The organism is Anoxybacillus sp. EFIL (genome assembly GCF_013096955.1).
Classification (GTDB): Bacteria; Bacillota; Bacilli; order Bacillales; family Anoxybacillaceae; genus Anoxybacillus; species Anoxybacillus ayderensis.
Map to the genome: position 1 here is coordinate 286,449 of NZ_SDLH01000002.1, position 57,671 is coordinate 344,119.

Here is a 57,671-nt window from a genome sequence, read left to right on the forward strand (position 1 = left end):
GCTGATTACGGGTTTCGTGCTGTCATTGCTCCTTCCTTTGCGGATATTTTTTATAACAACTGTTTAAAAAATAGTTTACTTCCAATTAAACTTTCAAAAGAAGATGTCGTGTATTTATTAAAACAAGCGGAGCGGTCAGATTATGAGCTGACTATTTCCCTTGAACAACAAGTCGTTTTTGATGACGAAGGATTTACAAGCGCGTTTGATATTGACCCGTATCGAAAACAGCTTCTTTTAAAAGGTTGGGACGAAATCGACTTAACGTTCGTTTATGAACCATATATTATCGCCTATGAAAAAGCACGCTCTTGACGATTCGTCGAGGGCGTTTTTCGTTGAGTTTGGTCAAAAACATTGTTAAACTAAAAGGCAAATGTAAACGAAGGTGAACGAATATGAAAAAACGAAAAGTCGTTCCGCATCCATATGTAAAAGAACGGTTGTTAACAGAAGGGATGAATGCGTTAAAAGAAAAGCGATATAAAGAAGCGTATACGTATTTGACACAATTGAAAGAGCTGCAACTTCACGATGATGATGTAGAAATGGCACTTGTCGTCTGTTTATTTGAAATGGGACATGTAGAAGAGGCAAAAGAAAGATGTGAGCAACTGTTAGAGCGCGGCAGAGGGGATTGGACGGTATACATCTCTATGCTCGTCCATTTACAACAATACGATGAAGTTGTCGCAGTCATTCATAAACTTCAGCGAAAAGGAATGGATTGCACACCGTTTTTACCGCTTTTACAGTTTAGTGAAAAAATGATTCGGTCTCGGCACGAACAACGCTCAAAACAATACGAATCGATTTTCGAAAGCGATCAATGGACGAAACAACTACGCACCCTTCACCAATTAGATGTGCGCACCGTTCCACACCTTGTTTCTATTTTTGCTCGCTATTTACACGATGAAATGAAACATCCAATTGTAAAAACGACGATGTTACACATATTAAGGAAAGAACAAGTGACGGAGCCGATGACCGTAAAAAAATTTGGGCAAACGATGACGGTCGTTCCAGCTGAGCTCGATGAACAACAACAAAAGCATTGGATAGAACAAGTGCTTGATATCATCGAACAAACGTGGGCGATACAAAATCCAACGATGTATGAATGGTGTGAACAAATATGGCTTCGTTACATGTTTGTGACATACCCGTTTCTTCCAGAAGGTTCCGCACAACAATGGGCAAATGCGTTATACACATATGTTGAGCAATGTGAAACGGGACAAACGGTATGGACAAATCCGCTCGTTGCCAAACTTTATGAAGCAGAAAAATTGTGGCTCTCTGTTGAAAGTATATAATTGTATGGTATAATATAGTGGTTGTATTACACATAAAACCGTGTATGCCTACATATATGTAGTTCATTTACATGAATTTTTGAAGTTGGAGGGAAATAAGCATGTCGGCGAAATGGGAAAAACTCGAAGGCAATCAAGGCGTTCTTACAGTAGAAGTAGACGCTGAAAAAGTGAACGAAGGATTAGATGAAGCGTTTAAAAAAGTAGTGAAAAAAGTACAAATTCCAGGATTCCGTAAAGGAAAAATTCCTCGCTCTTTATTTGAAAAACGTTTCGGCGTTGAATCTTTATACGCAGATGCGTTAGATATTTTATTGCCAGAGGCATACGCAAAAGCTGTTGAAGAAACAGGCATTGAGCCAGTCGATCGTCCAGAAATCGACGTGGAGCAAATGGAAAAAGGAAAAAGCTTGATTTTCACTGCAAAAGTGACTGTGAAGCCAGAAGTGACGCTTGGTCAATACAAAGGGCTTGAAGTAGAGAAATTAGATGATACAGTAACTGACGAAGACGTCGAACAAGAATTAAAACGTTTGCAAGAGCGTCATGCAGAGCTCGTTGTGAAAGAAGAAGGAACAGTAGAAAACGGTGATACAGTCGTCATCGATTTCGAAGGGTTCGTTGATGGCGAAGCGTTTGAAGGCGGAAAAGCAGAAAACTATTCTCTTGTGATCGGTTCAGGTACATTCATCCCAGGATTTGAAGAGCAATTAATTGGCATGACAGCTGGGGAAGAAAAAGACATTGAAGTGACGTTCCCAGAAGAATATCATGCAGAGCAATTAGCTGGTAAACCAGCTGTGTTCAAAATTAAATTGCACGAAATTAAAACAAAACAACTTCCTGCGCTTGATGATGAGTTTGCGAAAGACGTAGATGAAGAAGTAGAAACATTAGACGCGCTAAAAGAAAAAATTAAAGAGCGTTTAACAAAAGAGAAAAAAGAAGAAGCAGAAGCGGCACTTCGCGATGCAGTTGTTCAAAAAGCAACAGAAAACGCACAAATGGACATCCCAGAAGTGATGGTGAAAAACGAAACAGACCGCATGATTCGCGAGTTTGAGCAACGTTTACAAATGCAAGGGTTAAACCTTGACTTATACTATCAATTCTCTGGACAAGATGAAGCGGCACTTCGTGAACAAATGAAAGAAGAAGCAGAAAAACGTGTTCGCGTCACATTGACGCTTGAAGCGATCGTCAAAGCAGAAAACATTGACGTAACAGAAGAAGAAGTAGAAAAAGAACTAGAGGAAATGGCGAACCTTTACAGCTTATCGGTCGATAAGTTAAAAGAGCTTTTAGGTACATTAGATGGCTTAAAAGAAGACTTAAAAATGCGCAAAGCAATCGATTTCCTTGTTGAAAACAGCAAAGTTGTTGCATAATGAGAAGAGAAAGAACAAGGTGCATCACGTGCCTTGTTCTTTCCACATATAGTTGCAGTAATAAAAGTTTTCTAACTTTTCGCGCACATTTGCGTTTTTATTGGCATACTTTTAAAGATTTATGATAAAATGACGAATACATAACGTTTTTTCTTTTTCGTGTACATATGATAGTAGAGAAATAAGGGGTGAAATCATGTTTAAATTTAATGATGAAAAAGGGCAGTTGAAATGCTCGTTTTGCGGCAAAACGCAAGAACAAGTGCGCAAGCTTGTTGCTGGCCCAGGTGTATACATATGCGATGAGTGTATTGAATTGTGTACAGAAATTGTGCAAGAAGAGCTTGGATCGGAAGAAGAAGTGGAGTTCAAAGACGTACCGAAGCCAAAGGAAATTCGCGAAATTTTAGATGAGTACGTCATCGGGCAAGACGAAGCGAAAAAAGCGCTTTCTGTAGCGGTATATAACCATTACAAGCGCATTAATTCAAACAGCAAAATTGATGATGTCGAATTAGCGAAAAGCAATATTTTAATGATTGGGCCGACAGGAAGCGGAAAAACATTACTAGCTCAAACACTTGCTCGCATTTTAAACGTGCCGTTTGCAATTGCTGATGCGACATCGCTAACAGAAGCGGGATATGTCGGAGAAGACGTTGAAAACATTTTATTAAAGCTTATTCAAGCGGCAGATTACGACATTGAGCGTGCAGAAAAAGGAATTATTTATATCGATGAAATCGATAAAATTGCGCGCAAATCAGAAAACCCTTCCATTACGCGCGACGTATCGGGAGAAGGTGTGCAACAAGCGCTATTGAAAATTTTAGAAGGAACAATCGCGAGCGTGCCTCCACAAGGCGGACGAAAACATCCGCATCAAGAGTTCATTCAAATTGATACAACGAACATTTTATTCATTTGTGGTGGGGCGTTTGATGGTTTAGAGCCAATTATTAAACGTCGTCTCGGGAAAAAAGTGATCGGCTTTAGCTCAGATGTACAGGCGGAAGTTGAAGAAAAAGATTTGCTGTCGAAAGTGTTGCCAGAAGACTTATTAAAATTCGGATTAATTCCAGAGTTTGTTGGACGTCTTCCGGTTATTACGAGCTTACAACCGCTCGATGAAGATGCGCTTGTTGATATTTTAGTGAAGCCGAAAAATGCCCTTGTTAAGCAATATGAAAAAATGCTCGAACTTGACGATGTCGAGCTTGAATTTGAAGAAGAAGCACTTCGTGAAATTGCAAAACGTGCGATTGAACGAAAAACAGGAGCGCGCGGTCTACGCTCTATTATTGAAGGGATTATGCTTGATGTCATGTTTGAATTACCGTCGCGTGAAGATGTGAAAAAATGCGTCATTACGGCAGAGACGGTACGCGGAGAAAAAGCGCCGCTTCTCATTTTACACGACGGAACGGTTGTTGAGTACGAACGAAAAACATCAGCGTAAATGAAAAAAAGGTCGATTTTCCGAATCGGAAAGTCGATCTTTTTTTGTTTATTTCCTTCTTTGCTCGGAGATACTATGCGTACAATACATATGCAGGAGGAACGGCCATGAATTGGACAAACATTGCGCTGCTTATTCAGTTGTTTTTCGGGATCATTATCGGCCTCTACTTTTTAAATTTATTAAAAAGTCAACGCACACAAAAAATTTCAATTGATAAAGAAGCACGAAAAGAGATGGAACAACTTCGAAAAATGCGTTCCATTTCATTAACAGAACCACTTGCTGAAAAAGTGCGTCCAAAAACGTTTGATGATATTGTCGGCCAAGAAGATGGAATGAAAGCATTAAAAGCGGCATTATGTGGACCGAATCCACAACATGTCATTATTTACGGCCCACCTGGTGTCGGAAAAACAGCAGCTGCCCGCCTCGTATTAGAAGAAGCGAAAAAAAATCCACTATCTCCATTTCGAAAAGATGCTGTATTTATTGAATTAGATGCAACGACTGCTCGATTTGATGAGCGCGGTATTGCTGATCCGCTTATCGGTTCTGTACACGATCCGATTTATCAAGGAGCAGGAGCGATGGGACAAGCCGGTATTCCGCAACCAAAACAAGGAGCAGTAACGAATGCTCACGGTGGGGTGTTATTTATTGATGAAATTGGCGAGTTGCATCCAATTCAAATGAACAAGCTGTTAAAAGTGTTAGAAGACCGTAAAGTGTTTTTTGAAAGCGCATATTATAGCGAAGAAAATCCGAATATTCCAAACCATATTCACGACATTTTTCAAAACGGATTGCCAGCTGATTTTCGACTTGTTGGCGCCACGACACGAACGCCAAATGAAATTCCGCCAGCCATTCGCTCGCGCTGTATGGAAGTATTTTTTAGGGAGTTAGAGCAAGAAGAAATTGCCCAAATTGTGAAAAAGGCCGCTGAAAAAGTAAACCTTCCAATTGAGGAACAAGCAGTTGATGAGCTTGCGATGTATGCTCGGAATGGACGAGAAGCGGTCAATACGCTACAAATTGCAGCGGGAATCGTCATTTCGGAGAAACGGTCTAAAATTTTGCGTCAAGATATTGAATGGGTGATTCAATCGAGCCAACTATCGCCGCGATATGAGAAAAAAGTAGGGCAAGAAGCAAAAGTCGGATTAGTAAACGGATTAGCAGTTTATGGGCCAAATAGCGGAGCACTATTAGAAATTGAAGTTGCGGTATTGCCGACAAAAGAAAAGGGAACGATCAATATGACCGGCATTGTCGAAGAGGAGCAAATTGGCGGACAAGGAAAGTCGATTCGGCGAAAAAGTATGGCTCGTGGCTCGATAGAAAACGTCATTACTGTTTTACGTACACTTGGTGTTCCTGCGGATCAATATGATATTCACGTTAACTTTCCGGGCGGCGTTCCGATTGATGGTCCTTCGGCTGGTGTTGCGATGGCGATCGGTATTTACTCCGCGATTTATCGTTTACCGATTGATCCAACCGTAGCGATGACTGGAGAAATCGGTGTACATGGAAACGTGAAGCCTGTTGGCGGCATTTTTCCGAAAGTAAAGGCAGCTAAGCAAGCTGGAGCGAAAACGGTCATTATTCCGCGCGGCAATATGCAGTCGATTTTAAGACAAGTGACAGACATTGAAATTGTTCCTGTTGATCATATTAGTGATGTTCTTTCCTTTTTATTTCACGAACATGTTCGTTCTGTTCCGATGCGTCATCATCTACCAAAAACAGAACGAATGTGAGAGCCATCGGCTTCAACGGAGCGTTGAAGTCGATTTTTTACGATGAAAGATTTTACAAACGCTATAATGTACTATACAATAGGGCAATAGAAGTATGATGGAGGTGCGGGGCTGTGGCGAGAAAGAAAAATAAAGTCATTCCACTCTTGCCGTTAAGAGGATTACTTGTGTTTCCAACGACAGTGTTGCATTTAGACGTTGGGCGGGAAAAATCAGTACAAGCGTTGGAAAAAGCGATGGTGGAAGAAAATCTCGTGTTGTTAACGTCACAAAAAGATGTACAAATTGATGATCCAGAGCTTGAAGATGTATACGAGATGGGGACGATTGCACGCGTGAAGCAATTGTTAAAGCTCCCGAACGGAACGTTTCGTGTGTTAGTGGAAGGGGTATCACGTGGAAAAGTAGTCAAGTGGGTAAGTGAAGAGCCGTGCTATGTCGTGCAAGTGGAACCGTTTGTTGATAACGAAAAGGAAAATATAGAGTTTGAAGCGTTGCGTCGAACAATGCTCGAATATTTTGAGCAGTACATAAAGCTATCTAAAAAATTGTCCGCAGATATTTATACGTCTGTCATGGACATTCAGCAAGCGGGACGAATGGCCGATATTATCGCTTCCCATTTGCCGTTAAAGCTTGAAGAAAAACAACGGTTGCTTGAGGCGGTGGATGTGAAAGAACGCGTCCATCAAATCATTCAAATTCTTCATAATGAAAAAGAAATTTTACATTTAGAAAAACGAATTAGCCAGCGTGTGAAGCAATCAATGGAGCGAACGCAAAAAGAATATTATTTGCGCGAACAAATGAAGGCGATTCAAAAAGAGCTCGGCGAAAAGGAAGGAAAAGCGGGCGAAATCGATTTGTTGCGCGAAAAAATTGAACAAGCAGGGATGCCAGAACATGTGAAAGCCACTGCGCTAAAAGAATTAGAGCGTTATGAAAAAGTGCCAGCTGCCTCTGCTGAAAGCGGGGTTATTCGCAACTATTTAGATTGGTTGCTTGCGTTGCCGTGGACGAAACAAACAGAAGATATTCACGATATTCATCGGGCAGAAAAAATTTTAAACGAAGAGCATTATGGGCTTGAAACAGTAAAAGAGCGCGTGTTGGAATATTTAGCTGTTCAACAATTAACCAATTCATTACGTGGACCGATTCTTTGTTTAGTTGGGCCACCGGGGGTTGGGAAAACATCGCTTGCTCGTTCCATTGCGAAAACGTTAAATCGACATTTCGTTCGCATTTCGCTCGGTGGAGTGCGTGATGAATCGGAAATTCGCGGTCATCGTCGCACGTACGTGGGTGCTTTGCCAGGTCGGATTATTCAAGGAATGAAAAAAGCGGGAACGATTAACCCTGTATTTTTGCTTGATGAAATCGATAAAATGTCAAGCGATTTTCGCGGCGATCCGTCTGCGGCGTTATTGGAAGTATTGGACCCAGAACAAAACCATTCGTTTAGCGATCATTACATTGAGGAGCCGTACGATTTATCAAAAGTCATGTTTATTGCGACAGCGAATACGCTCGCAACCATCCCGCGTCCATTATTAGATCGCATGGAAGTTATTACAATTCCAAGTTATACAGAAATTGAAAAGTTGCACATTGCAAAAGAACATTTATTGCCAAAACAAATGGAAGCGCACGGATTACAAAAACGAATGCTTCATATGCGCGATGATGCGATCATGCAAGTCATTCGTTATTATACGCGTGAAGCAGGTGTGCGCAACTTAGAACGTCAGCTCGCTTCCATTTGCCGCAAAGCAGCGAAAACAATCGTATCAGAAGGGCGAAAACGAATTGTTATTACAGAAAAAAATGTGAGCGAGTTTTTAGGAAAACCGAAATATCATTACGGACAGGCGGAGAGCGAAGACCAAGTCGGCGTAGCGACAGGGCTTGCATATACGGCAGCTGGTGGAGATACGCTAGCGATTGAAGTATCGATTGCTCCTGGAAAAGGAAAATTGACGCTTACCGGTCAATTAGGCGATGTGATGAAAGAATCTGCCCAAGCAGCATTTACATACATTCGCTCGAAAGCAAAACAATTGGGGATTGATCCGGAGTTTCATGAAAAACTAGACATTCACATTCACGTGCCAGAAGGGGCGGTACCAAAAGACGGTCCATCTGCAGGGATTACGATGGCAACAGCGCTGATTTCTGCTTTGACAGGGAAACCGGTCAGCCGTTTTGTCGGCATGACGGGAGAAATTACGTTGCGCGGTCGTGTACTTGCCATTGGTGGTGTCAAAGAAAAAGTATTAAGCGCTCATCGCGCCGGATTAAAGAAAGTCATTTTACCGAAAGAAAACGAAAAAGATTTAGAAGATATTCCAGAGATCGTAAAAAAACAATTGCAGTTTGTTCTCGTTTCACATATTGATGATGTACTTGAACATGCTTTGGTAGGTGGAGAAAAATGAAAATTACAAACGTAGAAATGGTCATTAGCGCTGTGAAGCCAGAACAATACCCAGCAGGCCAACTCCCTGAGTTTGCGCTTGCTGGGCGCTCCAATGTCGGAAAATCATCATTTATTAACAAAATGATTAACCGAAAAAATTTTGCGCGCACATCATCTAAACCGGGGAAAACACAAACATTAAACTTTTATCGAATTAATGATGCGTTATACTTCGTCGACGTACCGGGATATGGATTTGCGAAAGTATCAAAAACAGAACGGGAAGCGTGGGGAAAAATGATCGAAACGTATTTTACGACGCGCGAACAATTGAAAGCAGCATTGTTGATCGTTGATTTGCGTCATCCCCCGACGAAAGATGATGTGATGATGTATGAGTTTTTAAAGCATTACAACATTCCAACGCTCGTCATTGCGACGAAAGCGGATAAAATTCCGCGCGGAAAATGGCAACAACATGCGAAGGTCGCCAAAGAAACATTGCGCCTTATTCCAGATGACGAACTCATTATTTTTTCTGCAGAGACAGGTCAAGGGAAAGATGAAGCATGGGGTGCATTACAAAAATGGATGTAAATAAAAAATGTGGGTGAATGACCCACATTTTTGCATATTTACCCCTTTTTTACGAACAATAAGTACAATCCGAGCAAAATGAACGCCATCGGCCAAATGCGGATGAGTGAATCAAATGTCACGGACGTAAACACTTGTTGAAGCCGATGTGAAAATAAAAAAATAATGGATAGCGCAAACAATAAAATGGTAGGAAGCAATGCTTGCTTTGTTTTTACATATTGTAACAACAACCCGAGTGAGATAATGAGCGTCAACACGCTTACATCATCTGGCCACGCTGAAAGGCGTGAAGCGAGATGGAAATGAATGCCGATCCCAGTAAACGCCACACCGGACAAAATAGCGGAGTAGTCTTTTCCGATATACGCTTGGCCTAAAAAAGCGATGCCAATAATAAACAGCAATGTTGGCCACGTATGGAAAGACGGAAAAAGTGAAAATCGCTCTAGTAAAAAGTACGTTCCAAAACCGATCAAAATAATGCCGGAAAAAATACCACGTTTTTTCATTGAAAATCCCCCAATTCCGTGCGACACTTAAAACAGCATCTGTTCACTAGTTTACTAAATGAACAGCATTTAAGAAAGATCGAAAGTTGTCAAATTGTATTCACACTTTATAAGGAAAAAACAAAATAGACGTGCTATAATGAAATGAGATGACTTTAAAATTCGGGGTGATGGGAATGTATGTCGTCGTTGTCAGCGTAAACTATCGTACAGCCCCTGTCGAAATTCGTGAGAAGTTGACGTTTAATCAAACGGAACTTGCTGAAGCGATGAAAGCGCTACAAAAGCAAAAAAGTATGTTAGAAAGCGTCATCGTTTCGACATGTAACCGCACGGAAATTTACGCGGTTGTCGATCAGCTGAACACAGGGCGTTATTATATAAAAACATTTTTAGCGGATTGGTTTGGGCTCGATAAAGAACAAATCGTTCCGTATTTGCACATTTATGAAGAGCGTGAAGCGATTGAGCATTTGTTCCGCGTCGCTTGCGGTCTTGATTCCATGATCTTAGGAGAAACGCAAATTCTTGGGCAAGTGCGCACAAGTTTTCTTTTAGCACAGCAAGAAAACACAATAGGCACGGTGTTTAAACAGCTATTTAAACAAGCGATTACGTTAGCGAAGCGCGCACATGCAGAAACAGAAATTGGTGCAAATGCGGTTTCTGTTAGCTATGCAGCTGTCGAGCTTGCGAAAAAAATTTTTGGCGATTTGAAAAATAAACATGTGCTCGTTTTAGGTGCTGGGAAAATGGGAGAATTGGCGTTGCAAAACTTGTACGGAAGCGGCGTCAAACGTGTGACAGTTGTGAATCGCACGTTTGAAAAGGCGCAACAACTTGCAGAACGATTTAATGGGGATGCTAAGCCGTTATCCCAATTGCAATGTGCGCTGTTAGAAGCGGATATTTTAATTAGTTCGACGGGCGCAAAGCAATACGTCATCACAAAAGAAACGATGGCAGTGATTGAAAAAATGCGCAAAGGTCGTCCATTTTTTATGATTGATATTGCTGTACCACGCGATTTAGACCCGGCGCTTGCTGAATTAGATAGCGTCTTTTTATACGACATTGACGACTTGCAAGATATTGTTGAAGCGAACTTGGCGGAGCGAAAAAAGGCAGCGGAGCAAATTGAGCGCATGATTGCTGAGGAAATGGACGAGTTTCAACAATGGCTGCATATGCTTGGTGTCGTTCCTATTATTGCAGCTTTGCGCGAGAAGGCGATGCTCATTCAAGAAGAAACGATGAAAAGTTTAGAACGAAAATTGCCACATTTATCAGAACGAGATAAAAAAGTATTAAACAAACATACAAAAAGCATCGTCAATCAATTGTTGCGCGATCCGATTTTGCGCGCAAAAGAATTGGCTGCAGAGGACAATGCAGAAGAAGCGCTTCAGTTGTTTATGAAAATTTTCAATATTGAACAACAAGTGAAGCAGCAACAAAAAGAGATGAGCTGTGTTCACGAGCGAGCAACAGAACCATCTTTTCAATCGTAAGGAAGATCATATATGTTTGACATGACGAGATGGTACGAACTCTCGCTTCTTTTACATGCATCGTCCGTTTTGTTTTATTTTATTGATTTTCTTCACCACAACCGGAAGGCAAACCGTATTGCTTTCGGGTTGCTTTCTATTGTTTGGGGGATGCAAACATTTTTCTTTTTTGCGAGAATGGTCGAAACAGGAAGATTTCCTGTTTTAACGCTTGCGGAGGGGCTGTCGTTTTATGCGTGGCTACTAATTACGTTATCGCTTGCGATTAACGGATGGCTACGCGTTGATTTCCTCGTCTTTTTTACAAACGTATTAGCGTTTTTTATTCTTTCATTGCATACGTTCGCACCGACGCCGTACACCGTTGGCATTGCTGAACAACTCATGTCAGAGCTATTGTTTATCCATATTACGATGGCCATTTTATCGTACGGAGCATTTTCGATTTCATTTATGTTTTCGCTTTTATATTTGCTTCAATATGAGCTATTAAAGAAAAAAAAATGGGGAAAACGGTTATGGCGACTCGGCGACTTAGCGAAGCTTGACGATCTTTCTTATGTGTTAAACGGCGTCGGTGTGCCAGTTTTATTATTAAGTTTAATTTTAGGTATTGTTTGGGCATACATGAAAGTAGATCATTTCGTTTTATATGACGCAAAAGTGCTCGGTTCGTTTACTGTATTTGCAACATACAGTTTTTATTTATATAAGCGAGCTGTCAAAGGGATACAAGGAAAAGAAATGGCGCTTTGGAATATCGGATCGTTTCTTATTTTGCTTATTAATTTCTTTTTGTTTGGCACGTTATCGCAATTTCACTTTTAACGACTGTTGGAGGAAAGCATGATGAGAAAAATCATTGTTGGTTCGCGCCGAAGCAAGTTAGCGTTAACCCAGACGAATTGGGTCATCGAGCAACTGAAACAGCTCGGTGCGCCATTTGAATTTGAAGTAAAAGAAATTGTCACAAAAGGCGATCAAATTTTACATGTGACGTTATCGAAAGTCGGAGGCAAAGGGCTGTTTGTAAAAGAAATTGAACAGGCGATGCTAGATGGCGAAATTGATTTTGCGGTTCACAGTATGAAAGATATGCCGGCCGTTCTACCTGACGGATTAATGATCGGATGTGTGCCGAAGCGTGAAGATCATCGCGATGTGCTTATTTCGAAAGGGCATATTCCGTTTGAACAATTGCCAAGTGGAGCGATTGTTGGAACGAGCAGTTTACGCCGCTCGGCACAACTGTTATCTGTCCGCCCAGACTTGAAGATTCAATGGATTCGCGGCAACATCGATACTCGTTTAGCAAAGCTACAAACAGATGAGTACGATGCGATTATATTAGCAGCTGCTGGTTTGCATCGCATGGGCTGGGCGAAAGAAGTAGTGACACAATATTTGCCGACTGACATATGTGTTCCAGCTGTTGGACAAGGGGCGTTGGCTATTGAATGTCGAGAAGATGATGCAGAGTTATTGCACTGGTTAAACAAGTTGACTGACGAGCAGACAGAACGCGCTGTTCGTGCAGAGCGCGCATTTTTACAGCGCATTGAAGGCGGTTGCCAAGTTCCTGTGGCTGGGTATGCGTACGTGGATGGGGAGATCGTCGTGCTTACAGCGCTTGTTGCGACGCCGAACGGAACAGAAGTGTTAAAAGAAGTTGTGCGAGGAACAGAACCAGAAGAAGTAGGCATGGAGGCGGCACAGCGATTAATCGAACGAGGAGCGAAACAGCTCATTGAACGTGTGTTAAAGGAGCTGGGGTAAATGCTTCGGGGGAAACGGGTGCTTGTGACGCGCGAGAAAGCGCAAGCAAAAGCGTTATCGCAAACGTTAGAACGATACGGTGCGATTCCTGTGGAACTGCCGTTAATTCGCATCGTACGAGCGGAACAGACGAATCAGGAATTGTTGCATAAGTGGCATACGTTTGATTGGATCGTATTTACGAGTCAAAACGGCGTCAAATACTTTTTCGAGCACATTGGCGAAATGAAGCCGTCAACGTGGCCAAAAGTGGCAGTGGTAGGAGAAAAAACAGCAAAAGCATTGCAAAAACGAAACGTCGTTGTTGATTTGATTCCAAATGAGTTTGTGGCTGAAAGTTTGGCCGAAGCGTTAAAGCCGTTGCTTTCAGCGCATGCGCGCGTTTTGCTTGTGAAAGGAAACTTAGCGCGCGATACGTTGCGCGAGCAATTAAGCAACATAGCGAACGTGACCGATTGGATTGTATACGAAACGACATACAACGAAGAAGCAAAACCACAACTCATTCATTTTCTTCAGCAACGAATGATTGATGCGATCACGTTTACAAGCTCATCGACGGTACATAGTTTTGCACAAGCGATCGCAGGGGAAAACGTTGACTTGTCTTTCGTCACAATCGCATGTATCGGTCCGATTACGAAACAAACTGCACTTCAGCTTGGACTTCCTGTTCACGTTTGTCCACATACATATACAATCGACGAGATGGTTGAACAACTTCATCAATATTTTACAAGGAGTGAATAATATGCAATTTGCACGTCATCGACGTTTGCGCCAAACGGCCAATTTGCGAGCTATGGTACGTGAAACACATCTTCATACGGAAGATTTCATTTATCCGATTTTTGTCATCGAAGGAGAAAAAATAAAAAATGAAGTGCCATCCATGCCTGGTGTGTATCAGCAGTCGCTCGATTATGCGCTTGAAGATGTGAGCGAAGCTGTTGACTTAGGCATTCGTTCCATTATCGTGTTTGGTGTACCAAATGAAAAAAATGACATCGCTTCGCAAGCATATTGTGAGCACGGCATCGTTCAACGTGCTATTCGTGCGATAAAGGATGCGTTTCCTGAACTTGTTGTTATTGCTGATACGTGCTTATGCCATTATACGAGCCATGGCCATTGTGGTATCGTAGAAAACGGGACGATTATTAATGACGATACGCTCGAATTGTTAGCGAAAACAGCAGTAAGTCAAGCGAAAGCCGGAGCGGACATCATCGCACCGTCCAATATGATGGATGGGTTTGTCACAGCGATTCGGCAAGCGTTAGATGAAGAAGGATTTACATATGTCCCGATCATGTCTTATGCGGTCAAATATGCTTCTGCATTTTACGGCCCGTTTCGCGATGCAGCACATAGCGCGCCGCAGTTTGGCGACCGTAAAACGTACCAAATGGATCCTGCCAATCGGTTAGAAGCGTTTCGTGAGGCGCAAGCAGATGTAGAACAAGGAGCCGACTTTCTAATGGTAAAACCGGCACTATCGTATTTAGATATTATTCGCGATTTAAAAAATCATTTCCATTTGCCGATTGTTGCTTATAACGTCAGCGGAGAATATGCGATGGTGAAAGCAGCCGCCCAAAACGGATGGATTGATGAAAAAGCGGTTGTACTCGAAATGTTAACGAGCATGAAGCGAGCAGGGGCGGATGTCATCTTAACGTACTTCGCTAAAGATGTTGCTCGCTGGTTAAAGGAGGAAAAATAATGCGTAGCTATGAACGTTCCAAAGCGGCATATGCTGAAGCGGTAAAGCTCATGCCTGGCGGTGTAAACAGCCCAGTGCGCGCATTTCGGGCAGTAAAAATGGATCCGATTTTTATGGCGCGCGGAAAAGGTTCAAAAATTTACGACGTTGACGGCAATGAATATATTGACTATGTGTTATCGTGGGGTCCGCTTATTTTAGGACATGCGAACGATCGAGTTGTGGAAGCGCTAAAGCGGGTAGCGGAAACGGGCACAAGCTTTGGTGCTCCAACGTTAATCGAAAATGAACTCGCTAAACTTGTGATGGAACGCATGCCGTCCATTGAAATCATTCGCATGGTTAGTTCAGGGACGGAGGCGACGATGAGCGCCCTTCGGTTAGCGCGTGGTTACACAGGCCGAAATAAAATCGTCAAATTTGAAGGATGCTATCACGGACATGGCGATTCGCTTTTAATTAAAGCGGGGTCAGGTGTAGCGACGCTCGGTTTGCCGGATAGCCCAGGGGTGCCGGAAACGATCGCCCAACATACGATTACTGTACCATACAACGATTTACAAAGCGTGCGTTATGCGTTTGAAAAGTTTGGAGAAGATATTGCGGCGGTCATTGTGGAACCTGTTGCTGGAAATATGGGAGTCGTTCCGCCAGAACAAGGTTTCTTGCAAGGTTTGCGCGATGTAACGAACGAGTACGGTGCACTTCTTATTTTTGATGAAGTCATGACTGGCTTCCGTGTCGATTATTATAGCGGTCAAGGATATTATGGTGTCACTCCTGATTTAACATGTCTTGGAAAAGTGATCGGTGGTGGACTACCAGTTGGCGCATACGGTGGTCGTGCTGATATTATGGAGAAAATTGCGCCAAGCGGTCCAATTTATCAAGCGGGCACGTTATCAGGAAATCCGATGGCGATGACAGCAGGTTATGAAACGTTGCGTCAATTGACGCCAGAGACATACGAAACGTTCAAGAAAAAAGCGAATCGGTTAGCGGAAGGACTAAGTGAAGCGGCAAAAGCGTACGGCATCCCACATACAGTTAACCAAGCGGGCTCGATGATCGGCATTTTCTTTACGAATGAGCGTGTCATCAATTATGAAACAGCGAAAACATCCGATTTAGACTTGTTTGCTCGCTATTATCAAGAAATGGCGAATGAAGGCATTTTCTTACCGCCATCGCAGTTTGAAGGCATGTTTTTGTCCACTGCGCATACAGATGAAGATATTGAGAAAACAATTGAAGCAGCGCGACGTGCGTTTGCAAAAATTAGCGATTGCCTCTAGGGCATCGCTTTTTTTATGCATACTTCTTTTTTTCTTCTCATAACCATAGTAATGTGAAATGACTTGGACGTTGAAGGAGAGATGAGCATGTTGCGTTTTTCAATTGAAGAAGCGATTGCCTTTCGACGTGAACATCACGTTGATCAATTATTATCCATTTCGCTACAGCCGACGATTACGATTGAGGAACAAGAAGATTATGTGTATATTCGCGGTGTGCTAGAGTTATCGGGAGAATATACGAAACGAGAAGAAGACGAAGACGTCGATCAACCGTTTGAAGCGGTTCGCTATGTGGAACATGTACGTATAAATGATGAACAAATTGGTGAATTTTTGCATCAATTCCCGATCGACGTTACCGTACCGAAAGAGCGAATTGATGACATTGAACAAGTATATGTAATGATTGAATCGTTCGATTATGATTTAAGGCAGCATGAATTACGTTTCATTGCAGAAGTAGCGATTCACGGCATTCAAATGGATCATGATCGCGAAGATGACGAATGGGAGCCGTACAACGTAGACGATTTCGAGCCGTTTGAAGCTGTTGCTCGGGAAGAAGTATATCAACAGGAAGAAACAGAAGAAGAACAAGGGAGTATCGTCAACGTTCCGAAATTTTATATGTTTCATGAAGAAAGCGAACAAGTAGAAGAACCGTCTTTTCAACATGAGCAAGTAGAAGATGACGGTGAAGTCGAACGAGCGGAAGAACAAAAAGAAGAAAAACAACCGTTTCAACTTGAAATGAAAGGGAGAGATACAAACGAAAAACGAAATGAAAACGCCTTGTACTTAACAAAGCTATTCGGCAAAAATGAAGAACAGGCGTTTGCTCGTTTAAAAATTTGTATTGTCCAACAAGGTGATTCGTTGGACAAGATTGCCGAGCGATACGATGTATCTGTCCAACAGTTGTTGCGCACAAACCATTTAGAAAGCGGTGCGGATATACACGAAGGTCAGTTGTTATACATTCCAACGCCAAGTAAAGTGTAAAAGGGTTGCATGATGATGCAAACGGTGCAACAACATAAGAATGTAGAGAGATGGAAAACGACAAATGGAACATATGCGCTTAAACGAGTGAAATCTTTGGCACATTGGCAGGCGATTGAGCAAGCCCATCGCTTACGCATACCGCTCGCCATTCCGATTTATGAAACGAAAAAGCGAGATGGGCAATGGTACTATATTATGCCGTGGCTAAAAGAAAAAACGGATCCGGGGTCGTCGTTTTTTCACGATTTGGCACGATGGCATAAACATTCGTTAAAAGAAATACAAACGACTGAAACAGAAATTGAGCGGTATTACGAAGAACGCAAACTTTCCCTTGAGGACGCTAAAAAAACATTGACTCATTATATAGAAACATGTGAAAAACAATGGTATATGTCTCCGTTTCAACTACAATGTTGCACTCATTTCCTCGACATCATGCGCGCCATTACATTTTCTGAACATACGTTAAATGAGTGGCGCGAGCGAATGCGGGAAAAAAAGACGGTTCGCATTTGTTATATTCACGGTCGTCCATCGTTTCAACATTACGTCGAGCGAGACGACGGAACATCATATTTTATTAGTTTTGAACAAGCGCGCTGGGCGCCTCCATTTCATGATTTACTTTTATTTTTTCGACAATATTTGCAAACGTATCCGATGACATGTGATGACGCTGTACAATGGCTTTCACAATATGAACAAACATTAGCACTTGAAGAAGATGAGCGACTTTTATTTTTTCATTTACTTGTGGATCCATATCGGTTTGTTCGTCTCATTCATCGATACGAGCAACAGCGACATCATCGACAAATGACAGCTGTTTGGCAACGAGCGTATTGGCAAATGAAAAACATCGAATATGTCATCGGAAAGTGGGAAGAAGAAAAGCAAACAAATCAAATCCAATCGTAATGTAAAGCGAATGAAAGAAAAATGAAAATAGCGAGTAAAATAACGTCGATTGTTGTTGGAAATAAAACGGTACGGATCGCTTGAACAACGGTAATCGGAATGATGCATTGTTCAGCAATAAAGCGAAGTTTTCTAAGCCACGGTGGCCAAGCGTACGGATTGTAACGTTTACGCATATGCTCACATCCTTTTTACACGTTTTGCTCCTTCGAGGGGCTTTTCTTTTTTATCATATGTATAAAAGAGTGAAAATGTGGCAAACCTTATTGACGATTCGTATGATTTTTATATAGTATTATGTATGAATAGAAAAAAGCGAAGATAGGGAAGAGTACGGCGTAACCCGCCTTGCAGAGAGGGAAATCAATAGCTGCGAGATTTCCTAGGTTTGTGGTCGTCGGAAGGTCGCCCCGGAGCTGCTTCTTTGAACGATAGTAGAAGAAGCCGGCACGTCGCCGTTATCGATTTGAGTGCTTAAGCATCGCTTAAGAAAAAAGGTGGTACCGCGAAAGAGTCTCCTTTCGTCCTTTTCGGATGAAGGGAGTTTTTTATTTTAGTGAAGGAGGGATTTTTTATGTTACCGCCAAAATATGACCACCGTGCTGTCGAGGCAAATCGTTATGAATGGTGGTTAAAAGGAAAGTTTTTTGAGGCAACAAGCGATGAGAAGAAAAAGCCATTTACGATCGTCATTCCACCGCCAAATGTGACAGGAAAGCTTCATTTAGGACATGCGTGGGATACGACGTTACAAGACATTATTACACGGATGAAGCGCATGCAAGGGTACGACGTCTTATGGCTTCCGGGCATGGATCATGCGGGAATTGCGACGCAAGCGAAAGTAGAAGAAAAGCTTCGTCACGAAGGAAAAACACGCTACGATTTAGGGCGTGAACGATTTGTGGAAGAAACATGGAAGTGGAAAGAAGAATATGCGGGACATATTCGTTCTCAATGGGCGAAGCTCGGTCTTGGGCTCGATTATACGCGCGAGCGCTTCACGCTTGATGAAGGGTTATCAAAAGCAGTGCGGGAAGTATTCGTTTCGTTATATAAAAAAGGGCTCATTTACCGCGGCGAATATATTATTAACTGGGATCCGGTGACGAAAACAGCGCTATCGGACATTGAAGTAGTATACAAAGATGTGCAAGGTGCGCTATACCATATGCGTTATCCGCTTGCGGACGGTTCTGGCTATATTGAAGTGGCAACGACGCGTCCGGAAACGATGCTTGGCGATACAGCAGTTGCGGTTCATCCAGAAGATGAGCGTTACAAACACCTTATTGGAAAAACAGTCATTTTACCGATCGTTGGTCGTGAAATTCCGATTGTCGGCGATGAATACGTCGATATGTCGTTCGGTTCAGGGGCGGTCAAAATTACGCCAGCACACGATCCAAACGACTTTGAAATCGGCAACCGTCACAACTTGCCGCGCATTCTTGTGATGAACGAAGACGGTACAATGAACGACAACGCCCTTCAATATAAGGGACTTGATCGTTTCGAATGCCGAAAACAAATCGTGAAAGATTTACAAGAACAAGGCGTGCTATTTAAAATCGAAGAACATATGCATGCAGTCGGTCATAGTGAGCGTAGCGGTGCAGTCGTTGAACCGTATTTATCGACGCAATGGTTTGTGAAAATGAAGCCGCTCGCTGAAGCTGCCATTGAACTACAAAAAACAGAAGGAAAAGTAAATTTCGTTCCGGAACGATTTGAAAAAACGTATTTACATTGGATGGAAAGTATTCGTGACTGGTGCATTTCCCGTCAGCTTTGGTGGGGACATCGCATTCCAGCATGGTACCATAAAGAAACGGGCGAAGTGTATGTAGATCATGAGCCACCAGCAGATATCGAAAATTGGGAGCAAGATCCAGATGTATTAGATACATGGTTCAGCTCTGCGCTTTGGCCGTTTTCGACGATGGGTTGGCCAGATGAAACATCGGCAGATTACAATCGCTATTACCCAACAGATGTGCTCGTGACAGGCTATGACATTATTTTCTTCTGGGTATCGCGCATGATTTTCCAAGCGTTAGAGTTTACTGGAAAACGTCCATTTAAAGATGTGCTTATTCACGGATTAGTGCGCGATGCGCAAGGACGGAAAATGAGTAAATCGCTTGGCAATGGCGTCGATCCGATGGATGTCATCGATCGGTACGGTGCGGATTCGCTTCGCTATTTCTTAGCGACAGGAAGCGCGCCGGGTCAAGATTTGCGCTTTAGCACAGAAAAAGTTGAAGCGACATGGAACTTTGTCAATAAAATTTGGAATGCGTCTCGTTTTGCGCTTATGAACATGGAAGGATTCACGTATGATGACATCGACTTAAACGGTGAAAAAACGGTTGCAGATCATTGGATTTTAACGCGCTTAAATGAAACGATCGAAACGGTGACAAAACTTGCAGATAAATACGAGTTTGGCGAAGTCGGTCGCGTGTTATATAACTTCATTTGGGATGATTTATGCGATTGGTATATTGAGATGGCGAAGTTACCGTTATACGGTGAAGATGAACAAGCGAAAAAGACGACGCGCTCGGTGCTTGCTTATGTGCTTGATCAAACGATGCGCCTCCTTCATCCGTTTATGCCGTTTGTAACGGAAGAAATTTGGCAACAGCTTCCGCATAAAGGAGAGTCGATTACAGTTGCTCCGTGGCCGCAAGTTCGTCCTGAACTAAGCAATCATGAAGCTGCTGAGCAAATGCGTTTGCTTGTTGATATTATTCGCGCGGTGCGTAACATTCGCGCTGAAGTAAATACTCCATTAAGCAAGCCAATTACGTTACACATTAAAGCGAAAGATGAGCACATTGCAACAACGCTTGAGAAAAACCGCTCATATATTGAGCGTTTCTGCAATCCGAGTGAACTTGTGATTGGCACAGCGATTCCAACTGTTGAAAAAGCGATGACAGCTGTTGTGACAGGTGCGGAACTAAGCTTGCCGCTTGAAGGATTAATTAATATTGAAGAAGAAGTGAAACGCCTTGAAAAAGAGTTGCAAAAACTCGATCAAGAAGTCGAGCGTGTGCAAAAGAAATTAAGCAATGAAGGATTTTTAGCGAAAGCGCCAGCGCACGTCGTCGAAGAGGAGCGGAAAAAAGAGCGCGACTATATAGAAAAACGTGAAGCTGTTCGCGCCCGTCTTGCACAATTAAAGCAATAGTTTTATGATGAAGACGAATCCACTTTGGGTTCGTCTTTCATTTTGCACAGGAGGGATTTTTGATGGTTCGCACATGTAAAGAAGCAGTCGATTGGATTCATAGTCGTTTATCATTCGGCGTAAAGCCGGGATTGAAACGAATGGAATGGATGATGGAAAAACTCGGTCATCCACAACGCCGCATAAAAGCAATTCATGTTGGTGGAACGAATGGAAAAGGTTCAACCGTTTGTTTTTTACGTCATATATTACAAGAAGCAGGGTATCGTGTCGGAACATTTACATCGCCTTATGTTGAACAATTTAATGAACGGATTAGCATCAATGGGCAACCGATTTGTGACGTTGATTTAATGAAACTCGTCCAAGTCATTCAACCTTTGGCAGAAGAATTAGAACAGACGGAATTAGGTGGTCCGACTGAATTTGAAGTCATTACGGCTATGGCGCTTTATTACTTTGGAAAAATGAACGTACAAGACGTCGTCATTTTTGAAGTAGGACTTGGTGGTCGCTTAGATTCGACGAACGTCATTTATCCGCTCTTATCGGTGATTACAAATGTCGGTTACGATCATATACATATATTAGGGAATACACTTGAACAAATCGCATTTGAAAAAGCGGGAATTATAAAAGCAGGGATCCCTGTTGTAACTGCGATCGACCAGCCTGAAGCTGTACGGGTCGTAGAGGAAAAAGCAGTATCTGTACGTTCGAAAGTATATGCGCTCGGTCGCGATTTTACCGTTTTCGCTCATGAACCGACGAGCGATGGGGAACGTTTTTCATTACAAACACCGTTTACGACATATCATGATGTCACGACGGCGATGTTTGGCGGGCATCAAGTGAAAAACGCAGCACTTGCGCTAATGGCGGCTGATTATTTACGCACGTATTATTCGTTTTTGATTGAGCGAGAACATATGTATAACGGCGTTCGGAAAGCCGAGTGGCTTGGACGATTTGAAAAGATGAACGATCGCCCACTTATTATTATTGATGGGGCGCATAACGAAGAAGGAATCGATAGCCTCGTGGCGACAATGAACGCTCATTATCCGAACCATCGTGTGCATGTCCTTTTTACAGCGTTAGGGGATAAACCAGTCACAGCGATGATTCGAAAACTAGAAACGATTGCACATACGCTGACGTTTACAACATTTGATTTTCCACGCGCTCTTTCCGCTGAACAACTAGCGGAACAAGCGACACATCCAAACGTTCAATGCACGAACGATTGGAAGCAATGGCTAAAAGAAAAACGAAAACAAGCGGGAAAAGACGACATCATTTTAATTACAGGTTCGCTTTATTTCATCTCAAACGTACGAAATTTTATAAAAAATAAATATAAATAATGGCAAGATTACTGGTATAATAGATAAAAAATAGGACTTTTGAAAGGGGGAGAGGTAGGTGAAAAGAGCTGTTTCGGTGTTTTTAACACTTCTTTTGCTTGTTCCATTGTTTATTCCTGCCATCACTGTGCGAGCTACTGATAATATCACATACAATGTGCTCGAAATTGTTAGTCATGCCGATCAATTATCTTCGTCACCATTGAAAAAAGAACTAGGAAGTACGTCGAATATAAACGTGACGACGATGACGATGAAGCGCTTTGTCGCTTTGCGGGACGAATTAGACGGGAAATATGATGCGATCGTTATTTCGAGTGGAGATTATAATCCGACGAAGCTTGGAATGACAAGTAATAGCAATAGAAGTGCATCTCATAATACAACGAATATTTTAAATGACATTACAGATTTAAAAGCTGGGCAAATAAAAACATTTTATATTGATAAAGGGTTACCTGTTTTTCTTCATGACAGTAGTGTGAAAAAATATCCAACAAGTAAACTGTATAGTTACTCTCAATCAAATGCATGGAAGACAAAGCAAAATGTTATTTTCTTTACAACGAATACGAACATAAAAAACTATTTTGCGACAAATGGTATGAAACGTCCTCATTTCGTGTTAGCAAATGCTCCATCTTCTACACAAACGTATAAAAAAGGGGACACATTGTCGTTCGTATACCAAATCACCAATTATACGCAATTTCAAAATAAATTGCTAACTGTAAACTTATATATTGATTCTGATTTTAACGACAAATATACAAGTGAAGAAATTGTCGCGTCTAAACAAGTACAAGGCGCAACAGGAACGATTTCATACACGCTTCCAGCAGGATATTCAGGTCCGCGTTATTGGAAAGTAGAAATTGTTGATGAAACAAGTGCATTAAAAGATTATGAAAAAGGGTTTGTGAAGTTTCAAGATGTTGTCGCAAATATTAAAGTATTACAAATTCGTAAAGGGAACGATGCGAGTTCGTTATTGAATACGAAAAATATGAACCCGAGCTTTTTAAGTCGTACGAACGAATATAATATTAGTATTGATGTAACAACATTAGAGAATTTCCAGAGAAGCAAAACGTACGAACCGAATTACTCACACGAAGTCATTAATGGAAAATATGATATGATTATTTTCGGGTTTGCCGATTGTTATAACGGATGTGGCTCCATTATTCAGCTAAATCCAAATACAGTCCAGTCCGTTAAAAACTTTATCCAATCCGGTCAAAGCGTTATGTTTACACACGATGTCATGTTCGGATCGAATAACGTATGGGTCAATGAATTCGGTCCAATCGTTCAACAAATTCAACCACAAACGGACTTAGGAAACGGTGCACCGAATGCATCAACAAAGACAAAACAAGTGAATAGTGGTTTAATGACAAATTACCCATATACATTAGGTGACAGCATTACCATTGCCACAACGCACAACCAATATTATACGCTTAACTTAGAAAATGAAGCAGTAATCCCGTGGTATAATATTGATGGGTCTCCGCGAGACGTATATGATAGCTGGAACCACTACTATACGTATTCAAACGGAAACGTCACATATTCGGGAACGGGACATGTAGGAACAACGTCAGCCTTTCCAGAAGAAGAACAAAAACTATTCGTCAATACGATGTATCGTGCGTTTTTCGGTTCGAACCATGCACCGCAGTTGACAGTCATCACACCGAAAGAAAACGAAAAAATTCCGAGCAACCAGCCGATTGAGCTATCGTATAAAGTGGAAGATTTAGATTTAGTTGACCGAACGTTTTCCACGAAAGTATGGTTAAACGGTCGAGAAGTGTATGCCCAAAACAATGTGCCAAACGGCACGACGATCATTCAATCCATTCCGCACAATATGCCAAACGGTGGGACAGCGACGATTAAAATTGAAGCAACAGATGCGCGCGGAGCAAAAGTAACAAAAGAATTTCAAGTGATCATTGAAAAAGTATCGGCAAATATCGAAGTTAGTCGAACGATTTCAAAAACGCTCACACCTGTTAACGAACCGATCGCGATGCAATATACGTTAACACCAAAACCGTTATCTTTATTAACGAATACGTTGTTAAACGTAACGAACGTCGCGTTTGAAGAAAAATTGCCAGCAGGCATCGAAGTTGTTTCAATGCCAAACGGATTTACAAAGCAAGGAACGTTGACAGAAGGCTATACAATTAAAGGAACGTTGCCTGATATTTCGTTTGTTAAGTCAGGAACAACGTATATTGCTGAACCGCAAACGTTTACGATTCAAGTGAAACCGACGGCGAAAGGAACGTTTTCGCTCTCACAAGCTAAACTGACATACAAAGATATAAATACGCAAGTCGTCAATTTATCGTTTAATGCCGTATCTTTCGTTTCTGATTACAAAGTGACAGATGCAACGCTGCCAAGCACAATTTTTGTGAACCGTGGTGTGCCTAAAAATGCGCGGCTATTGTTAAACGTCTTGCCGCAAGAAGCGACAATTGCATCAGTAGAATGGAGCGAAAATAGTAATGGGCAAGTCATTTCGATTGACCAAAACGGCGTCATTACCGCAATACAAGAAGGAACAGCACAAGTGACAGCAAAAGTAAAAGATATGTTCGGTAACGTCAAAACAGCGACAATGACGGTCATTGTACGCATTCCAGTCGATTCGATAACAATTCAAAACTTTACTGTTTATGTCGGTGAAACGATTCCGATTCCAATAACCGTATCACCTGTGGATGCGAAAAAAGCGGTATCTTATTCACTAGGAAATAGCTTGTATGCTGAAGTGAATGGGGCAAACGGAACGATTACAGGATTAAAAGAAGGGGTAACGACGTTAACTGTTCAGGCGTTCAATAGAAATGATGAACTCATTGAAAAAACGGTGACCGTCACAATTCAGTCGATTCCGGTAACTGCCGTTGTCGTCTCACCAACCATTGTAAATATGAACATTGGTGAAACGGTTACGCTCACCGCAACGGTTGCGCCAAATAATGCGACGTATAAAACAATTGAATGGCGCTCTTCCAATCCGAATATCGCTTCTGTCGATGAAAACGGTCGCGTCACAGGACTAAGCACAGGACAAGTGACAATGACAGCGCAAGCACACAACGGTGTGATCGGAACAGCAATCGTTCACGTTGGTTCGCCGTTGACAGGTATTTCCCTTCCATCGACGTTACTTGTCCAAAAAGGAAAAACGATCAATGTATTGCCATACATTGCACCGATTCCAGCTAATGCGACGACAAAAATTGTAAGCCGTTCATTTACTGTCGAAAATAGTTACTATGCCGTTGTCGATCAAAACGGGGAAGTCACTGCGAAACGTCTCGGTGAAACACCACTGACGGTGAAACTCGTTGATGAAACAGGAAAAACGTGGACGGCATCAACAGTCATTCGCATTGTTGAACAAGCGACAGATCCAACGAAAGGCGGAAATAAAAACGGCTGGCTGTACTAATGAAGGATGTGAACACGTATGAAAAAAGTGATGATGCTAGTTGTCATCATCAGCTTATTAAGCGGATGCTTCCCGTCAAAAGAAGAAAGGCAACAAAAATTCATCAAAGCGATCGAGCAAGGAAACGTGGAAGCGGTTCGCGACTATATGAAACAAGAAAAAAACATTAACTTTCAAATGAACAATGAGACACCGCTTGATGTGGCGATGCGGAACGGTCAGCGTGAAATTGCGGTACAACTATTGAAAGCTGGAGGAAAGTCGGCTGTCATGCCGCTTCCTCCCCTTCATTTTGCACTTGCTTCTTCTTTGGCTCAAGGGGATGAAGAAAATATTGAAATTGTGAAACAAATGGTGAACGAACAGACGGTGCGTGAAAAAGATAAGGAAAACAATACCCCATTGCATATCGCTGCAGGGAGTGGAAATCTTTCTCTCGTTCAACTCGTTTGCCAATACGATGTTGATGTCAATGCAAAAAATAAACAAGGTGAAACGCCATTATTGCTTGCTGTGCAGGCAGGGAATGTGGATGTTGTCCGCTTTTTATATGAACGTGGAGCAAATACGGAGATCGCCAATGAAGCCGGTGAAACGCCGTTATATAAAGCTGTTGAACGAAATTTTATTGACGTAGCAACATATTTATTAGGGAAAAAGGCAAATGTCAACGCAAAAACGAACATCGGAAAAACGCCATTAATGGTTGCAGCAGAATACGGATATGATGAGTTAGTAACGCTTTTACTTCGTTACGGAGCCGATGTACACATAAAAGATCAGACGGGTAACACAGCGCTTTCTCTTGCGCAATATTGGAAACATGAAAACATAATCAAACAGCTAAAAGAAAAAGGAGCGAAGTAGCTCCTTTTTCTATTGTACTCGCAGTTCATCAACGATGACGGCAAGCTGTTTGACAAGCGGTAAACCGAGACCGCGGTTAATAAATACATCTTTATTATGTTTGACAACAAAGCGAGCATATTGTTTTTGTTCTTCTTCTGATGATATAGGCGCTTGAAACGAAAGATTCGTTCCACTATCGCTCGTTTCGCCGCGATACGTATTGATGATTAACCCGTTTTCATCTGCGTACGGAATGATTGAGCTATTCCCGCGCGCAAATAGCCCACCCTCGATATTTACATATGAACCAACAGCATACATCACAGCATTGCTATCTGTGTAGAAAAATCCTTTTAAATTTGGTGTGGTGAGTGAAAAATTGTTCGTAAATTCGTTCACGCGGGCGATTTCGAGCTCCCCTTTTGTTAATAATACGACTTCTTTTCCGTTTAAGCCGCTAATCGTCGTATTGTAAATCGATGTATTTCCGTTGACGTAAACAGTAGAATCGAACGCCACTTGCCCTGTAATCGTTAAGTTGCCGAGGACAATGATGTTTCCTGAAATTTGTAAAGGAGAACTTCCTGCGTTTTCTAATGTCAAGTCACCGTTTACAATTAACCATTGGTTATCATTTAAAGTCAATGAAGAAATATCAAAATAAGGAATCGTACTCGTATCAAGAAAAATAGATTTTCCGCTTGCAATTGCCTCTTCTAATGCGGTTGATAAATCGATAAGGTCATGAACGACAACAGTCACAAACGATGATTTTACTTGTTCTATAAGCTCTGATAATGGTAAAGAAATGAGATTTTGATATTGCGTTTGTTTACTTTGATCAAATGCATCAATACCAGCTGCTGAAAGCAGTTTATCTTTTAATGTGAGATCAAAGTTCACATCAATAAACTCCTCTTGTTCTTTTTGGACGCTCGGTCCTTGATATTGAAACGACAGGGAGCTAGATGAAAAATCGTTCATGTTTTTTGTAAATTCGTTTGATATCGTGTAACAACTTTTTGCTCCGTTTCCGTGATCGCATGCATAGCGATTTCCTTCAACGAACAATATACTTTTTTCGCTTGTCGTCGGGAATGATGTTTGCACAGAATAAAGCGTTGAGTTGTAAATATAGTTAGCGACGTTTGTGATGTATATATTTTTCCCTGCATATATATTGCCATCAATATATGCCCCGCCATTTAATGTGACATTTTCACGCGAGCCAAGGGCATATTTTAAAAAGCTTGGCGCATTCGTAATAATTACTTCGCGTGTAACGACTTTTTTTCCGTAAGGGGCATATATGCGAAAGACGCGCGTAAATAATTGATTGCGCACAATTCCTTTCGCATCCGTTATATCTTCGATCGTGACGCCATGGCGGTTCATGAGCTCGTTCAAAAAACCTGCTTGTGCATTGCCTAAATCAAGATCAAGCTGCGCAGGGGTTGATAACGTTAACTGTTCGACTTTTACTTTCAGTTCAGCGATCGTTTCTTCTACGTTTTTGACGGCATCGTGAAGCGATGTGACATCTTCTATACGCACTTGTGTAAATTTTGCTTGATATATGCTAACAGATAAAATCGTAAGCCCGATAATAAAAAAGACAGTGACGGTTAGCATCACGAGCACAAGACTGTATCCTTTTTCGTTCACATCCATCCCCCCTTTAAAAACCGAATTGTGATTGTAACGTAAACGGTTCAATATATAATGGATCATCCGGATTTCGATGATCGTTGTCTTGAACAGATAAACGAATCGAAATGATGCCGCTTTTACATACGTTTTGTTGTTCTCGAATGCACGTATAAGTGAATGTAGATTGTTCAGGAATAATTCGTAAGTTAGGTGTCGTGATTTGTTTGCCGTTCATTTGTAACGTTCCGGTTGACGTGTCGATCATGATTTGTAGCGTCTCATTTCCTTTTTCCTTTTCTTCTACGAGCCCTGTATTTGTATCAATTTCTTTTTTTACTTGATTGACAAATGTAAGTGTGTAGTTATTTGACTCATCTTTTTTTAAACCGTCCGGCGCCAGCGTATAAAGCTCGTTAAAAATTGTAGTCATTAATATGTCCGCTTCGCTTCGTAGTTGATTTTCAATGCCGATGCGTTTATACGCCTTCGTTCCTGCTGTAAATACGCCGTATGCAGAAGCGGCAATGATCGATGTGATCGCTAGCCCAACAAGCAGTTCGATCAGCGTCAATCCTCGTTCATTAGCGAATACGTTCATTGGCGATCACTCCTTTTAATACGACTACTTCGTTGTTTGAACGAACGGTGACATATAAACGAAGTAAATAATTGCTTACGTCTTCAGCCATTTCTTTTTCTTGTTGAATCACTTGTTTTAAAGGGTCAGGAAATTCAGTTGGTGGATTTGTTTTTATTTGCGACCATATCGTTTGATCGTATGGAATGAGCCAAGCTTGTACGTCTTCTTCATCGTATGCGACATTGTTAATCGTCGGTGAAAAAACAGCTTTACATACATTTTCGTTAGGGAATAAAGACGAATTTGAACACGATGAAGCATCAAAACGAACAAAAGGTGTTTGTTGTGTGATATGATCGGTTGTATATTTGGCTATTGTTTGAAAATCAAGCCGTTCCATATAATGAATCACACCGCGTGCGATATTTATAGCAACCGTTTTTGATTGATTATATGTCGTATATGTCATCGCATTTGTAAAAAACATAAACATGCCACTGACAACAAACGACAAAATGACGATCGATAGGAGCACTTCAATTAAAGTAAACCCACGTTCAAAAATATTCATTTTCTTTTGACACATTTTCCTTCTCCTTCTTTTAAAATACATAACTTTATTATACAATATGTTAGAGTTAGGTGTTGTATCATTTTGAATGGGGGGAGCGACTTGGCGTACTTATTTTTTGCGATCTTTTTTCTCATATTAATCCCCATCTATATTCGGTTGCCTTTTGGGTGGACAAAAAAAGGGATTGCTCTTGTATTAACGGTCGCTTGTTTATTAAGCGCTTTTGGCATCATTGCGATCGAACAATTTCCATTATGGCAAGCTACATTGTTTCTTTTTCTTTTAGTGATCGCAAGTACATATTTACTTGAACAAAAGCTCGGTCATTTATTTTATGCACGCATTTATGAGCACGATTTTATTGTCGAAGATGACGGAGAAGATGAGCGAAAGGATGAACAGCCGCTTGTTAGGAAAGAAGCGGTGGAAGAAAATCCGAAAAATGAGTTGCAACAAGTAGATGACACCGATGTCGAATGGAGTGAGGGTGATTGGCAGGAAGTCGAGCAACCCGTTTCGCTCGAGCCGTTAAAAGATGAATATAATGATACGATTGAACCGATCGCGGATATGGACGATGTCATTGAACCGTTACACAACGATGACATAGATGTAGACGAAGCGTTTATCATGCAACAACGGTGGGATGATTTGCTTAGCGAAACAAGTAATGAAACGTCACGCGATGAAGCATTTGAGAGTGAAATAAAAGAAGGGCTTGATATAGAAACGCTCGCTATCGTAGAACAACCGATCGAACAAATGGCTAACGAGCGACATGAAAGCGAAACGACGTTACAAAGTCTTGTCGTACATACAGTGAGCGAGCAAGAAATGGATATCATTCCGAGTATCGATCGTGCTTTACACGAGCAAGACGAAGGGACAAACATTCCGATGATTGAAGAAGCGGTTGTTTATGAAGAACAACCGTTTCAGAGCGCATATGACGAGATGGAAACAACAGCGGGAGAAAACACAAATGAACCTTTACGTATACTTCCAAAACCTTTGCTAAAAAATTTACTTGCTTCTTTATACGCGATGCGTCCAGCGTTGTCGGATGCGGAATATGAACAGCTTATTCATAAACATTTGCACCCTCGCTTACACGAACAAGATTATTATACATTTGCAAATGTATTAATGGAGCATTATGTAGCTTCAAAACAATATGAAAAGCTGCATCTTTTTGCAAAACAATTGTATGCTCAATATGGGTCTTATCCAATGATTCAACAACAATTAACACATATGATACATTACGCTGAACAAAAAATGGGGTGGAAAAAATGAAAAGTAGCACACAAGTTATTGGTCTTCCAGTCATTAGCATTCAAAACGGAGTTCAACTCGGACAAGTGAAGTCACTTGTCTTAAACCCAGAAAAAGGAACAGTCGATTTTTTAATTGTTGATCAAGAAAATTGGGAAATTAGTATGAAAGCGATTCCGTTTCGAAACGTCATCGGAATTGGTGAATTTGCGGTAACGGTTGAAGAAGAACGAGCTGTGCTCGATTTAAACGTCATTCCGATCGCGAATGAGCTCGTCAATAAAAAAATTGCGATTAAACAAGCGAAAGTAATGACAAGAAAAGGACAATTGCTTGGCGAAGCAACGGAGTTTTATATTGACGAAGAAACAGGACAAATTACCGGGATTGAAGTGCAAATTGGAAATGAATCTCGCATCGTTCGTGCTGATCACGTCATTACGTATGGAAAAGAATTATTAATTGTTCATGAAGATGCACAGCAAACAGCTGCTTCGGATGTGAGTGAATTGTTGTCACTAAAAGGGACGCAAGTAGAGCCCCTTATTGAACAAATTGCTCCAAAAACAGTTGAAACTGAACTTGATGAGTTGCGTCGAAAACAAATTGATATGTTAACAGGAAAACGAGTGTTAAAAGATATTGTGGATGCAAACGGTCAAATATTCATCTCGAAAGATACAATTTTAACGAAAGAACATATTATTCGTGCCCAAGAAGAAGGACCAGACGTTGTTATTGAACTGTCGATGAATGTCGAGTAAGGAGGCGTATGCCGTGCGCCAAATCGCTTCGCTTAAGTTGTTTTTTACGTTACTTCTTACCGTTTCATATTTACTTGCAAGTACGAAAGTGGCGACATGGGCGTACGAGTCGTTCGTTAGTGGCGATACATTTGCTGAAGGAACGATGATCGGACCAGTCGATATATCAAATCGTTCATACGAAGAAGCGTATGAACAAATCAATCAAAAAGTAAATGAGTGGAAACAATCAGCGACGATTACGCTCATGCTAGAAGGAAAAGAAGTAACGGTACAAACTAATCATTTTACATTTCATATTGAGGAGAGCATGAAACAAGCGGAGAGCGGAAAAACTACCCCTCTCCTCGTTTCCATTGACGGACAAGCTTTGCAAGATGTGATTTCTTCGCTTGGTGCATTAAGTGATTGGATCGATGTTGAAAAAGTAAGAGCACAAGTAGAACAAGCTGCAGCTTCGCTCACATCTGCCCAACTATCTCTTAGTCAATACGTTCGAGAAGAAATGCAAAAGGAAACGATATTATCGCAAGCAACTATCCCGTTCCATCAAGAACTTCATGCGATAACGCAAACAACCGTTGTCATTGAGCCAAAACAAGTGTTTTCTGTTTTGGACTTTTTCAAAAAGCAAGGAATAAGCTTATCAAAAGAAGCGATGACGTTATTTGCATCTGGATTGTATGAGGCGGTTGTACCGACAAATTTTGAAATTGTTGAACGGCATACGAGCCCTATATTACCAAATGGAATTAAGGCAGGGTTTGAAGCAGCTGTTGAACAAAATAAAAAAGACTTTATGTTTTTTAATCCAAACGATCAGTCGTACACGGTTGAAATGAGAACGGAAGGCAGTCAAATGAAACTTTCTCTTACAGGAATACCGTTTATGTATCAATATGTATTAAAGACGGATCCAATTGAATATTACGATCCAAAAACGATTGTGCAATATAGCGCATTGTTGAAGCCGAACGAAAAGCGGATCAAGGAAGAAGGAAAAAAAGGAATGCTCATTCGCTTGTATAAAGAAGTGTACGATCGAAACCGAACATTAATTGAGACGATACCCGTTTCGGAAGATTTTTATCCACCTGTTCATCGTGTCGAATTGCGTGGGTTGCAATCGGGAGTAAATAACGGAACAAGTGGGACACCAAGTGAGACACCAACTCCAAATGAATCACCTTCAACACAGTTACCACAACAAGATGATATATGGGGAAATGAAAACGAGCAAATAAAAGGAAATGAGGATGAGACCTCATGAAAAAGCATGAGCGAAAACGATTAGGCGATTTGCTTATTGAAGCGGGATTAATTACGAAAGAACAACTCGAAGAAACGTTAAAAGAAAAAGCACCTGGTCAAAAATTAGGGGATGCGTTGTTGCAGCGAGGATACATTACGGAGCAACAGTTAATTGAAGTATTAGAGTTTCAACTTGGCATCCCACACGTCAGCTTATATCGTTATCCAATTGATCCGAAATTAACGAATCTCGTACCGAAAGAATTTGCGAAACGAAACATGCTCATTCCTTTAAAACAAGAAGGGGATCGTCTATTTGTTGCAATGGCAGATCCAATGGACTTTTTTGCGATTGATGATTTGCGTTTATCGACGGGCTTTCATATTGAAGTAGCTATTGCATCAAAAGATGATATTTTACGGGCAATTAATAAATATTACGATATTGATGATTCGGTGGAAGAATTTTTAAACATTGCTCCTGCGCAAGAAGTGCGCGAACAAGAGAAACTTGTTGAAGATGACTCGCCGATTGTTCGACTCGTCAATCAAATTTTACAAATGGCAGTAGAACAGCGGGCGAGCGATATTCATATTGACCCCCAGGAAACAAAGGTCGTCATTCGTTATCGCATCGACGGCATTTTGCGTACAGAACGAGCGTTGCCTAAGCATATGCAAGGAATGTTAACGGCGCGTATTAAAATTTTAGCGAATATGGATATTACAGAACATCGCGTTCCGCAAGATGGACGTATTAAAATGAATATCGATTTTCACCCGGTCGATTTGCGTGTATCGACATTGCCGACGATTTATGGTGAAAAAATCGTTATGCGCGTGCTTGACTTAGGAGCGGCGTTAAACGATTTAAACAAACTTGGATTTAATAAATTGAATTTACAACGGTTTATTCAACTGATCGAACAACCAACGGGCATCGTGTTAATTACGGGGCCGACCGGTTCAGGAAAATCGTCGACACTTTATGCGGCATTAAACCGATTAAATGGGGAACATGTGAACATTATTACAATTGAAGACCCTGTCGAATATCAGCTTGAAGGAGTAAACCAAATTCAAGTAAATCCAAATGTCGGGATGACATTTGCCGAAGGATTGCGCTCGATTTTGCGTCAAGACCCGAACATTATTATGGTTGGAGAAATTCGTGATCGCGAAACAGCGGAAGTGGCGATTCGTGCTTCTTTAACAGGACATCTCGTGTTAAGTACGTTGCATACGAACGATGCATTAAGCACTGTTGCTCGTTTAATTGATATGGGAGTCGAGCCGTTTTTAGTTGCCACATCACTTTCAGGGGTTGTTTCTCAACGTCTCGTGCGTCGCGTTTGTCGCGATTGTCAAGAAGAGCACGAACCGACGAAGCGAGAAATCGACATTTTTGCGCGTCGTGGTTTAAAAATTGAAAAAGTGATGCGGGGGCGGGGCTGTCCGACGTGCAATATGACAGGATATAAAGGACGTATTGCGCTACATGAATTAATGGTCATGTCTGATGAAATGAGAAAAGTCATTTTAAATGGCGAATCGCTTTCAAAGCTGCGTGAAATCGCAATAAAAAATAAAATGATTTTTTTAATTGATGACGGACTATTAAAAGTGAAACAAGGGCTTACGACAACAGAAGAAGTGTTGCGTGTAAGCATTGGATAAGGTGATGAAGATGAAACAAAAAGTAGATGCGATGTTACGTGCCGCATTTGAGCTTAAAGCATCAGATATTCATTTGACGGTCGGCGTTCCTCCGATTTTTCGCGTGAACGGAGATTTAAAACGATACGGTCAAGAGGTGTTATCGCCAATCGATACGGAACAAATGGCAAAAGCGATTGTTCCGGAGCATATGTGGCCGCGTTTTGAAAAAGACGGCGAGTTAGATTTGTCATATAGCCTATCAGGTGTTTCTCGTTTTCGTGTAAATGTGTTTAAACAGCGTGGATGCATATCGCTCGCCATTCGTACCATACCGACAAAAATTCCGACGCTCGAAGAATTGCAATTGCCAGATGTATTGAAAAAGTTAGTGACAAAACCACAAGGTCTTATTCTCGTTACCGGACCGACAGGAAGCGGAAAATCGACGACGTTAGCCGCAATGATCGATTATATGAATAAAACGATGCGCAAACATATTATTACGCTTGAAGATCCGATTGAATACGTGCATAAGCATGGAGGATGCATTATTGACCAGCGTGAAGTCGGGACGGATACAAACAACTTCGCAAACGGACTTCGGGCAGCGCTGCGTCAAGACCCGGATGTCATTTTAGTTGGAGAGATGCGCGATTTAGAAACGATTCAAACAGCTATTACCGCCGCAGAAACAGGGCATCTCGTATTCGGGACGCTGCATACGTCCAGCGCACCGGCGACAATTGATCGCATCATTGATGTGTTTCAACCTGAACAACAAACACAAATTCGCATTCAATTGGCAACCGTTTTAGTTGCAATTATTTCGCAACGATTATTTCCACGCGCTCAACAAAACGGGCGCATCGCAGCGACAGAAATATTAATTAACAATGCAGCGATTGCGAATTTAATTCGTAACGGAAAAATTCATCAAATTCCGAGCATTATGCAAACGAGCCGCGCGCTCGGCATGCATACGCTTGAAGCGAACATTAAAGAGCTTGTGCAGCAAGGGTTCATTGCAAAAGAATCGGTGGAGCCGTATTTGCAGGAAGGATGAGATAGATGGCGCAATTTCGCTATGAAGCACGCGATGTGCATGGGCGAGTGAAAAAAGGTACGATCGTTGCTTCTTCGCGTCGAGATGTCATGATGAAATTGCGGGAGCAACGATTAAAAGTCATTGACGTACGCGAAGTACCGCAGACGTTATTAACAAAAGAAATTACGTTTGGAAATCCTGTGAAGCTGCAGCATTTCGTCATTTATTTACGCCAATTTGCCACGTTGTTAAAAGCGGGGGTGACGATCGTTGACGCCACTCGCATTTTAGCGGAACAAACAGAAAGTAAAGCGTTAAAAAAAGCGCTCGTGCGCATTGAAGAGCAATTAAGAAGCGGTCAACCGTTATCTGTCGTGATGACCGATCATCCGAACATTTTTCCTTCGCTCGTCGTCAATATGATTCGTGCGGGAGAAGCGAGCGGAAGTATCGATGAAACGCTCGAAAGGCTTGCCGATCATTTTGAAAAAGTGCATCGCACAAGACAAAAAATTGTTTCTGCTTTAGCATATCCGATCGTTGTTGGAATTATTGCTGTCATCGTTGTCATCTTTTTGCTCGTGAGCGTCGTTCCGACATTCGTTTCGATGTTTGCTGATTTTGGTGCAGAGTTGCCGACCATTACGAAGTTTGTTTTACGTGCAAGCGAAGTGATGCAAACGTATTGGTGGGGCGTTATTTTGCTGTTTATCGCTTTATATATTTTATTGATCGTGTTAAGAAGACAAAAAGCAACAAAATATTACTTAGATGTTCTCATGCTTCGCATGCCAATTTTCGGTGGAATGATGCAAAAAGCGGTGCTTGCGCGCATGACGCGCACATTAAGTTCCCTTTTTTCAAGCGCTGTTCCGATTTTACAAGCGCTCGCGATCGTTGAAACGGTTGTTGAAAACGAAGTCGTCGCCCGCGTCATTCGTACATCGCGTGATGCGCTTGAACGCGGGGAATCGTTAACAGAGCCAATGAAGCGACATTGGGCATTTCCGCCACTTGTTACACAAATGATTGCGATCGGAGAGCAAACCGGTTCACTTGATGCGATGCTTGCCAAAGTCGCTGACTTTTACGAAGCGGAAGTCGAAGCAGCGACCGATCGTTTAAAATCGTTAATTGAGCCGCTTATGATCGTATTGCTTGCAAGCGTTGTTGGGACGATCGTCACATCCATTTTAGTGCCGATGTTTGATATATTTAATCATATTCAACAATAAAACTAGTACTTTTCAACTAGACTGTTATCGTGTAAAATGATGAGAGAAAACAGAAAATTGCAAAGGAGAGGAATTATGTTAAAACGATTCATTCGTAACGAAAAAGGTTTAACGTTAATTGAGTTGTTAGCAGTCATCGTTATTTTAGGGATTATTGCTGCGATCGCGATTCCGAGTATTGGAGCAATCATTGACAATTCTAAAAAAGATGCTCATATTGCCAATGCTAAACAGCTTGTTAACGCAGCAAGAATAGCTGTTACGGCTGATGCTGCAAATGCAGCTAAAACATCATTCACGATGAAAGAGTTGGTTGATGGTGGGTATTTAGAAAAGACACCGAAGTCACCTGGAGACAAATTAGATTACGATCCAGAGAAATGCCAAGTTTTTGTTACGAAAAGTCAAACAACAGGGAATTTCAGCTATGAAGTTGAATTAGTTGATAAAGGAAATCCTGAGCATAAGTATATTGCAAAGAAAAATGTAGATGAATTAAAGAGAAGTGACGTTAAACTTGAATAGTATATTATCTATTTCTTTCCTCCTCGGTCTTCTTCTCGGCTCATTTTATAATGTTGTTGGGTTAAGGGTGCCGAAGGGGGAGTCGATTGTTGCGCCGCGTTCGCATTGTCCACATTGTAAGCGAACGTTGACGGCGTTAGAGTTAATTCCAGTTGTTTCGTATTTGTTGCAAAAAGGGAAATGTCGCGCGTGTTCGGCGCGCATTTCCTTTGTTTATCCGTTAATTGAGCTGTCCACGGCTATATTGTTTACGCTTGCCCCGCTTTTTGTCGGTTGGTCAGCGGAAGTAGCCGTTAGTTGGACGCTCATTTCTTTATTCGTTATTATTTTTGTTTCTGATGTGCATTATATGGTTATCCCAAACCGTGTTTTATTATTTTTCACTCCACTCCTTCTTGTTGAACGTTTATGGATTGCCCCGCTTACTCCTTGGTGGGATAGTTTGCTCGGTAGTGTTGTTGGGTTTATGATATTGTTTGTCATAGCGGTTGTGAGTAAAGGTGGCATGGGCGGTGGAGATATTAAGTTATTTGCGTTAATTGGTTTGGCGCTTGGCGCAAAGCTTACCGTTTTAGCGTTCTTTTTATCGACGCTCGTCGGGACGATATTCGGACTGATTGGCATGGCGCTCGGGCGTGTGAAACGAGGCGAACCGATGCCGTTTGGACCAGCGATCGTCGTTGGGACGTTAATCGCTTATTTTTTCGGGGAAACGATCATCCACGTGTACGTAAAGGTTATGATGTAAGGAGAACGAACTATGCGGCTTTTTTCGATGAAACATAAAGTGGGCAACATTGTTATAAAAGATCACGTCATTCGCTATGTAGAGTTAAAACAACAGCAACCGCTCGTTTTGCATACATGCGAGGAATGGCCGCTTCCAGAAGGAATTGTGCGGGACGGGAAAATTGTCGATGAAGAACAGCTCGCTCATATTATGGAGCAATGTGTCGACATGTGGAAAATGAAACGTCGCCGCGTACGATTTCTTGTTCCTGATCCACTCATCGTTATTCGGAAAGTTGCGTTACCGAAAGAAATCGATGTAGAAGATATACGTAGTTATTTATTTATGGAAATTGGTTCAACGATCCCGCTTCCGTTTGAAGATGCCGTATTTGACTACGCCATGCTTGAAAAAACGAAAGAAGCGCTTCATGTTTTATTGTTTGCCGCACCGGAAGCGAACGTAATGCAATATGCACAGCTATTTGAAGCAGTCAAATTAAAACCGATTGTGGCAGATATTTCTCCGCTTAGCTTATATCGCTTATTTTACACATTTGATTTAGCGAACGATGTCGATCACTTTTTATTCGTTCAATTTGATTTATCGTCGTTAAACGTCAGCGTATTTTATCAACATCGTCCAATATTCACGCGTCAGTTAGCGTTTGATGCCCAATGGACGTTTTGGGAAAAGACGAATGAAGGATGGATGTGGTTAAAAGAAGGTCAACCTGAACGTCAGCTAGAGGACGTATATAAAGAACTCGAGCGCGTCATGAACTTTTACCGTTTTTCATTACAACAAGGCAAGGCGCAAATTACCCGCATCGTCATTACTGGGGACCATCCGCTCGTTCATACATTTTCCCTTTTGTTACAAGAGCGTCTTGATGTCGCGGTTGAAACGTTGACGCTGCCGCTTTCGGTCGACCCTGCTTATTATTTACCAATTGGACTCGGACTAAAAGAGGGTAATGCATATGCTCGTAGAAATTAACTTACTGCCAAAACGTGAACAAAAATCCCGACTTATTCCACTTTTATCCATTGTGTTTGCTGTTTTATTGATCGTTGGCGCGGCAACGTTTTATGTCATTGTACAGCGCATGGAACAACAAATCGCGCAATTAAAAACGGAGCTCGATCAAACGAAAGCGTTACGAATCGCAGAAGAAGAAAAACAAAAAACAGCTGCGAACACATCTGTCGGAGTCCAGTTGCAAGAAGCGATTCAATGGGCGGAGCAATATCCGATTCATACGGTCGCGCTTTTACATGAATTGATTGAACGTTTGCCAGAGCGCGGGTTTTTAATGAACGTTTCTTATGCGCGAGATGGTGCCATTCAATTGACTGCTCAATTTGATACAACGCGTGAAAGTGCTGCATATTTACAAGCGTTAAAAGATGCCTCGTTTATCGCTGACGTAAAACTGACGAGTTTAACTGCATCAGAAGGAAAGGCGGAAGAAGAAGGAGCAATGCCGCGGTATATCGGACAGTTTACTGTTCAACTGAATATGGAGGAATGGAAAAAACAGCAACAAGGAGGGGAAAAATGAGAAAAGGACTTATCGTGACGGTCTCTCTCTTGTTGCTTACGCTACTATCATTTGCGCTATATATATATGTGTACAAACCGCTCGATGACCGAAAAGAACAACTGGAAACAGAATTGCAGACGGAAAAAAAGTTGCTGCAAACGTTGCAAAGCAAACAACCGTCGGACGATTTGCGTGTTAGTCTTGTCGAGTTACAAAAACGCGTTCCTGTTCAACCGTTTGTCGAGCAATTTTTATTAGATATTGAAAAAGCGGAAGTTTTATCCAATAGTATGGTATTGTCGCTTACATTTCAAGAAGGGGAAAACGTCGAAGGACCTCCCACTCCGATTCAAAAATTAACGGTCAATATATCTGTTCGTTCTCCTTCTTATTTTGCGCTCGAACAATTTATTGATGTGTTGGAGCGATCGAAGCGCATCGTTTCAGTCGATTCGCTATCGTTTACAGGATATGAAGAATGGACGACGGTGATGGATGAAGTACCGGAGCTGTCTTATTCTCTTACTGTTTCAACGTTTTATGCACCAGAGTTACGCCAATGGATTGAGCAACTGCCACCGCTTGATTTACCGCAACCGAGCGAAAAGCGCAATCCGTTTCCTTCATTAACGGAGCAATAAAGGAGTCGGTCGGATGCAAAATGAGCGCGGAATGACGTTAATTGAACTGTTAGCCGTCATTGTTATTTTAAGTATTTTAGTCATGATTGCGACTATTTCTGTTGTTGAAGTCATTAAAAAGTCACGTGATCGAGCGTTTGTCGCGACAGCGTATTCGCTATACGAGGCGGCAAGGCTTCACGTTGGTGCGCAGAAAGTAGAGTTTTTAACACCAAATGAAAGTGAAATATTAACGTACAAACAGTTAGTTGACGATGGCGTTCTTGAGGGAATCATGGATCCGTACACATCAAAACGGTTGCCGCCAAATGATGACTCATATGTTATTGTGACGAAACAACATGACGGCACGATTGCATATGCGGTTTGTTTAAAAGGAGAAACGAAGCAAATTTGTAAAGAAAATGGTGTACCTGTCGATCAGTTGTCGATAAATGACATTCAAGATCGATAGTGCGAAATTTGACGAAAACCTTCCGCGACGAGACGACAAATGTCTCGTTTTTTTTTTCTTTTTTTATGTTACGATGACCGAAGAATGACAGCGGGAGGGAGAAAAGTTGGACAAGCCAGCGAAAAAAGCAATTGTGATTAAAGTGAATGGGAAAGAACAACCGTATACGACGGCGACGAACGTATTACCGCAATGGTCAAATGGAGAGAGCAATGAACAAAATGAGAAAAAAGACGATTTGGTAGCATTCGACACAACAAGTCAACGATATAAAAAACGATCACCTTGGCGTTCGTTTTTGCTAGCGATCGCTTTAGCTGTCGTTCTTGGGACAAGCTTCGGTTTATTTGTATTAACGATCATTCCGACAACTGACACTTCTTCGACCGCCACATTGCAGCAAGAACAAAAGGAAGAAGAGCCAGTTGCGCAACGGACAGAAACCGTTTTTGTCGTTCAAGGTGGGGTGTTTCAAGATGCGGAAGCGGCGAAAGCGTACGCGCAAAAAATAAAAGGGCAACATCGTCCGAGCGTCATGGTAGGAAAACAACCGATTTACGTCTTTTTAGGCATGGCATTAACGAAAGAGGAGGCAAAGAAAATCGCGGGCTTATACGAATCGCTCGGAATTGACACATACGTAAAAGCATGGAACGTATCGGTGGACGAAAAAGAAAATGAGCCGTTTATGACGATCGTTTCCGCGATTAGTTTATTGTTGGATGGGCAACAACTTTCCAATGAACAATGGAATGAGTTACAGTCGTATTCGTTTCATGATGAACAGATGAAAAAAGCGTATGAAGCGCTTTTCGCTTTCCGGCAAACAAACGATCAAGCACAATTATGGGCCGCACAACAACATATATTAAATGTTTTACAATAAGAAGCGCACAGCTTCTTTTTTTCTTTGTCGAACCATTGTATATTGTGTATAAATTTGGTACGATACAAGTGTATCTTCCTTGAAACAAACGCTCATGACAGAAAGGTGATGACGATGCAACTTGTGTTAGCTTCTAGTTCTCCTCGTCGAAAACAACTTCTTCGTATGCTTGGACTTCCGTTTGACATCCTCGTCAGCGATGTCGATGAATTATTCGATGCCGAGTTATCCCCAAGTGAAATTGTACAGCAGCTCGCACATAAAAAAGCAAATGCGGTATGGCAACAAAAAAAAGACGCGTGCGTCATCGGGGCTGATACGATCGTTGTGTGTGAAGGAGAGGTGCTTGGGAAGCCGACGAGCGAACAAGACGCCTTTCGTATGTTAAAACGTTTATCCGGAACGACACATGAAGTATGGACAGGTGTCGCCATTTGTACAGAAAAAGAGTGCGTCACTTTTGCAGAAAAAACGGACGTTACGTTTTGGCCGCTTACAGATGAAGACATTTGGGCGTATATTGCGACAAAAGAACCGCTCGATAAAGCGGGCGCGTACGGCATTCAAGAACGGGGAGCGCTTTTTGTAAAAAAGATTGACGGCGACTATTTTTCCGTTGTTGGTTTGCCGATTGCAAGGCTTGCTCGCGAATTAAAAAAATTCGGATTTTATCCATTTCGTTAAAAAAAGGTTAAAATAGAGGGGGGAACGTATGCTTATTCGTCATGTTCCACCCGATGAACGCCCGCGTGAACGCTTGCTTTCTGAAGGACCGCAAAGTTTATCCAATCAAGAATTGTTAGCCATTTTGCTTCGCACGGGGACGAAACAATATTCCGTTCTTACGCTTGCGCAACATTTACTTACCCATTTTGAAGGACTTCGTCAGTTAAAAGATGCAACGATTGAAGAAATGACAAGCATTAAAGGGATCGGAAAAACAAAAGCGATCCAAATTATTGCAGCGCTTGAGCTTGGCCGACGCGTGCATCAAATTCAATACGATGATCGTTACGTCATTCGTTCTCCGGAAGATGGTGCACGTTACGTCATGGAAGATATGCGTTTTTTAAGCCAAGAACATTTCGTTGTGTTATATTTAAATACGAAAAATCAAGTGATGCATAAAAAGACAGTATTTATCGGCAGTCTAAATGCATCGATCGTCCATCCGCGCGAAGTGTATAAAGAAGCGATTAAACGTTCTGCTGCTTCCATCATTTGTATTCACAATCATCCGTCAGGAGATCCGACGCCGAGCCGCGAAGATATTGAAGTGACGCGCAGGCTCGTAGAATGCGGCCGCCTCGTTGGCATTGAGCTGCTTGACCATTTAATTATTGGTGATAAAACATATGTGAGTTTAAAAGAAAAAGGATATGTGTAAATCGTTCTCTTTTCATTGTAATTGCGTTATAATAAATGTCATGAGTTTTTGAAAGCATTTTGTTTCAGAAAGGAAGATACGAACATGTTTGGAATTGGATCAAGAGATCTCGGAATAGATTTAGGCACTGCCAATACGCTTGTATATGTCAAAGGAAAAGGAATCGTTTTGCGCGAGCCTTCTGTCGTTGCGCTACAAAAAGATACGAAACAAATTGTTGCGGTTGGGAATGAAGCGAAACAAATGATCGGACGTACGCCAGGAAACGTTGTGGCACTTCGCCCGATGAAAGATGGAGTGATCGCTGATTACGAAACGACAGCCATTATGATGAAGTACTACATTAAGCAAGCGACGAAAAATAGCGGACTGTTTGCTGGAAAGCCATACGTGATGGTGTGCGTGCCGTCAGGGATTACGGCGGTCGAGGAGCGTGCCGTCATTGACGCAACGAGACAAGCAGGGGCTCGCGACGCTTATACGATCGAAGAGCCGTTTGCGGCAGCGATCGGTGCGAATTTGCCTGTATGGGAACCGACAGGAAGCATGGTCGTCGACATCGGGGGTGGCACAACGGAAGTCGCTGTCATTTCTTTAGGTGGTATCGTTACGAGCCAGTCAATTCGTGTTGCTGGTGATGAAATGGATGAGGCAATTATCCAATATATTCGCAAAACGTACAATTTAATGATTGGGGAGCGCACAGCGGAAGCGATTAAAGTCGAAATTGGTTCGGCAGGCAATCCGGAAGGGATCGGAAGCATGGAAATTCGCGGTCGCGACTTATTAACAGGCTTGCCAAAAACGATTGAAATTCATGCGGAAGAAATCGCTGAAGCGTTGCGCGATACGGTATATGCCATTGTTGATTCCGTAAAAAATACGCTTGAAAAAACGCCGCCAGAACTTGCTGCAGATATTATGGATCGTGGAATTGTGTTAACGGGTGGAGGAGCGTTGTTGCGCAATTTAGATAAAGTCATTAGCCAAGAGACGAATATGCCAGTCATTATTGCTGAAAATCCGCTCGATTGCGTCGCGATTGGTACAGGAAAAGCGCTCGACCATATTCATTTATTTAAAAATAAAGCGCGAGACCATCGCTAATGTGTAAGAAGGTGTCGTCATGCCGAAATTTTTCTTAAATAAACGGCTAATTATATTGCTTGTTAGCATCATGGTACTCGTGGCTCTCATCGGTTTTTCGTTAAAAGAACGAAGTGAATTAACATGGATGGAAAAATTCGCAAAAGACACCGTTGTTTTTATGCAATCTATCGTGCACAAGCCCGCACAGCTCGTTGCGGGCTTCTTTGAAAATGTGAACGATTTGCGCCGTACATATGAAGAAAACAAACAGTTAAAAGCGCACTTAGAGCAATACGTTCTCTTGCAGTCCGAGGTGGAATCGCTCAAAAAAGAAAACGAACGTTTGCGTGAACTACTTGATAAAAAAGAAAGTTTACGTGATTTTGTCGCCATTCAAGCGACGGTGATCGGGCGCAATCCAGATCGTTGGGAAGAGACGTTAATTGTAAATAAAGGATCCCAACACGGTGTAAAAAAAGATATGGCTGTTATTACACCTCAAGGACTCATCGGCAAAGTGCGTAGCGTCTCACCATTTAGCGCAACGGTGCAACTGCTTAGCGCAAATGATCGACAAAATCGCATCTCTGCGTTTGTTCAAGGAGATGAAAACGTATTCGGTTTAATCGAAGGATACGATGAAGAACGGGAAGCATTGCTGCTGAAACGCCTTCCATATGATGCGAAAATAAACAAAGGACAGCGTGTATTTACATCAGGACTTGGCGGGATTTTTCCAAAAGGACTATTTATCGGAGAAGTGGAAGAAGTCGTTGCGGATGAGTACGGGCTTACACAAATTGCCTATATCAAGCCAGCAGCGAATTTTTATGACATTGATGATGTGATGATCGTGAAACGAAAAATTGAAATGTCGCAAGAGGAGGAAGGACAATGAGACGTTTTTTTCTTCCTTCCCTTGTGACCGTTATGTTTTTATTGGAAAGCATTATCGTACAACTTTTCCCCGATCCGTTATTCGATGTTTATTTGCTCGTTCCGCGCATTTTGCTTATTTTGATCGTGTTTATTACGATTTTTATTGGACAAACAGAAGGAATGACGTATGGATTTATTTTTGGTCTGTTATATGATGTCGCATATACAGAACTATTAGGCGCTTATGCGTTCGCCTTTTCGCTTATCGCTTATTTAATTGCGAAAGCGATGAACGTTTTTCATAAAAATGCATGGACAGCTTCCTTTTTTGCGATTGTTGCCATTGCATGTGTCGAATGGTACGCATATGCCATTCAACTCGTTATTAGCCGGACGACGATGCCTGTTCAAACGTTTTTGCAGTCGCGCTTTTTGCCAACGCTATTTATTCATACAATTGTTATTTTAATCATTGCTTATCCGTTAAAGCAAACGCTGCTTAAGTGGTGTGAGAAGCGGGACGAATCGTCGCCAGTATGAAGGAATACAAGAAAAATGCGGAGAACTATTCATTGAGGTGAAAGTCGTGGCTGGCAAGGAGAAAAGACCATATGTGTCAATGAAAGGGACGAAAGAAGGGCTGACGTTGCATCTTGATGATACGTGTGCCTATGACGAATTGTTAAAACAAGTGGATGAATTATTGACGACAACAACACGCGACGAAGAAGGGCCACTTGTTGCTGTGCACGTTCATGTTGGCAACAGATATTTGACGCGTGAGCAAGAAGAACGATTGCGCGATGTGATTCGAACGAAAAAGCATTTAATTGTCCACTCGATTGTAAGCAATGTCATGACGAAACAAGAAGCGTTAGAATGGAAGAAGAAAAATGAAATTGTATCTGTTGCGAAAATTATTCGTTCTGGACAAGTGTTACACGTTGATGGAGATTTACTTTTAATCGGTGATGTGAATCCTGGTGGGACGGTTATTGCAACAGGAAATATTTTTATATTAGGAGCATTGCGCGGTATTGCACATGCAGGGTATGAAGGAAACCGTCAAGCCATTATCGCTGCATCGGTGATGAAGCCGACGCAGTTGCGCATTAGTGATGTGATGAATCGAGCGCCAGACTACCGTAGCGATGAAGGAAATGAAATGGAGTGCGCTTATATTGATGAACATGATCAAATTGTTGTCGATCGACTCCAGCTATTGATGCATTTACGTCCGAATTTAACTCGGTTAGAAAGGAGTTTTTGACAGTGGGAGAAGCGATTGTTATTACTTCTGGCAAAGGCGGCGTTGGCAAAACGACAACGACGGCAAATCTCGGAACGGCACTAGCGTTATTAGGAAAGCGAGTCTGTCTCGTTGACACCGATATCGGTTTGCGCAATCTTGATGTCATTATGGGACTTGAAAATCGCATTATTTACGATCTTGTCGACGTCGTCGAAGGACGTTGCACCATTCAAAAAGCGCTCGTGAAAGATAAACGATTTGAAGATCGGTTATATTTATTGCCAGCTGCCCAAACGAGTGACAAATCGGCTGTCACACCAGAGCAAATGAAACAACTCATTGACGATTTAAGACAAGATTACGATTATATTTTAATTGATTGCCCAGCAGGCATTGAACAAGGATATAAAAATGCCGTTGCAGGAGCTGATGAAGCGATCGTTGTGACGACGCCGGACATTTCAGCTGTGCGCGATGCTGATCGAATTATTGGTTTACTTGAAAAAGAAGAGCATATGAAACGACCGCGTTTAATTATTAATCGCATTCGTAGTCATATGTTAAAAAATCATGATATGTTAGATATTGATGAAATTGTGATGCACTTATCGATTGATTTACTTGGGATTATAGTCGATGACGAACATGTCATTAAAGCGTCAAATAACGGTGAACCGATCGTTCTTGATCCGAACAGCAAAGCGTCTTTAGCATATCGCAACATCGCCCGTCGCCTTCTCGGTGAATCCGTACCGCTTATGTCGCTCGATGATGAAGAACAAAAAGGTTTTTTCTCGAAAATAAAAAAGCTATTTAGCGCGCGTTAGCACTTCCGTTTGGAGGTGCTTTTTTTATTCATATCTTCTCCATTTCCCCATACATATAATACAAATCGGACGAGAGGGGTGTGGAGTGTGAGCGATCGAATTGAACATATTCGAAAGCGAATCGCCAAGCGAAAAAAGGAGCGTGAACGTTACGTTCAAACGATGATGACAAACTGGAGTGAAGAAGAAAAATATGGGAATCCAACAGTTGTGACGTACGATGTGGAGCGAGAACCGCCACTTTTTCGGAAAGATATATTTTTATTGAAAAGCTTTTTATCAGCTCTTTTGTTTTTTGGCGTTGCGATTTTATTTCAATACGACTCTCCGAACGTTGAAGGTGCGCGTACATTTGTGAAACAAGCGATGGAAAAAGATTTTCAATTTGCGACAGTTGCACAATGGTACGAAAAAACATTTGGGAAGCCATTAGCATTTTTTAACGTAAAAAAACAACAAGAGACAACAACAGCCGCGTATGCCTTTCCAGCTTCAGCGCGCGTTGTGGAAACGTTTGAACATAATGGACAAGGCATCGTCATTGAAACCGATCAAGCCATTAAAGCAGTCGAAGAAGGAATTGTCGTATTTGCAGGAGTGAAAGAACCGTACGGAAAAACAGTCATTATTCAACATGCGGATGGAAGTGAAACGTGGTACGGAAAGTTATCCGCTATTTCGGTGAAGTTGTATGATTTCATTGAGGCAGGAAAAGAAGTCGGGAGAGCGGAAATGAATAATCATAAAGGCTTGTTTTATTTTGCGGTGAAGCAAGGGGATCATTTTATTGATCCAGTTCAGGTGATTTCCTTTGAATAAATGGTTATCTATTTTTATAAACATTCATATTCATCCGCTTTTTTGGGTTGTTGCGCTTATTGCCATTATGACTGCACAATTTCAGACGCTTCTTTTATTGTTTTGGATTGTGCTTTGGCACGAACTAGGACACGTTGTCGCAGCGCATATGTTTTCATGGCGCGTCAAACGCATTTTACTTTTGCCGTTTGGCGGAGTGGCTGAAATGGATGAACACGGGAACCGACCGTTTCATGAAGAATTGATCGTCACATTAGCAGGGCCGTTTCAGCATATATTTATTTTTTTCATCGCGTATATCGCTCATGAAGCGAACATGTTATCTAATGAATGGTATTATCAACTAATTGAATATAATGTATCTATTTTACTTATTAACTTGTTGCCCATTTGGCCGCTTGATGGAGGGAAGCTCTTTTTTTTGTATCGTACGGCGCGTACATCGTTTCGACGGGCGCACGAACAAACGCTTTATGCTTCCGTCTTTTTTTTAGTCATCTGTTTCGTCGCTTTATTGATCAACGCTCCATTGCACATGAATTTATGGATCATCGCCTGCTTTTTAGCGCATGCCATTTGGATGGAATGGAAGCAACGTCCGTATGTGTGGATGCGTTTTTTGTTGGAACGATATTACGGAAAACGGGTCGAATATCGAGCGTTAAAGCGACTTGTCGTGGATGCGAACGATTCGTTATTTCACGTTCTTCTTTTATTTCATCGCGGGAAAAAACATGCGATTATCGTAAAGAAAAATCAAATGGAAATGGAGCTTGATGAAAACGAATTGTTGTACGCTTATTTTCATGAGAAACGAACGAATGAACCGATCGGCCATTTGCTTTATACGTATTGACAATTGTTTTCTTTTTATGCTATCATCTTCTATGTTGTGTAGCACCCGTGCTACAACCGCTCAGCTAAGGCTATTTAAGCGTTCGCTTGAACCGCCTCACAGCTGGCGAGTCTGAGTCTAATTTAGGAGGTGCAAATATGTACGCGATTATTGAAACTGGTGGAAAACAAATTAAAGTACAAGAAGGCCAAGCGATTTACATCGAAAAAATTGATGCAGCAGAAGGCGAAACAGTAACATTTGACAAAGTGCTATTTGTAGGTGGCGAAAACGTAAAAGTTGGCAATCCTACAGTCGCTGGCGCAACAGTAACGGCGAAAGTTGAAAAACATGGTCGTCAAAAGAAGATCATCGTTTTCAAATATAAGCCAAAGAAAAACTATCGTCGTAAGCAAGGTCATCGCCAACCATACACAAAAGTTGTGATCGAAAAAATTAACGCATAAGGCGTAAGCGATGATTCGTATCACGATTAATCGAACGGTGGAAGGGACGATTCGTTCCTTTACGATTAGCGGACACGCTCAGTTTGCGAAGCGTGGACAAGATATTGTATGTGCAGGTGTATCAGCCATTTCGTTTGGTGCGGTTAACGCAATTGTCGCCTTGACGAATGTGAAACCGATCATTCAACAAGGAAAAGACGGCTATCTTCATTGCGAACTTCCGACAATTGAAGATAAGAAAGCACAAGCCGACGTGCAACTTCTTCTTGAAGGGATGATCGTGTCGCTCCAAACGATTGAGCGTGATTACGGAAAATACGTCAAAATAACGACGAAAACGTTGTAGGAGGTGACACGGCATGTTACGTTTAGATCTTCAGTTTTTCGCATCGAAAAAAGGGGTAGGTTCAACAAAGAACGGTCGTGATTCGATCGCAAAACGTCTTGGCGCGAAACGTGCAGACGGTCAATTCGTTACAGGCGGTTCTATTCTTTACCGTCAACGCGGAACGAAAATTTACCCAGGATTAAACGTGGGACGCGGTGGCGACGACACACTTTACGCGAAAGTTGACGGCATCGTTCGTTTTGAGCGCATGGGTCGCGATCGTAAAAAAGTGAGCGTATATCCTGTTGTGAAAGAAGCATAAGGAAGTGGAAAACTCTAACCGACTTGGTTAGGGTTTTCTTTTTGTTGGCGTATGTTATAATTATAGTCAAACTGTTTATGGGAGAATGAATGATGGAGAAGCGGTGGACGATTGTAGAGGCATTGCGTCATTCCCGACACGATTGGCTCAATAAAATCCAATTAATTAAAGGAAATTTATCTTTACAGCGTATCGATCGCGTCAATGAAATAATTCAACAAATTATCATTGAAGCAGAAAATGAAGCGAAGCTCACGAATTTACAAACAGAACGGTTTGCTGAACTGCTCATGACGTACCATTGGCAAGCACGTCATATTCAACTAGAGTATGAAGTGTTAGGGGAGCCACGTTCATTACATGCATATGATCATATGCTCGCTACGTGGTGTCAACGATTTTTACATATGCTTGAGGAATGTTCTTCTCCACATGTTGAAAACTATGTAACGATTACGATTGACTTAACAGAAAACGACGTGCGGCTCTTTTTTGATTATCGTGGTATGCTTCATGAACTTGAGATGGTAAAACAATGGATTCAAAAGCATAGTCAATATGATGCGTTCACGCTTTGTGAACATGCGATTCATGAACATGAACTAACCATATGTGCAATGATTCATCTTGTTGAGTAAAAGATGAAAAGATCGGAGGAGAAAAACGATGTTTGTTGATCAAGTGAAAATATATGTGAAAGGTGGCGACGGTGGAAACGGAATGGTCGCGTTTCGACGCGAAAAATACGTACCGAAAGGCGGACCTGCTGGAGGAGACGGTGGAAAAGGTGGCGATGTCGTCTTTGTTGTTGATGAAGGGTTGCGCACGTTAATGGATTTTCGCTATCAACGCCATTTTAAAGCGCCGCGTGGCGAACATGGCATGTCAAAAAATCAACACGGGAAAAATGCAGAAGATTTAATTGTAAAAGTGCCACCAGGGACAGTTGTCATTGATGATGAAACGAAAGAAGTGATTGCTGATTTAACAGAGCATGGACAACGATTTGTCGTAGCAAAAGGCGGACGAGGTGGACGTGGAAATACTCGCTTTGCGACTGCATCAAATCCGGCTCCGGAAATTGCTGAAAATGGCGAGCCAGGGCAAGAACGATACGTGACGCTAGAATTGAAATTGCTCGCGGACGTTGGACTTGTTGGTTTTCCGAGCGTTGGGAAATCAACGTTATTATCCGTCGTTTCAGCGGCAAAGCCGAAAATTGCAGACTATCATTTTACAACGATCGTTCCGAATTTAGGTGTCGTTGAAACAGAAGACGGCCGCAGTTTTGTTATGGCTGATTTGCCGGGGCTTATTGAAGGAGCGCATCAAGGTGTCGGGCTTGGGCATCAATTTTTGCGCCATATTGAGCGGACGCGCGTCATCGTTCACGTCATTGACATGGCTGCCATAGAAGGCCGAGATCCGTATGAAGATTATTTAGTCATTAACGAAGAATTAAAACAGTACAATTTGCGTCTAACAGAGCGGCCACAAATTATTGTTGCGAATAAAATGGATATGCCAAACGCGGAACAACATTTGCGTGAATTTAAACAAAAGTTAAAGGACGATGTGCCGATTTTCCCGATTTCAGCAGTGACACGTCAAGGGTTGCGCGAACTATTATTTGCGATTGCTGATCTGCTTGAAACGACACCAGAATTTCCGCTTTATCCACAAGAGGAAGAAGCGATTCATCGCGTCGTTTACAAATTGGAAAAAGAGGAAGCACCGTTTCATATTACGCGTGATGATGATGGAACGTTTATTTTGTCAGGAGAAAAAATTGAAAAGCTGTTTAAAATGACCGATTTTTCACGGGAAGAGTCGGTGCGTCGCTTTGCACGTCAATTGCGTTCGCTTGGCGTCGATGATGCGCTGCGCGCTCGCGGAGCAAAAGATGGGGATATTGTAAAGCTGTTGAATTACGAATTTGAATTTGTCGACTAATGCGAAAGGGGGAGCTTGTGCGGTGGATAAAAAATTTTATTTAGTGCGGGAAGATGTATTGCCTGAAGCAATGAAAAAAGTGTTGGCGGCAAAAGAATTAATTGAACGAAAAAAAGTCGATTCTGTTGCCGATGCTGTGCAACTTGTCGATGTCAGCCGAAGCGTTTTTTATAAATATCGTGACGCGGTTTTCCCGTTTCATACGATGGTTCGGGAACAAATTATTACGCTTTTTTTCCATTTAGAAGACCGCTCAGGCACCCTTTCGAAGCTATTAAGCGTCGTTGCCTCGGCAAATTGCAACGTTCTTACGATTCACCAAACGATTCCGCTTCAAGGGCGGGCGAATGTCACGTTGTCCGTTAGTACGAGCGAGATGGCGATAACGATCGATGAGTTACTTTCGCAATTAAAACAGTTGCCTTTTGTTGAAAAAGTAGAAATTCTCGGTTCAGGGGCGTAGAGAGGGGAAGGATTGTGAAAATAGGATATTTAGGACCAGAAGGGACGTTTACGCATGCGGCTGTTGAAGCGATTTTCCCTCATATACGAAACGTTCCATATCATACGATTCCACAATGTATGGACGCTGTCCGCGATGGAGAAGTCGAGCTAGCCGTTGTCCCACTAGAAAATGCACTAGAAGGTTCTGTAAATTTGACGATCGATTATTTAATTCATGAATGCAATTTACCGATTGTTGGAGAAATTATTGCACCAATTGAGCAACATTTGCTCGTACATCCATCTCAATTGGACGATTGGATGCATGTTGAACGCATTTATTCTCATTCGCATGCGATTGCTCAATGCCATAAGTTTTTACATCGTCATTTAAAGCACGCCACGTATGAATACGTCACATCAACAAGCGCAGCAGCAAAATATGTGAGCGAGCATCCAGAAGAAAAGATCGCGGCGATCGGCAATCGTCTTGCAGCGAAACAATACGGCTTAGCGATTGCGAAAGAAAACATTCATGACTATGACTACAACCATACGCGCTTCATTGTTTTGCATCGCGAGCGCGATTTGTTGCCTGTTACAGATAAAGAAGATGGGTTTAAAACGACGTTAATGGTCATGTTGCCAAAAGATCAGGCAGGAGCGCTTCATCAAGTGTTATCAGCGTTCGCGTGGCGAAAGCTTAACTTGACAAAAATTGAATCCCGCCCAGCGAAAACAGGGTTAGGGAACTACTTTTTTATTATTGATATTGATCAAAAAATGGACGACGTTTTAATTCCAGGAGCGATTGCAGAATTGGAAGCGCTCGGCTGCACGGTGCAAATATTAGGTAGCTATCCATACTATACGGTAAAAAAAACATCCCTCGTGTAAAGGGATGTTTTTTTACTCAATCAAAAACCGTGCTTGTTTTAATGCAGCGCATGCTTCATCAAGTTTTTCTATGGAATCTGCTTCGAGTGTATGCAGATGGACGCCATCGGTCAGTTGAGACAAGTAGGCAGATTTCGTTTCGTTAATTTTTTGAATAAATTCATCAACTTCTAACCGATTGCTAACCATAATGGACGCTGTTAAATCTCCGTATACCGGATGCTCAATTTTCACGTCTTTTACTGTGACGCCATGATCGACGATTGTATATAGTTCGTCTTTCGTCTGTTCTGGCGTGTGGCAACAAGCGATGACGCGCGTATACATATGAGTAGAAGAAGGAGATAAATATAAGTACCCTTGGCTTGTTGCAATAATCGGTTCGTTTTTTGCTTTTAATAGCGAAATATCTTGAACGATCACTTGGCGGCTCACGTTCGTTTTATTAGCCAACTCCGTTCCTGTCATCGGGCGTTTCGTTTCTTTTAACCATTGCAAAATGAGCGTTCGACGTTCTTCCCCTAGTAGTTTTCTCTCTTTTTTCATCGTGACATCCTTTCTTTTTGAAGCTGTTCAAGTGCGGAAACAACGGCTTCGACCTCGCTTTTTGTCGTATGCATGCCAAATGATAGGCGAATGAATTGTTTTGCTTCGTCTTCTTCTTTGCCGATGGCGATCATCGTTTTTGATGGTGCTTGCTTGCCGATTTGACATGCGCTTCCGGTAGAAATCGCAATCCCGTGACGATTGCAATGCAACATCACATATTGTCCTTCAAAGCCGTGAACGAGACAGCCAACAATATTCGGTAGTTGATCTGTCGGATGTTCGAAAACAGTGATTGGCAATTGTTTTTTCACGATTTGTTCAACAAAATAACGACGCAATTCGGTTATGTTTTGTTGAACCGTTTCTCGTTTTTTTTCCGCTTCAAGCGCTGCGGTTGTGAACGAAGCGATGCCAGGGACGTTCACCGTTCCGGGACGAAATCCGCTTTCATGTGTTGTGTTTGGCAGCCACATATGCCAACGTACGCTCGGATTCACATACACAGCCCCGACCCCTTTTGGACCATAAATTTTATGGCTAGCAATCGATATGCTATCGAGGTGAAGTTGTTTCACATCTATCGGTATTTTACCAAAAGTTTGTACACAATCGCTATGAAAGACAATTTGTTTTTCTTTTAATAATTCACCGATTTGTTGCAACGGTTGAATCGTACCAATTTCAGAATTGGCATGTTGAACAGAGACGAGAATCGTTTCGTCCGTTAATGCCTGTTCAAGCGCTTCGATATCCACTTGCCCGAAGCGGTCGACTGGCACGTACGTCACGGTAAATCCTTCTTGTTCGAGTTGCGCGCATACAGCGTGAACGGAAGCGTGCTCGACGCTTGATGTAATAATGTGTTTTCCTTTATGACGATGGGCGTAAGCGAGCGAACGAATAGCGAGAACGTTCGCTTCTGTTCCTCCGCTTGTAAAATATATTCCTTTTTCCTCGCCACGAATGAGTTGAGCGAGTTGTTTTCGACAAATCGTAAGCAATTCGTTTGCAGCTGTTCCGACATCATGGAGGCTGCTTGCATTTCCAAAATATGTTCTCGCACTTTCTACATAAACCGCTAAAGCTTCTTCACTCATTGGTGTTGTTGCGGCGTAATCTAAATAAATCATCTCGTTCACCACTTCCAAAAACAAAAGTCTTGTCATCAGTTTAAATATATGTCAATATAGGTGTCAAGACAGTATGAAATGGAGGAACATCCATGCGTGAAGCGGATGTGATTATCGTTGGTAGCGGCCTTGCAGCGTTAATGGTTGCCTATCATTTATGTGAGCATAAAAATGTGATTATTTTCACGAAGTCGAATAAAGAGACGAGCAACTCTTGGCTTGCTCAAGGGGGCGTCGCGGCTGCCATTCATCCTGACGATCATTGGTTAACTCATTATACGGATACGATAATTGCCGGATGTGAGCATAATGACGAGGAAGCGGTACGCATTTTAGTTCAAGAAGGACGCGAGGTCATTCAACAGTTTATGAACCTCGGTTTTTCATTTGATGTTGATGAGCATGGCCAATTGCTTTTCGGGCAAGAAGGGGCGCACCGTATGAGACGCATTTTACATGCGGGGGGCGACGCGACAGGAAAAAACATGGTTTCATTTTTATTTGAAAAGCTTTCTAGCCGTGTGACGTTTATTGAAAACGATCCGGTCATTGATTTGCTCGTTTCCGATGGACGTTGCGTAGGTGTACAAACGAAAAATGGAACGTATACAGCGAACGCGATCGTGATTGCGACAGGCGGGATTGGACAGTTATATACGTTTACATCAAACGCAGAAACGGCAACGGGCGATGGCATTGCGATGGCATACCGAGCAGGTGCTGCTGTAGCAGATATGGAATTTGTGCAATTTCATCCAACGATGCTTTATGTGGACGGAAAAGCTGTCGGTCTCATTTCGGAAGCGGTTCGTGGAGAAGGAGCGATTTTATTGACCGATGACGGTCGGCGCGTCATGGACGGAGTGCATCCACAAAAAGATTTAGCGCCGCGCGACGTCGTATCTCGGGCCATTGAGCGCGAAATGAAAAACGGTCATTTTGTTTTTTTAGATATCTCGATGATTCCGCATTTTTCATCCCGTTTTCCGACGATTACATCGCTTTGTGAGCGCTATCAAGTCGATTGGCGCAACGGTTTCCTTCCTGTTGTCCCAGGTGCTCACTTTTTAATGGGTGGCATCGTTGTGAATGTCGATGGTGAAACGACATTACCGGGACTGTATGCCGTTGGGGAAGCAGCATGTACAGGTGTGCACGGAGCGAACCGTTTAGCAAGCAACTCACTGCTTGAGGCGCTCGTCTTTAGTCGACGTGTTGCTTTCCATCTGTTGAACAAAACGGAGCAACGTTTGATGTTAAAGAAAAGCGAAAGAAAAGAAAATAACGTACATATTGCGTTACCGACAAAAGAGGACATTCAGCATATCATGACGCAATATGTCGGCATTGTGCGCGATTATGATCAACTGTTTTACGCGAAACAATGGTTTGAACAATATTCGATTGATGAGCTTGTCAACATGTCACCAGAGTATGATGACGAGGAGCGGACGATTATATACATGTTGATTGTTGGCTGGCTTGTGACGACTTCAGCTTTGCAAAGAAGAGAAAGCCGAGGGGCTCATTATCGAAGTGACGAGCCATTTGAAAGAACGTATTGGGAAAAGCGGCGCATCGTCCGCACGAAAGAAGAACATCTCATGAAGGAGGGATTCCGTTGAATGAGCTAAAGCTAAAAGAGTTGCTTAAGCAGTTTTTTTTAGAAGATATCGGAGAACGCGATATAACAAGCGAAATGATCTTTTCTCGTGAGGATGAAGGAAGAGCGATATTTGTTGCCAAAGAAGATGGAATTATCGCAGGGGTATCGATTATTGATATCGGATATAAGCTATTGCACCCATCGATCACATGTCAATTATATAAAAGAGACGGGGAAAGCGTAAAAAAAGGAGAGGTTATCGCCGTCGTTTCAGGTCCGACCATCCCGATTTTATCAGGTGAGCGCGTCATTTTAAATATACTCCAGCGCATGAGCGGGATTGCTACGTTGACAAATCGAGCTGTTCGAGCGTTAAACAGCAACCATACACGCATTTGTGATACGCGAAAAACGACGCCGGGCCTGCGGATGTTAGAGAAATATGCGGTAACGTGTGGCGGTGGATACAACCATCGTTTCGGTTTATATGATGGAGTGATGATTAAGGATAATCATATTGCGTTTTGTGGTTCCATTACAAAAGCAGTCGAACGCGTCCGCTCGCAGCTTGGTCATATGGTAAAAATTGAAGTGGAAACAGAGACGAAACAACAAGTGATGGAAGCGGTTGAGGCAGGGGCGGATGTCATTATGTTTGATAATCGTACGCCTGAAGAAATTCGTGAATTTGTTCAACTCGTCCCACCATCGATCATTACGGAAGCTTCCGGCGGAATTACTCTTGAAAATATTGCACAGTATCGGGATACAGGTGTGGACTATATTTCGTTAGGCATGTTGACGCATTCAGCGAAAGCGTTAGATATTAGTTTAAACGTGCAGTAGGAGGAATGAGCGATGAACGTATTACAACTCATGCAACAACAAGATGCGATGCCAGAGACGTATAAACAGTTGTCGGTCGAGGAAATGGAACAGCGCGTTGCTCGTGTCAAACGAGAGCTTGGTACGCGTTTATTTATTCCAGGACATCATTATCAAAAAGATGAAGTCATCCAATTTGCAGATGCGACAGGTGATTCATTGCAGCTTGCACAAGTAGCAGCGAAAAATAAAGAAGCTGAATATATTGTATTTTGCGGCGTGCATTTTATGGCGGAAACAGCTGATATTTTAACAAGCGATGAACAAGTCGTCATTTTGCCAGATATGCGTGCCGGATGTTCGATGGCAGATATGGCGGAAATTGAACAAGTGGAGCGAGCATGGCCAATATTACAACAAATGTTTGGAGATACGATTTTACCGTTAACGTATGTTAACTCGACCGCTGCGATTAAAGCGTTTGTCGGCTTACACGGCGGGGCGACGGTGACATCATCAAACGCGAAAAAAATGGTCGCTTGGGCGTTTACACAAAAGGAACGCATTTTCTTTTTGCCTGATCAACATTTAGGAAGAAATACAGCTTACGATCTTGGCGTTCCACTTGAACAAATGGCTGTATGGGATCCAGCG

General features: G+C 42.1%; 58 protein-coding genes and 2 other annotated features (2 of these 60 cut by a window edge). Of the genes, 51 read left to right on the plus strand and 7 right to left on the minus strand.

Annotation, left to right across the window (positions count from 1 at the left end; genetic code table 11):
- The 7 genes from leuD to yihA all read left to right on the plus strand — a co-directional run.
- Positions 1 to 315: the 3' portion of a 3-isopropylmalate dehydratase small subunit gene (gene leuD, locus ES017_RS04515; protein WP_009361773.1), read on the plus strand. It extends 270 nt beyond the left edge of the window; 315 of the gene's 585 nt are visible here — the last part of the coding sequence; its start codon lies beyond the left edge, outside the window; its stop codon occupies positions 313 to 315.
- A gap of 83 nt (positions 316 to 398) precedes the next feature.
- Entirely contained in the window at positions 399 to 1,319 is a 921-nt protein-coding gene (locus tag ES017_RS04520; RefSeq protein WP_171334817.1) for a DUF3196 family protein, read from the plus strand.
- A gap of 101 nt (positions 1,320 to 1,420) precedes the next feature.
- The gene (gene tig / locus ES017_RS04525) at positions 1,421 to 2,707 is read left to right on the plus strand and encodes a trigger factor (protein WP_009361771.1); all 1,287 of its coding nucleotides are present in this window, start codon (positions 1,421 to 1,423) and stop codon (positions 2,705 to 2,707) included.
- Positions 2,708 to 2,903: 196 nt separating this feature from the next.
- Positions 2,904 to 4,166: an ATP-dependent protease ATP-binding subunit ClpX gene (clpX, locus tag ES017_RS04530; RefSeq protein ID WP_009361770.1), complete on the plus strand. Its 1,263-nt coding sequence runs from the start codon at positions 2,904 to 2,906 to the stop codon at positions 4,164 to 4,166.
- A 107-nt stretch (positions 4,167 to 4,273) separates the two neighbouring features.
- Entirely contained in the window at positions 4,274 to 5,932 is a 1,659-nt protein-coding gene (gene lonB / locus ES017_RS04535; RefSeq protein WP_026011512.1) for an ATP-dependent protease LonB, read from the plus strand.
- A gap of 113 nt (positions 5,933 to 6,045) precedes the next feature.
- On the plus strand, positions 6,046 to 8,370 hold the full coding sequence (gene lon, locus ES017_RS04540) for an endopeptidase La (protein WP_171334818.1): 2,325 nt from the start codon (positions 6,046 to 6,048) through the stop codon (positions 8,368 to 8,370).
- The gene (gene yihA, locus ES017_RS04545) at positions 8,367 to 8,948 is read left to right on the plus strand and encodes a ribosome biogenesis GTP-binding protein YihA/YsxC (protein ID WP_021093847.1); all 582 of its coding nucleotides are present in this window, start codon (positions 8,367 to 8,369) and stop codon (positions 8,946 to 8,948) included. The genes lon and yihA overlap by 4 nt, the downstream gene beginning before the upstream one ends.
- A gap of 38 nt (positions 8,949 to 8,986) precedes the next feature.
- On the opposite strand, the gene ES017_RS04550 is transcribed toward yihA, so the two are convergent.
- Positions 8,987 to 9,460, minus strand: coding sequence for a LiaI-LiaF-like domain-containing protein (locus tag ES017_RS04550; RefSeq protein ID WP_021093848.1), 474 nt, complete (start codon positions 9,458 to 9,460; stop codon positions 8,987 to 8,989).
- A 176-nt stretch (positions 9,461 to 9,636) separates the two neighbouring features.
- Here ES017_RS04550 and hemA point away from each other — a divergent pair, with 176 nt between their 5' ends.
- The 8 genes from hemA to ES017_RS04590 all read left to right on the plus strand — a co-directional run bounded on the left by hemA (position 9,637) and on the right by ES017_RS04590 (position 17,697).
- Positions 9,637 to 10,971 (plus strand): glutamyl-tRNA reductase, encoded by a 1,335-nt coding sequence (gene hemA, locus ES017_RS04555; protein ID WP_171334819.1) that lies wholly within the window; start codon positions 9,637 to 9,639, stop codon positions 10,969 to 10,971.
- Positions 10,972 to 10,983: 12 nt separating this feature from the next.
- Positions 10,984 to 11,799 (plus strand): cytochrome C assembly family protein, encoded by an 816-nt coding sequence (locus ES017_RS04560; protein WP_009361764.1) that lies wholly within the window; start codon positions 10,984 to 10,986, stop codon positions 11,797 to 11,799.
- 21 nt (positions 11,800 to 11,820) lie between these two features.
- Entirely contained in the window at positions 11,821 to 12,747 is a 927-nt protein-coding gene (gene hemC, locus ES017_RS04565; protein ID WP_035062873.1) for a hydroxymethylbilane synthase, read from the plus strand.
- Positions 12,748 to 13,497: a uroporphyrinogen-III synthase gene (locus ES017_RS04570; RefSeq protein ID WP_021093851.1), complete on the plus strand. Its 750-nt coding sequence runs from the start codon at positions 12,748 to 12,750 to the stop codon at positions 13,495 to 13,497.
- Positions 13,490 to 14,473, plus strand: a complete 984-nt coding sequence (hemB, locus tag ES017_RS04575; protein ID WP_171334820.1) for a porphobilinogen synthase — start codon at positions 13,490 to 13,492, stop codon at positions 14,471 to 14,473. The genes ES017_RS04570 and hemB overlap by 8 nt, the downstream gene beginning before the upstream one ends.
- Positions 14,473 to 15,768, plus strand: a complete 1,296-nt coding sequence (gene hemL, locus ES017_RS04580; RefSeq protein WP_171334821.1) for a glutamate-1-semialdehyde 2,1-aminomutase — start codon at positions 14,473 to 14,475, stop codon at positions 15,766 to 15,768. The genes hemB and hemL overlap by 1 nt, the downstream gene beginning before the upstream one ends.
- Positions 15,769 to 15,855: 87 nt before the next feature.
- Positions 15,856 to 16,773 (plus strand): LysM peptidoglycan-binding domain-containing protein, encoded by a 918-nt coding sequence (locus ES017_RS04585; protein WP_021093854.1) that lies wholly within the window; start codon positions 15,856 to 15,858, stop codon positions 16,771 to 16,773.
- 9 nt (positions 16,774 to 16,782) lie between these two features.
- On the plus strand, positions 16,783 to 17,697 hold the full coding sequence (locus tag ES017_RS04590; protein WP_021093855.1) for a protein kinase family protein: 915 nt from the start codon (positions 16,783 to 16,785) through the stop codon (positions 17,695 to 17,697).
- Here the strand turns inward: ES017_RS04590 and ES017_RS04595 are convergent.
- Complete coding sequence (locus tag ES017_RS04595; RefSeq protein ID WP_021093856.1) at positions 17,682 to 17,873, minus strand: hypothetical protein; 192 nt, start codon at positions 17,871 to 17,873, stop codon at positions 17,682 to 17,684. The genes ES017_RS04590 and ES017_RS04595 overlap by 16 nt on opposite strands.
- Positions 17,874 to 18,006: 133 nt before the next feature.
- Positions 18,007 to 18,229: a binding site (T-box leader), on the plus strand.
- Between the two features lie 42 nt (positions 18,230 to 18,271).
- Here ES017_RS04595 and ES017_RS04600 point away from each other — a divergent pair.
- The 4 genes from ES017_RS04600 to ES017_RS04615 all read left to right on the plus strand — a co-directional run bounded on the left by ES017_RS04600 (position 18,272) and on the right by ES017_RS04615 (position 26,611).
- Positions 18,272 to 20,896 (plus strand): valine--tRNA ligase, encoded by a 2,625-nt coding sequence (locus tag ES017_RS04600; RefSeq protein ID WP_042534116.1) that lies wholly within the window; start codon positions 18,272 to 18,274, stop codon positions 20,894 to 20,896.
- 62 nt (positions 20,897 to 20,958) lie between these two features.
- Positions 20,959 to 22,263, plus strand: a complete 1,305-nt coding sequence (locus tag ES017_RS04605; protein WP_042534118.1) for a bifunctional folylpolyglutamate synthase/dihydrofolate synthase — start codon at positions 20,959 to 20,961, stop codon at positions 22,261 to 22,263.
- Between the two features lie 58 nt (positions 22,264 to 22,321).
- On the plus strand, positions 22,322 to 25,744 hold the full coding sequence (locus ES017_RS04610) for a DUF5057 domain-containing protein (protein WP_171334822.1): 3,423 nt from the start codon (positions 22,322 to 22,324) through the stop codon (positions 25,742 to 25,744).
- Between the two features lie 18 nt (positions 25,745 to 25,762).
- Complete coding sequence (locus tag ES017_RS04615; protein WP_075038999.1) at positions 25,763 to 26,611, plus strand: ankyrin repeat domain-containing protein; 849 nt, start codon at positions 25,763 to 25,765, stop codon at positions 26,609 to 26,611.
- A 9-nt stretch (positions 26,612 to 26,620) separates the two neighbouring features.
- Here ES017_RS04615 and ES017_RS04620 read toward each other — a convergent pair whose 3' ends face one another.
- The 3 genes from ES017_RS04620 to ES017_RS04630 are packed head-to-tail and all read right to left on the minus strand — an operon-like array spanning position 26,621 to position 29,409.
- Positions 26,621 to 28,258: a hypothetical protein gene (locus ES017_RS04620; protein WP_075038998.1), complete on the minus strand. Its 1,638-nt coding sequence runs from the start codon at positions 28,256 to 28,258 to the stop codon at positions 26,621 to 26,623.
- A gap of 13 nt (positions 28,259 to 28,271) precedes the next feature.
- The gene (locus tag ES017_RS04625; protein WP_075038997.1) at positions 28,272 to 28,841 is read right to left on the minus strand and encodes a PulJ/GspJ family protein; all 570 of its coding nucleotides are present in this window, start codon (positions 28,839 to 28,841) and stop codon (positions 28,272 to 28,274) included.
- The gene (locus ES017_RS04630; protein WP_042534125.1) at positions 28,825 to 29,409 is read right to left on the minus strand and encodes a type IV pilus modification PilV family protein; all 585 of its coding nucleotides are present in this window, start codon (positions 29,407 to 29,409) and stop codon (positions 28,825 to 28,827) included. Before ES017_RS04630 ends, ES017_RS04625 begins: the two co-directional genes overlap by 17 nt.
- Positions 29,410 to 29,496: 87 nt before the next feature.
- Between ES017_RS04630 and ES017_RS04635 the strand changes: the two genes are divergently transcribed.
- From ES017_RS04635 to pheA, 29 genes are all read left to right on the plus strand, one after another.
- A complete protein-coding gene (locus tag ES017_RS04635; RefSeq protein ID WP_075038996.1) occupies positions 29,497 to 30,693 on the plus strand; it encodes a hypothetical protein in 1,197 nt (398 codons plus the stop codon).
- Entirely contained in the window at positions 30,690 to 31,436 is a 747-nt protein-coding gene (locus ES017_RS04640; RefSeq protein ID WP_075038995.1) for a PRC-barrel domain-containing protein, read from the plus strand. The genes ES017_RS04635 and ES017_RS04640 overlap by 4 nt, the downstream gene beginning before the upstream one ends.
- A 13-nt stretch (positions 31,437 to 31,449) precedes the next feature.
- Positions 31,450 to 32,706, plus strand: coding sequence for a VanW family protein (locus ES017_RS04645; protein WP_042534129.1), 1,257 nt, complete (start codon positions 31,450 to 31,452; stop codon positions 32,704 to 32,706).
- Entirely contained in the window at positions 32,703 to 34,364 is a 1,662-nt protein-coding gene (locus ES017_RS04650) for a GspE/PulE family protein (protein WP_021093867.1), read from the plus strand. Before ES017_RS04645 ends, ES017_RS04650 begins: the two co-directional genes overlap by 4 nt.
- A gap of 10 nt (positions 34,365 to 34,374) precedes the next feature.
- Positions 34,375 to 35,409, plus strand: a complete 1,035-nt coding sequence (locus tag ES017_RS04655; RefSeq protein WP_042894650.1) for a type IV pilus twitching motility protein PilT — start codon at positions 34,375 to 34,377, stop codon at positions 35,407 to 35,409.
- 5 nt (positions 35,410 to 35,414) lie between these two features.
- Positions 35,415 to 36,626, plus strand: coding sequence for a type II secretion system F family protein (locus ES017_RS04660; RefSeq protein ID WP_171334823.1), 1,212 nt, complete (start codon positions 35,415 to 35,417; stop codon positions 36,624 to 36,626).
- 75 nt (positions 36,627 to 36,701) lie between these two features.
- Entirely contained in the window at positions 36,702 to 37,151 is a 450-nt protein-coding gene (locus tag ES017_RS04665) for a prepilin-type N-terminal cleavage/methylation domain-containing protein (RefSeq protein ID WP_042894646.1), read from the plus strand.
- 1 nt (position 37,152) lies between these two features.
- Positions 37,153 to 37,899, plus strand: a complete 747-nt coding sequence (locus ES017_RS04670; protein WP_171334844.1) for a prepilin peptidase — start codon at positions 37,153 to 37,155, stop codon at positions 37,897 to 37,899.
- Positions 37,900 to 37,911: 12 nt separating this feature from the next.
- Positions 37,912 to 38,880 carry a type IV pilus biogenesis protein PilM gene (pilM, locus tag ES017_RS04675; RefSeq protein ID WP_042534143.1) on the plus strand — a complete coding sequence of 323 codons (969 nt, stop codon included), beginning with the start codon at positions 37,912 to 37,914 and terminating at the stop codon, positions 38,878 to 38,880.
- Positions 38,864 to 39,445 carry a PilN domain-containing protein gene (locus ES017_RS04680; RefSeq protein ID WP_042534145.1) on the plus strand — a complete coding sequence of 194 codons (582 nt, stop codon included), beginning with the start codon at positions 38,864 to 38,866 and terminating at the stop codon, positions 39,443 to 39,445. The genes pilM and ES017_RS04680 overlap by 17 nt, the downstream gene beginning before the upstream one ends.
- Positions 39,442 to 40,068, plus strand: a complete 627-nt coding sequence (gene pilO, locus ES017_RS04685) for a type 4a pilus biogenesis protein PilO (protein ID WP_042534147.1) — start codon at positions 39,442 to 39,444, stop codon at positions 40,066 to 40,068. Before ES017_RS04680 ends, pilO begins: the two co-directional genes overlap by 4 nt.
- A gap of 13 nt (positions 40,069 to 40,081) precedes the next feature.
- Positions 40,082 to 40,522 carry a type II secretion system protein gene (locus ES017_RS04690; protein ID WP_042534149.1) on the plus strand — a complete coding sequence of 147 codons (441 nt, stop codon included), beginning with the start codon at positions 40,082 to 40,084 and terminating at the stop codon, positions 40,520 to 40,522.
- A gap of 106 nt (positions 40,523 to 40,628) precedes the next feature.
- Positions 40,629 to 41,408 carry an SPOR domain-containing protein gene (locus ES017_RS04695; RefSeq protein WP_042534151.1) on the plus strand — a complete coding sequence of 260 codons (780 nt, stop codon included), beginning with the start codon at positions 40,629 to 40,631 and terminating at the stop codon, positions 41,406 to 41,408.
- Positions 41,409 to 41,522: 114 nt separating this feature from the next.
- Positions 41,523 to 42,092, plus strand: coding sequence for a Maf family protein (locus ES017_RS04700; RefSeq protein WP_042534153.1), 570 nt, complete (start codon positions 41,523 to 41,525; stop codon positions 42,090 to 42,092).
- A gap of 28 nt (positions 42,093 to 42,120) precedes the next feature.
- Positions 42,121 to 42,795 carry a RadC family protein gene (gene radC / locus ES017_RS04705; RefSeq protein WP_021093878.1) on the plus strand — a complete coding sequence of 225 codons (675 nt, stop codon included), beginning with the start codon at positions 42,121 to 42,123 and terminating at the stop codon, positions 42,793 to 42,795.
- Between the two features lie 84 nt (positions 42,796 to 42,879).
- Positions 42,880 to 43,902 carry a rod shape-determining protein gene (locus ES017_RS04710; RefSeq protein WP_006320433.1) on the plus strand — a complete coding sequence of 341 codons (1,023 nt, stop codon included), beginning with the start codon at positions 42,880 to 42,882 and terminating at the stop codon, positions 43,900 to 43,902.
- Positions 43,903 to 43,921: 19 nt separating this feature from the next.
- A complete protein-coding gene (mreC, locus tag ES017_RS04715; protein WP_042534155.1) occupies positions 43,922 to 44,782 on the plus strand; it encodes a rod shape-determining protein MreC in 861 nt (286 codons plus the stop codon).
- Positions 44,779 to 45,303: a rod shape-determining protein MreD gene (mreD, locus tag ES017_RS04720; protein ID WP_042534157.1), complete on the plus strand. Its 525-nt coding sequence runs from the start codon at positions 44,779 to 44,781 to the stop codon at positions 45,301 to 45,303. The genes mreC and mreD overlap by 4 nt, the downstream gene beginning before the upstream one ends.
- Before the next feature lie 79 nt (positions 45,304 to 45,382).
- Positions 45,383 to 46,033, plus strand: coding sequence for a septum site-determining protein MinC (gene minC, locus ES017_RS04725; RefSeq protein WP_216367445.1), 651 nt, complete (start codon positions 45,383 to 45,385; stop codon positions 46,031 to 46,033).
- A gap of 2 nt (positions 46,034 to 46,035) precedes the next feature.
- Positions 46,036 to 46,842, plus strand: a complete 807-nt coding sequence (gene minD / locus ES017_RS04730) for a septum site-determining protein MinD (RefSeq protein WP_009361731.1) — start codon at positions 46,036 to 46,038, stop codon at positions 46,840 to 46,842.
- An 87-nt stretch (positions 46,843 to 46,929) separates the two neighbouring features.
- On the plus strand, positions 46,930 to 47,661 hold the full coding sequence (locus ES017_RS04735; protein ID WP_042534159.1) for a M23 family metallopeptidase: 732 nt from the start codon (positions 46,930 to 46,932) through the stop codon (positions 47,659 to 47,661).
- Positions 47,654 to 48,517: a M50 family metallopeptidase gene (locus ES017_RS04740; protein WP_042534161.1), complete on the plus strand. Its 864-nt coding sequence runs from the start codon at positions 47,654 to 47,656 to the stop codon at positions 48,515 to 48,517. The genes ES017_RS04735 and ES017_RS04740 overlap by 8 nt, the downstream gene beginning before the upstream one ends.
- Before the next feature lie 44 nt (positions 48,518 to 48,561).
- Positions 48,562 to 48,640, plus strand: a sequence feature (ribosomal protein L21 leader region).
- A gap of 14 nt (positions 48,641 to 48,654) precedes the next feature.
- Complete coding sequence (rplU, locus tag ES017_RS04745) at positions 48,655 to 48,963, plus strand: 50S ribosomal protein L21 (protein WP_003396311.1); 309 nt, start codon at positions 48,655 to 48,657, stop codon at positions 48,961 to 48,963.
- A 10-nt stretch (positions 48,964 to 48,973) separates the two neighbouring features.
- Complete coding sequence (locus tag ES017_RS04750; RefSeq protein WP_042534164.1) at positions 48,974 to 49,309, plus strand: ribosomal-processing cysteine protease Prp; 336 nt, start codon at positions 48,974 to 48,976, stop codon at positions 49,307 to 49,309.
- 13 nt (positions 49,310 to 49,322) lie between these two features.
- On the plus strand, positions 49,323 to 49,613 hold the full coding sequence (gene rpmA, locus ES017_RS04755; protein ID WP_003396301.1) for a 50S ribosomal protein L27: 291 nt from the start codon (positions 49,323 to 49,325) through the stop codon (positions 49,611 to 49,613).
- A gap of 89 nt (positions 49,614 to 49,702) precedes the next feature.
- Positions 49,703 to 50,251, plus strand: coding sequence for a Spo0B C-terminal domain-containing protein (locus tag ES017_RS04760; protein WP_084220256.1), 549 nt, complete (start codon positions 49,703 to 49,705; stop codon positions 50,249 to 50,251).
- 28 nt (positions 50,252 to 50,279) lie between these two features.
- Positions 50,280 to 51,566 carry a GTPase ObgE gene (gene obgE, locus ES017_RS04765; protein WP_042534168.1) on the plus strand — a complete coding sequence of 429 codons (1,287 nt, stop codon included), beginning with the start codon at positions 50,280 to 50,282 and terminating at the stop codon, positions 51,564 to 51,566.
- Between the two features lie 22 nt (positions 51,567 to 51,588).
- Complete coding sequence (locus ES017_RS04770; RefSeq protein WP_042534170.1) at positions 51,589 to 52,029, plus strand: ACT domain-containing protein; 441 nt, start codon at positions 51,589 to 51,591, stop codon at positions 52,027 to 52,029.
- 14 nt (positions 52,030 to 52,043) lie between these two features.
- On the plus strand, positions 52,044 to 52,907 hold the full coding sequence (gene pheA / locus ES017_RS04775; RefSeq protein ID WP_042534172.1) for a prephenate dehydratase: 864 nt from the start codon (positions 52,044 to 52,046) through the stop codon (positions 52,905 to 52,907).
- Positions 52,908 to 52,919: 12 nt separating this feature from the next.
- Here pheA and ES017_RS04780 read toward each other — a convergent pair whose 3' ends face one another.
- On the minus strand, positions 52,920 to 53,453 hold the full coding sequence (locus ES017_RS04780) for a transcription repressor NadR (protein ID WP_021093886.1): 534 nt from the start codon (positions 53,451 to 53,453) through the stop codon (positions 52,920 to 52,922).
- On the minus strand, positions 53,450 to 54,586 hold the full coding sequence (locus tag ES017_RS04785; RefSeq protein ID WP_042534174.1) for an IscS subfamily cysteine desulfurase: 1,137 nt from the start codon (positions 54,584 to 54,586) through the stop codon (positions 53,450 to 53,452). Before ES017_RS04785 ends, ES017_RS04780 begins: the two co-directional genes overlap by 4 nt.
- A 92-nt stretch (positions 54,587 to 54,678) precedes the next feature.
- Here ES017_RS04785 and nadB point away from each other — a divergent pair, with 92 nt between their 5' ends.
- The 3 genes in view from nadB to nadA are tightly spaced (at most 12 nt apart) and all read left to right on the plus strand, a layout consistent with a single transcriptional unit that may run on beyond the window.
- Entirely contained in the window at positions 54,679 to 56,211 is a 1,533-nt protein-coding gene (gene nadB / locus ES017_RS04790; RefSeq protein ID WP_042534176.1) for an L-aspartate oxidase, read from the plus strand.
- Entirely contained in the window at positions 56,208 to 57,038 is an 831-nt protein-coding gene (gene nadC, locus ES017_RS04795; protein ID WP_042534178.1) for a carboxylating nicotinate-nucleotide diphosphorylase, read from the plus strand. Before nadB ends, nadC begins: the two co-directional genes overlap by 4 nt.
- Positions 57,039 to 57,050: 12 nt before the next feature.
- On the plus strand, positions 57,051 to 57,671 hold the 5' portion of the coding sequence (nadA, locus tag ES017_RS04800) for a quinolinate synthase NadA (protein ID WP_042534180.1). 483 nt of this gene lie beyond the right edge of the window; only the first 621 of its 1,104 coding nucleotides appear in the window; its start codon is at positions 57,051 to 57,053; its stop codon lies off the right edge, out of view.

Bases quoted from the DNA above. Each gene is read 5' to 3' on its own strand.
- ES017_RS04710 (WP_006320433.1), top strand. From the start codon at position 42,880: ATGTTTGGAATTGGATCAAGAGATCTCGGAATAGATTTAGGCACTGCC.
- pilM (WP_042534143.1), top strand. From the start codon at position 37,912: ATGCGGCTTTTTTCGATGAAACATAAAGTGGGCAACATTGTTATAAAA.
- radC (WP_021093878.1), top strand. From the start codon at position 42,121: ATGCTTATTCGTCATGTTCCACCCGATGAACGCCCGCGTGAACGCTTG.
- rplU (WP_003396311.1), top strand. From the start codon at position 48,655: ATGTACGCGATTATTGAAACTGGTGGAAAACAAATTAAAGTACAAGAA.
- ES017_RS04595 (WP_021093856.1), bottom strand. From the start codon at position 17,873: ATGCGTAAACGTTACAATCCGTACGCTTGGCCACCGTGGCTTAGAAAA.
- ES017_RS04585 (WP_021093854.1), top strand. From the start codon at position 15,856: ATGTTGCGTTTTTCAATTGAAGAAGCGATTGCCTTTCGACGTGAACAT.
- lonB (WP_026011512.1), top strand. From the start codon at position 4,274: ATGAATTGGACAAACATTGCGCTGCTTATTCAGTTGTTTTTCGGGATC.
- ES017_RS04570 (WP_021093851.1), top strand. From the start codon at position 12,748: ATGCTTCGGGGGAAACGGGTGCTTGTGACGCGCGAGAAAGCGCAAGCA.
- obgE (WP_042534168.1), top strand. From the start codon at position 50,280: ATGTTTGTTGATCAAGTGAAAATATATGTGAAAGGTGGCGACGGTGGA.
- ES017_RS04640 (WP_075038995.1), top strand. From the start codon at position 30,690: ATGAAAAGTAGCACACAAGTTATTGGTCTTCCAGTCATTAGCATTCAA.
- ES017_RS04615 (WP_075038999.1), top strand. From the start codon at position 25,763: ATGAAAAAAGTGATGATGCTAGTTGTCATCATCAGCTTATTAAGCGGA.
- ES017_RS04680 (WP_042534145.1), top strand. From the start codon at position 38,864: ATGCTCGTAGAAATTAACTTACTGCCAAAACGTGAACAAAAATCCCGA.
- hemL (WP_171334821.1), top strand. From the start codon at position 14,473: ATGCGTAGCTATGAACGTTCCAAAGCGGCATATGCTGAAGCGGTAAAG.
- rpmA (WP_003396301.1), top strand. From the start codon at position 49,323: ATGTTACGTTTAGATCTTCAGTTTTTCGCATCGAAAAAAGGGGTAGGT.
- ES017_RS04630 (WP_042534125.1), bottom strand. From the start codon at position 29,409: ATGTGTCAAAAGAAAATGAATATTTTTGAACGTGGGTTTACTTTAATT.
- ES017_RS04590 (WP_021093855.1), top strand. From the start codon at position 16,783: ATGATGATGCAAACGGTGCAACAACATAAGAATGTAGAGAGATGGAAA.
- yihA (WP_021093847.1), top strand. From the start codon at position 8,367: ATGAAAATTACAAACGTAGAAATGGTCATTAGCGCTGTGAAGCCAGAA.
- mreD (WP_042534157.1), top strand. From the start codon at position 44,779: ATGAGACGTTTTTTTCTTCCTTCCCTTGTGACCGTTATGTTTTTATTG.
- ES017_RS04560 (WP_009361764.1), top strand. From the start codon at position 10,984: ATGTTTGACATGACGAGATGGTACGAACTCTCGCTTCTTTTACATGCA.
- tig (WP_009361771.1), top strand. From the start codon at position 1,421: ATGTCGGCGAAATGGGAAAAACTCGAAGGCAATCAAGGCGTTCTTACA.
- ES017_RS04660 (WP_171334823.1), top strand. From the start codon at position 35,415: ATGGCGCAATTTCGCTATGAAGCACGCGATGTGCATGGGCGAGTGAAA.
- ES017_RS04700 (WP_042534153.1), top strand. From the start codon at position 41,523: ATGCAACTTGTGTTAGCTTCTAGTTCTCCTCGTCGAAAACAACTTCTT.
- ES017_RS04600 (WP_042534116.1), top strand. From the start codon at position 18,272: ATGTTACCGCCAAAATATGACCACCGTGCTGTCGAGGCAAATCGTTAT.
- ES017_RS04550 (WP_021093848.1), bottom strand. From the start codon at position 9,460: ATGAAAAAACGTGGTATTTTTTCCGGCATTATTTTGATCGGTTTTGGA.
- ES017_RS04520 (WP_171334817.1), top strand. From the start codon at position 399: ATGAAAAAACGAAAAGTCGTTCCGCATCCATATGTAAAAGAACGGTTG.
- ES017_RS04780 (WP_021093886.1), bottom strand. From the start codon at position 53,453: ATGAAAAAAGAGAGAAAACTACTAGGGGAAGAACGTCGAACGCTCATT.
- clpX (WP_009361770.1), top strand. From the start codon at position 2,904: ATGTTTAAATTTAATGATGAAAAAGGGCAGTTGAAATGCTCGTTTTGC.
- ES017_RS04625 (WP_075038997.1), bottom strand. From the start codon at position 28,841: ATGAACGTATTCGCTAATGAACGAGGATTGACGCTGATCGAACTGCTT.
- ES017_RS04750 (WP_042534164.1), top strand. From the start codon at position 48,974: ATGATTCGTATCACGATTAATCGAACGGTGGAAGGGACGATTCGTTCC.
- nadB (WP_042534176.1), top strand. From the start codon at position 54,679: ATGCGTGAAGCGGATGTGATTATCGTTGGTAGCGGCCTTGCAGCGTTA.
- ES017_RS04605 (WP_042534118.1), top strand. From the start codon at position 20,959: ATGGTTCGCACATGTAAAGAAGCAGTCGATTGGATTCATAGTCGTTTA.
- ES017_RS04760 (WP_084220256.1), top strand. From the start codon at position 49,703: ATGATGGAGAAGCGGTGGACGATTGTAGAGGCATTGCGTCATTCCCGA.
- hemA (WP_171334819.1), top strand. From the start codon at position 9,637: ATGTATGTCGTCGTTGTCAGCGTAAACTATCGTACAGCCCCTGTCGAA.
- minC (WP_216367445.1), top strand. From the start codon at position 45,383: ATGAAAGGGACGAAAGAAGGGCTGACGTTGCATCTTGATGATACGTGT.
- ES017_RS04690 (WP_042534149.1), top strand. From the start codon at position 40,082: ATGCAAAATGAGCGCGGAATGACGTTAATTGAACTGTTAGCCGTCATT.
- pilO (WP_042534147.1), top strand. From the start codon at position 39,442: ATGAGAAAAGGACTTATCGTGACGGTCTCTCTCTTGTTGCTTACGCTA.
- mreC (WP_042534155.1), top strand. From the start codon at position 43,922: ATGCCGAAATTTTTCTTAAATAAACGGCTAATTATATTGCTTGTTAGC.
- ES017_RS04665 (WP_042894646.1), top strand. From the start codon at position 36,702: ATGTTAAAACGATTCATTCGTAACGAAAAAGGTTTAACGTTAATTGAG.
- ES017_RS04785 (WP_042534174.1), bottom strand. From the start codon at position 54,586: ATGATTTATTTAGATTACGCCGCAACAACACCAATGAGTGAAGAAGCT.
- hemC (WP_035062873.1), top strand. From the start codon at position 11,821: ATGAGAAAAATCATTGTTGGTTCGCGCCGAAGCAAGTTAGCGTTAACC.
- ES017_RS04655 (WP_042894650.1), top strand. From the start codon at position 34,375: ATGAAACAAAAAGTAGATGCGATGTTACGTGCCGCATTTGAGCTTAAA.
- ES017_RS04650 (WP_021093867.1), top strand. From the start codon at position 32,703: ATGAAAAAGCATGAGCGAAAACGATTAGGCGATTTGCTTATTGAAGCG.